Raw genomic sequence first — 57,671 nt, 5'->3', positions numbered from 1 at the left:
GGAAGGTGGCGGTGCCCGCGCCGGAGTGGACGGGGGTGTCGCCGAACCGCTTGGCACCGAGCAGCAGCAGCTCGTGGTTGCCCATGAGCGCCTTGCAGTAGCCGCCGGCCGCGGCCGCCTCGGCGGACAGCCGCATCACGAGGTCGATGACGCCGATGCCGTCCGGCCCGCGGTCGGTGAAGTCGCCGAGGAACCACAGCCGCGCGGTTCCGGCGCACCAGCGGCCCTCGGAGTCGACGAGCCCCTTCTCCCGCAGCGCGGCGAGGAGCTCGTCGAGATAGCCGTGCACGTCCCCGACGACGTACAGGGGGCCCTGACCGGTGGCGGACCCCGGGACCGGTGCGGCGGCCGGGTCGACGGCCACCTGAACCGTGTCACCCCGGTTGATGACGGGCAGGTCGCGCTGCGTGGGCGTGTACGCGTCCGGGTAGCCCTCCCGGGCCGGCGCGGCGGTGTCGGCGGGCTGCGCGCCGTGGGCGTACGGACCGGTCTCGGGCACGTACGCGGGTACCCGGAAGTCGCGCAGCGTCGCCGTCCGCTCCACCTCGGGTCCCTGACCGGCCCCCTGAGTCATCGACCCCTCCACCATCGCGCCGCAGCTGCACCGCTTCGGACTGCCTGGTCGCAGCGGCCCGCGGTGTCGTGGGCCCATCATAGGAATGCGGATCGCGCCATGTGATGACCCAGGGGTGGTGAATCGGAGCAGGACTCCCGTGCACCGCGGCTTTCGCCCGGATTGGGCGGTCTTCGGCGGTCCGGCGGGCGCTCGGCCCAGAGCCTTTCCGCCGGATCCGGCCGGCTCCGGGCGACGCTGCCTCCCGGGTGGGTGCCCGAGTGGGTGCAGACGCCCGTGCCGGGCCCCGCGACCCCGGCAGGATCCGTAGGAGTGGCCCTACCGTCCCTCTGGGCCTCGGGGCGGGCTGACGGTCGTACGGGGCGGGCGCCGCTGGGACGAGGTGCGCACGATCAGCTCGGTCGGTATGACCTGTTCCACCGGCTGGTCCGACTCGACTCCCTCGATCGCGTCGATGAGGAGCTGGACCACCGCGGTGCCGATGCGGCGGGGCTTGAGGGAGAGCGTGCTGATGGGCGGCTCGGTGTTGGCGTACACCGTGGACTCGCTGCAGCACACCAGCAGCAGATCCTCGGGGACGCGCAGGCCGTAGCGGCGGGCGGCGGCGAGCAGGTCGGTGCCGTTCGGGTCGAACAGGCCGTACACGGCGTCCGGGCGGTCGGGCCGGGCGAGCAGCCGGTCGGCGGCGACGGCGCCCGCGCACGGGTCGTGCGCCGGGTAGGCCTCGTACACCGGGTCCTGGCCGACCCGCTCGCACCAGCGCAGGTAGGCGGTGGTCGACAGGTGGGTGTACGTGTCGGTCGTGGTACCGGTGAGCAGGCCGATGCGCCGGGCGCCGGCCTCGGCGAGATGGTCGAGGATGCCGAGGACCGCGGCCTCGTGGTCGTTGTCGACCCAGGCGGTGACCGGCAGGGTGCCGGCCGGGCGGCCGTCGCTGACCACCGGTAAGCCCTGGCGGACCAGCTCGCTCACCACCGGGTCCTGGTCGGAGGGGTCGATGACGACCGTGCCGTCCAGGGCGACGTTCGACCACACGTCGTGGCGCGAGGTCGCGGGCAGGATGACCAGGGCGTAGCCGCGGGCGAGCGCGGCGGAGGTGGCGGCCCGGGCCATCTCGGCGAAGTACGCGAACTCGGTGAAGGTGAAAGGTTCATCCCCGTACGTCGTCACGGTCAGGCCGATGAGTCCCGACTTGCCGGTACGGAGGGTGCGGGCGGCGGCCGAAGGGCGGTACCCCAGCCGGTCGGCGACCTCGCGGACATGGCGCCGGGTGGCGTCCGGGAGCCTGCCCTTGCCGTTGAGGGCGTCGGAGACGGTCGTGATGGAGACCCCGGCGGCGGCGGCCACGTCTCTGATGCCCGCCCGTCCCGGTCGGCTGCCTCGACGTGAGGTTTCCGCGCGGCTCACCTGGTGCTTCCCTGCTGCTGTCATGGCGAGCCGATAGTAGGGCTCTTGCGGTGGGGTAGTGCGGACGCATATGCACGCGTTGACAGGCACGTTTCTGCATGGTCATCAACGGTCAACTCCCTTGGATACCATGCCAGTTAAACGATCCATCGCCAGTACGTGCCGTTGGGGCACGCATGGGCCTGGCGAGCCCACGATGTCTCGAAGAGGTCTCAACTCACCTGCACGGGTGATGCGCGCCACGGCGTGAGCCACCGGCGCGTAGATATATGTGCGACGCGCCCCCTCATTCGTACAACTTCGTACAACGTTGCCCCCGGATGCCGGTGCGACGGGCGGAGTCCGGCCTTCCCCGAACGAGTGATGGCTCCGACCCATACGCAGCCGCGCGGAATCCTCATAAGGTGAGCAGTATTGAAAGCCGGTGGTGGTCACGAGGAGGACTGCGGTGAGCGAGACGAGCCCGAAGCTGCGCGCCGAGCTGGAGGGTATCCCCACCTACAAGCCGGGCAAGCCCGCCGCGGCCGGGGGCCCGGTGGCGTACAAGCTGTCCTCCAACGAGAACCCCTATCCGCCGTTGCCGGGGGTGATGGAGACGGTCACGGCGGCCGCCTGCTCCTTCAACCGCTACCCCGACATGGCGTGCACGGTCCTGACGAACGAGCTGGCCGAGCGCTTCGGCGTGCCGGCCTCCCACGTGGCCACCGGGACCGGATCGGTGGGCGTCGCCCAGCAGCTGATCCAGGCGACCAGCGGACCGGGCGACGAGGTCGTCTACGCCTGGCGGTCCTTCGAGGCGTACCCGATCATCACCCGGATCAGCGGTGCCACCTCGGTGCAGGTGCCGCTCACGCCGGGCGACGTGCACGACCTGGACGCGATGGCGGACGCGATCACCGACCGCACCCGGCTGGTCTTCGTCTGCAACCCGAACAACCCGACCGGCACCGTGGTGCGGCGGGCCGAGCTGGAGCGCTTCCTCGGCCGGGTGCCGGGCGACGTGCTGGTGGTCCTGGACGAGGCCTACCGCGAGTTCATCCGCGACCCCGAGGTCCCCGACGGCGTGGCGCTGTACCGGGACCGGCCCAACGTCTGCGTCCTGCGGACGTTCTCCAAGGCGTACGGCCTGGCCGGTCTGCGGGTGGGCTTCGCGATCGCCCACGAGCCGGTGGCGGCGGCGCTGCGCAAGACGGCGGTGCCGTTCGGCGTGAGCCAGCTCGCGCAGGAGGCGGCGGTCGCCTCGCTGCGCGCCGAGGACGCACTGCTCGGCCGGGTCGGCTCGCTGGTGTGCGAGCGCAGGCGCGTGGTCGACGGCCTGCGTGCCCAGGGCTGGACGGTGCCCGAGACCCAGGCCAACTTCGTCTGGCTGCGGCTGGGGGAGCGCACGACGGCCTTCGCCGAGGCCTGCGAGCAGGCGGGTGTGGTGGTCCGGCCGTTCCCGAACGAGGGGGTGCGGGTGACGATCGGCGAGAGCGAGGCGAACGACATCTTCCTGAAGGTGACGGGGGCGTTCCGCAAGGAGGCCTGAGCCGCGGCGCCGGCGGCTGGTTCGCCTCCCTGGCTCGTTCCTGCCGTTGTCGTTCCTCTTTCGCCCCTCTGGCGTGCCGCCCCCGGACCCGGTCCGGGGGCGGTTCCGTGTTCCGGGCGCCGGAGGGGACCCCCACCCCTCGGACGCCGAACGGGTATGCGTCATAATTGCTTGTGAATGTGAACGCGTTCACAAGCGCGTCCCGATTGCTCCGTGCTGTGCGTTACATCCAGGGGCGCGGTCGCCGTGATCGCCGCGAGGTAAGGAGAGTGACGACGTGGACCTGGCTCTGGCGCCGGAGACACTGGCGCGCTGGCAGTTCGGCATCACCACCGTCTACCACTTCCTGTTCGTCCCCCTGACGATCTCGCTGGCCGCTCTGACGGCCGGGTTGCAGACGGCCTGGGTGCGCACGGAGAACGAGAAGTACCTCAGGGCCACCAAGTTCTGGGGCAAGCTCTTTCTGATCAACATCGCCATGGGTGTGGTCACCGGCATCGTGCAGGAGTTCCAGTTCGGCATGAACTGGTCGGACTACTCCCGCTTCGTCGGCGACATCTTCGGTGCCCCGCTGGCCTTCGAGGCCCTGATCGCGTTCTTCTTCGAGTCCACCTTCATCGGGCTGTGGATCTTCGGCTGGGACAGGCTGCCCAAGAAGATCCATCTGGCCTGCATCTGGATGGTGGCGATCGGCACGATCCTGTCGGCCTACTTCATCCTCGCGGCGAATTCCTGGATGCAGCACCCCGTCGGCTACCGCATCAACCAGGCCAAGGGGCGCGCCGAGCTCACCGACTTCTGGGCGGTGCTGACCCAGAACACCGCACTCAGCCAGGCCTTCCACACGCTCTCCGCGGCCTTCCTGACCGGCGGGGCGTTCATGGTCGGCATCGCCGCCTATCACCTCGCCCGCAAGAAGCACGTCCGCGAGATGAAGACCTCGCTGCGGCTCGGTCTGGTCACCGTCGTCATCGCCGGCCTGCTCACCGCGGTCAGCGGCGACGTCCTCGGCAAGGTCATGTTCAAGCAGCAGCCGATGAAGATGGCGGCGGCCGAGGCGCTGTGGGACGGTCAGGACTCCGCCCCGTTCTCGATCTTCGCCTACGGCGACGTGGAGAAGGGCCACAACAGCGTGGCCATCGAGATTCCGGGCGTGCTGTCCTTCCTGGCCAACGACGACTTCACCTCCTATGTGCCGGGCATCAACGACGTCAACAAGGCCGAGCAGCAGAAGTTCGGGCCCGGTGACTACCGGCCCAACATCCCGGTCACCTTCTGGGGCTTCCGCTGGATGATCGGCTTCGGCATGGCGTCCTTCGCCATCGGTCTGGCCGGTCTGTGGCTGACCCGCAAGAAGTTCATGCTGCCGCGGCACCTGCGGGTGGCCGAGGACGAGGTCCCGCACCTGGTGCTGTTCCGGAACAACGCACTCAGTCCGAAGCTCACCACCTGGTACTGGCGCATCGCGATCTGGACCCTTGGCTTCCCGCTGATCGCCAACTCCTGGGGCTGGATCTTCACCGAGATGGGCCGCCAGCCCTGGGTCGTCTACGGCGTCCTGCAGACCCGGCACGCGGTCTCCCCCGGTGTCTCCCAGGCCGAGGTCCTCACCTCGATGACCGTCTTCACGCTGCTCTACGCCGTCCTCGCCGTCATCGAGGTGAAGCTGCTCGTGAAGTACGTCAAGGCCGGCCCGCCCGAGCTGACCGAGGCCGATCTCCACCCGCCCACGAAGATCGGCGGCGACTCCCGTGACGCCGACAAGCCGATGGCCTTCTCCTACTAGGCCGAGGGAGCTGCACAGTCATGGAACTGCACGACGTCTGGTTCGTCCTCATCGCCGTCCTGTGGACCGGCTACTTCTTCCTGGAGGGCTTCGACTTCGGGGTCGGCATCCTCACCAGGCTGCTGGCCCGCGACCGGCCGGAGCGGCGGGTCCTGATCAACACCATCGGTCCCGTCTGGGACGGCAACGAGGTCTGGCTGCTCACCGCGGGTGGCGCCACCTTCGCGGCCTTCCCCGAGTGGTACGCCACGCTCTTCTCCGGCTTCTACCTGCCCTTGCTGGCCATTCTGGTCTCCCTGATCGTGCGGGGCGTCGCCTTCGAGTACCGGGCCAAGCGGTCCGAGGAGCAGTGGCAGCGCAACTGGGAGACCGCGATCTTCTGGAGCTCACTGATCCCCGCCTTCCTGTGGGGCGTGGCCTTCGGCAACATCGTGCGGGGCGTGAAGATCGACCGGAACCTGGAGTACGTCGGGAACGTCTGGGACCTGCTCAACCCGTACGCGCTGCTCGGCGGGCTGGTCACCCTGACCCTGTTCACCTTCCACGGCGCGGTGTTCACCGCGCTGAAGACCGTCGGCGACATCCGGGAGCGGGCGCGGAGGCTGGCACTGTGGGTGGGCCTGGTGACGGCGGTCGCGGCGTTGGCCTTCCTGCTGTGGACACAGGCCGACACGGGCAACGGCCGGAGCCTGGTGGCGCTGGTCGTGGCGGTGCTCGCCCTGGGGGCCGCGCTGGTGGCGAACCAGGCGGGACGCGAGGGATGGTCCTTCGCCCTGTCGGGCGTCACGATCGTGGCCGCGGTGGCGATGCTCTTCCTGTCCCTCTTCCCGGACGTCATGCCGTCCTCGCTGAACGAGCAGTGGAGCCTGACGGTCACCAACGCCTCGTCCAGCCCGTACACCCTGAAGATCATGACCTGGTGTGCGGGAATCGCGACCCCGATCGTCCTGCTCTATCAGGGGTGGACCTACTGGGTCTTCCGCAAGCGGATCGGCACGCAGCACATCGCCGAAGCCGCGCACTGAGTCCGAACGGGGTGTGTTTCACGTGAAACGCACCCCTCTGGGCCGAAGGGCTTGTCTCCCGTGAAACCGATCGATCCGCGCCTCCTCCGTCACGCCCGCGCCACCCGTTTCTTCCTCGTGGCGGTCATCGGCCTGGGTGCCGTCGGCGCGGGGCTGGTCATCGCGCAGGCGATGCTGCTCGCCGAGCTGGTGGTGGGCGCCTTCCAGCATCGGATGGCGGTCGCCGAACTCCGCACTCCCCTGCTGTTGTTGGTGGCCGTCGCCTGCGGCCGCGCGCTGGTCTCCTGGCTCACCGAGCTGGCCGCGCACCGGGCGAGCGCCGCGGTGAAGTCCGAGCTGCGCGGGCGGCTGCTGGAGCGGGCCGCGGCGCTCGGTCCCGTCCGGCCGGGCGGGCAGCGGACCGGCTCGCTGGTCGCCCTGGCCACCCGGGGCGTCGACGCCCTGGACGACTACTTCTCGCGTTATCTCCCCCAGTTGGGGCTCGCGGTGGTCGTCCCGGTGGCAGTGCTGGCGCGGATCGTCACCGAGGACTGGGTCTCGGCGGCCATCATCGTCTGCACCCTGCCCCTCATCCCCGTCTTCATGATGCTGATCGGCTGGGCGACGCAGTCGCGGATGGACCGGCAGTGGATGCTGCTGTCCCGGCTGTCCGGACACTTCCTCGACGTCGTCGCCGGGCTGCCGACCCTGAAGGTGTTCGGCCGGGCCAAGGCGCAGGCGGAGTCCATCCGGCGCATCACCGGCGAGTACCGGCGGGCCACGATGCGGACCCTGCGGATCGCCTTCCTCTCCTCGTTCGCGCTGGAGCTGCTCGCGACCCTGTCCGTGGCCCTGGTCGCCGTCACCATCGGTATGCGGCTGGTCGACGGCGATCTGGCCCTGTACGACGGCCTGGTCGTCCTCGTGCTGGCGCCCGAGGCGTACCTGCCGCTGCGTCAGGTCGGGACGCAGTACCACGCGGCGGCGGAGGGACTGGCGGCGGCCGAGGAGATCTTCGCCCTGCTCGAGACGCCGGTGCCGGAGTCCGGGCGGGGGGCCGTCCCGGTGGGGGCGGTGGTCTTCGAGGGCGTGAGCGTCCGCTATCCCGGCCGGTCCGCCGACGCCGTGAGCGATGTGTCCTTCACCGTGGAATCCGGAGAGACGGTGGCCCTGGTCGGGCCGAGCGGGGTGGGCAAGTCGACGCTGCTGAACGTCCTGCTGAGGTTCGTCCGGCCCACCGGGGGGCGGGTGCGGATCGGCGGAGCCGATCTGGCGGATCTCGATCCGGACCAGTGGCGGTCCCGTGTCGCCTGGGTGCCGCAGCGTCCGCACCTGTACGCCGGCACCATCGCCGAGAACGTGCGGCTCGCGCGGCCCGACGCGGACGACACGGCGGTACGGCGGGCGATGGCGGACGCCGGTGCGCTGGAGTTCGTCGACGCGCTGCCCGACGGAGCGGACACCGTGCTGGGCGAGGACGGGGCCGGGCTGTCCGCCGGGCAGCGGCAGCGGCTGGCGCTGGCCCGGGCCTTCCTTGCTGACCGGCCGGTCCTGCTGCTGGACGAGCCCACGGCCGCGCTGGACGGGGCGGCCGAGGCCGAAGTCGTCGACGCGGTACGGCGGCTGTCCGTCGGGCGGACGGTGCTGCTGGTGGTGCACCGACCGGCGCTGCTGGGGGTGGCGGACCGCGTGGTGCGGCTCCGGGAGGCCGAGAGCGCCGGGGCCCAGGGCGCAAGGGCCGAGGGTGCGGGAGCCGAGGGTGCCCGGCGGGCCGCGAACGCCTCCGGGGCCCGCATGGTCGCGGCAACAAATGCGGTGGAGACCGTGGCGGAGAGCGCAGGCGAGTCCGTCGCCCCCTCCGTGCCGGTCGAGCCGGAGAGCGGTGCCGTGGCGGTCTCCGGTGGCGTCCTCGCACGCGTCCGGGCCCTGTCCGGCCCCCGGCGCAGCCGGCTCGCTCTCGCCCTCCTGCTGGGCAGCCTCGCGCTCGCCAGTGCCGTCGGTCTCATGGCCACCTCGGGGTGGCTCATCTCGCGGGCCTCGCAGCAGCCCCCCGTGCTGTACCTGATGGTGGCGGTGACAGCGACCCGCGCCTTCGGCATCGGACGTGCGGTCTTCCGGTACGCGGAGCGCCTGGTGTCGCACGACGCGGTGCTGCGGATGCTGGCCGACACCCGGGTGGCGGTCTACCGGCGGCTGGAGCGGCTGGCGCCCGCCGGACTGCGCCGGACCCGCCGGGGCGATCTGCTGTCCCGGCTCGTCGCCGACGTGGACGCGCTCCAGGACTACTGGCTGCGCTGGCTGCTGCCGGCCGGCGCCGCCGTGCTGGTCTCGGCCGCCTCCGTGGCGTTCACGGCCTGGCTGCTGCCGGAGGCCGGGGCGGTGCTGGCGGCCGGGCTGCTGGCCGCCGGGGCCGGCGTCCCGCTGGTCACCGGTGCGGTGGCCCGGCGGGCCGAGCACCGGCTCGCCCCCGCCCGCGGGGTGCTCGCGACCCGGGTGACCGAGCTGCTCACCGGGACCGCCGAACTCACGGTCGCCGGTGCCCTGCCCGCCCGTACCGCCGAGGCGCGGCGGGCCGACACGGTGCTCACCCGGATCGCCTCGCGCGCCGCCACCGCCACCGCGCTGGGCGACGGCCTCACCGCGCTGATCTCGGGCCTGACGGTCGCGGCGGCGGGCCTCGCCGGCGCCCGCGGGGTCGCGGACGGGCGCCTGGCCGGGGTGGCCATGGCCGTCGTCGTGCTCACCCCGCAGGCCGCCTTCGAGGCCGTGCTCGGAATGCCGCTCGCCGCGCAGTACCGGCAGCGGGTGCGCCGCAGCGCGGAGCGGGTGTACGAGGTCCTGGACGCCCCCGAGCCCGTCCGTGAACCGGAACGGCCGGGGCGCGCGCCCGCCTCTCCCCTCCCGCTCGTCGTTACGGGCCTCACCGCCCGTCACGCGGGCCAGGAAAGGGACGCCCTGAGTGGCCTCGACCTGACGCTGGACCGGGGGCGCAGGATCGCGGTCGTCGGGCCGTCCGGGTCGGGCAAGACCACGCTGGCCCAGGTGCTGCTGCGGTTCCTGGACGCGCGGGCGGGTGCGTACACACTGGGCGGGATCGACGCGTACGCCCTGGACGGCGACGACGTACGGCGGTGCGTCGGGCTGTGCGCCCAGGACGCGCACCTCTTCGACAGCTCCGTACGGGAGAACCTGCTGCTGGCGAGGAAGGGCGCCACCGAGGCAGAGGTGCGGGACGCGCTCGCGCGGGCCCGGCTCCTCGACTGGGTGGACAGCCTGCCCGACGGCCTCGACACGCTCGTCGGCGAGCACGGCGCGCGGCTGTCCGGCGGGCAGCGGCAGCGGCTGGCGCTGGCCCGCGCACTGCTCGCCGACTTCCCGGTCCTCGTGCTCGACGAGCCCGCCGAACACCTGGACCTGCCGACGGCCGACGCCCTCACCGCCGATCTGCTGGCCGCCACCGAGGGCCGTACGACGCTGCTCATCACGCACCGGCTGGCCGGGCTGGAGAGCGTCGACGAGGTGATCGTCCTCGACGGGGGGCGTGTGGTGCAGCGGGGCCCCTACGCGGAGCTGGCCGCCCTGCCGGGGCCGCTGCGGCGGATGGTGGCGCGGGAGGCGGAGGCGGAGCTTCTGAGGGCGGCGCCCCAGGACGCGTCCAGGCCCGGCGGGGCGCCGCCCGTCACAGCCGTTCCGCGAGCAGCTGCTCGATGACGACCGCTACCCCGTCCTCGTTGTTGGCGACCGTCCGCCCGGAGGCCGCGGCGATCACGGCCGGGTGGGCGTTGCCCATGGCGTAGGAGCGGCCGGCCCAGGTCAGCATCTCCACGTCGTTGGGCATGTCGCCGAAGGCGACGACCTGCTCGTGCGAGATGCCGCGCTCGGCGCAGCACAGGGCGAGCGTGCTGGCCTTGGAGACGCCCGGGCCGCTGATCTCCAGCAGGGCGCTGGGGCTGGACCGGGTGATGGTGGCGCGCTCGCCGACGGCGAGGCGGGCGAGGGTGAGGAAGGCGTCGGGGTCCAGCTCGGGGTGGTAGGCGAGGACCTTCAGGATCGGCTGGTCGGTGCCGGCCCCGTCCACGGCCAGCAACTCCTCGGCCGGCGCGCGCGTGTCCGGCACCTCCATGTGCAGCTTCGGATAGGCCGGCTCCTGGTAGAAGCCGTAGGTCTGCTCGACCGCGTACACCGTGCCCGGCGCCGCGTCCCGCAGCAGTCCCACGGCGTCCAGCGCGTTCTCCCGGGCCAGGTCCCGCACCTTGACGAAGCGGTGGGCGCCGGGGCCGCCGTGCAGGTCGACCACGGCGGCGCCGTTGCCGCAGATGGCCAGGCCGTGGCCGTGCACATGGTCGCTGACGACGTCCATCCAGCGGGCCGGGCGGCCGGTGACGAAGAAGACCTCGACGCCCGCCTCCTCGGCGGCGGCGAGGGCGGCGACCGTGCGGGGGGAGACCGACTTGTCGTCGCGCAGCAGCGTCCCGTCGAGGTCGGTGGCGATCAGCCGCGGTGGGCCGGCGGGGGCACCGCCCCGCTCGCGCGAGGTCGAGAGCATGGGTGAGGCGGCCGGGACGGCGGGCTGTCGAGTCGCTGAGGTCACCCCGCCATTGTCCCGCACATGCCCGCCCCGTCGGGCGGGACCGCGCACATGTGATGAGGACCTCCGCACATCTGAGGAGCCGCCCCGCAGAGCCCGCCTCACGGAGTCCCCCGGGGTCCACCGCGTGGGACCCGCCCCCGGCGCCCCCTCCAGAGGAGTCACCCCCAGACGTCATCCGAGCTGGGCCGGTGCCTCCCGGGCGATCTGCTCGAAGACCTTCTCGTCGGCCGCGAAGTCCGAGTCGGGGATCGGCCAGTGGACCACGATCTCGGTGAACCCCAGTTCCTTGTGGCGTCCGGCGAAGTCCACGAACGCGTCGAGGGACTCCAGCGGACGGCTTCGGTCCGGGGTGAACCCGGTGAGCAGGATCCGGTCCAGCTCGGAGACGTCCCGCCCGATCGCGTCGCAGGCGGCGGTCAGCTTGTCGCTCTGGTCGCGCAGCGCCTGGAGCGACTGCTCCGGGGTGCCGTTCTCGTAGAGCCTCGGGTCGCCGGTGGTCACCCACGCCTGCCCGTGACGCGCGGCGAGCCGCAGCCCTCGCGGACCGGTGGCCGCCACCGCGAACGGCAGCCGGGGCCGCTGCACACAGCCGGGGATGTTGCGTGCCTCGTGCGCCGAGTAGAAATCGCCCTTGTACGACACGGCGTCCTCGGTCAGCAGCCGGTCGAGCAGCGGAACGAACTCGGCGAGCCGGTCGGCCCGCTCCCGCGGGGTCCAGGGCTCCTGGCCGAGCGCGGTGGCGTCGAAGCCGGTGCCGCCCGCACCGATACCGAGCGTGATGCGGCCGCCGGAGATGTCGTCGAGGGAGATGAGCTCCTTGGCGAGGGTGACCGGGTGCCGGAAGTTCGGCGAGGTCACCAGAGTGCCCAGGCGCAGTCGCTCGGTCGCGGCCGCCGCGGCGGTCAGCGTCGGCACGGCACCGAACCAGGGGCCGTCCCGGAAGCTGCGCCACGACAGGTGGTCGTAGGTGTAGGCGGTGTGGAAGCCCAGCTCCTCGGCGCGCGTCCATGCCGCGCGGCCTCCCTCGTGCCAGCGGCGGTACGGGAGGATCACGGTGCTCAGGCGCAGACTCATGGCCCCGAGCCTATGCGCCGCCGCGGTTTCACGTGAAACGGCGAGCGCCCGCGTCCGACCCGCCAGGACCTCTACCGGCTCCCTGGGAAGCGCAGGTACCGCGGAGGCACCGCCTGCGTCAGCCACACCCCGTTCGCGCTGACGTGGAAGACATGGCCGTCGCGGTGCATCGCGGCCGCGTCGACGGAGAGGACGACCGGGCGGCCCCGGCGGGCGCCCACGCGGGTCGCGGTCTCGCGGTCGGGTGAGAGGTGCACGTCGTGGCGGTTCATGGGGCGGAGCCCCTCGGTGCGGATCGCGTCCAGGTGGCGGGCCACGGTCCCGTGGAAGAGGAACGCAGGCGGGGTCGCGGGCGGCAGCCCGAGGGCGACCTCGATGCTGTGGCCCTGGCTGGCGCGGATCCGGGTGCCCTCGATCGCGAAGCGCCGCTTGTCGTTGACGGCGACCACGTGGTCCAGTTCCTCGCGCGTGAAGCGGAAACCGTGTGCGCCGGCCGCCGCGATCAGCACGTCGATCTCCACCCAGCCGGCCGCGTCCGGCACCAGCCCGATCCGCTCGGGCTGGTGGCGGAGGTGTTTCGACAGGTACTTCGACACCGTGACGGTGCGTCTTTCGTCCATCTCCCCAGCCTGCCGGGGGAGACGCGGATCACGCAGCCGAATTTTCCGGCGGAGGTTTGATCCACAAGCAGGCGGGGTTATCCACAGGCTGAGCCGCGATTCTGTGGACAACCGCCCACCCGCTCAGGGGTTTGGCAAGATCGACTGGTGCGACTCCCGCTCACAGCGGCGGCTCGGCCCGCGCGAGTCTGCGCAGCGCACCCGGTGTGAACCGGGACATCGCGCGCAGCACCCGCGCCTCCGGCGTCACCGGGACCACCGCCTCGTTGCGGGCGACCGCGCGCAGGATCGCGTCGGCGACCTTCTCCGGCGGGTAGTTCCGCAGACCGTACAGGCGGGCCGCGCGCTTCTGCCGGCGCCGCTCCTCCTCGGCGCCGACTCCCGCGAAGCGCGCCGTCGACGTGATGGCGGTGTTGACGAAGCCGGGACAGACCGCGGTGACGCCGATGTCCCGCCCGGCCAGCTCGGCGCGCAGGCACTCGCTGAGCATCAGCACCGCCGCCTTGGAGGTGCTGTAGGCGGGCAGCGCCCGGGAGGGCTGGTAGGCCGCCGCGGACGCGGTGTTGACGATGTGGCCGCCCTGCCCGCGCTCGGCCATCTGCCGCCCGAAGAGGCGGCAGCCGTGGATCACGCCCCACAGATTGACGTCGAGGACCTTCCGCCAGTCCTCCGGCGTGGTGTCGAGGAAGGAGCCGGCCAGTCCGATGCCGGCGTTGTTGACCAGCACGTCCACCACGCCGTACGCGTCGGTGACCTTCGCGGCGAGCTTCTCCATCGCCGGTTCGTCGGAGACGTCCACCGTCTCCGCCCAGGCGGCCGGCGCGCCGTGCAGCCGGGACAGCTCGGCGGTGCGGGCGGCGGCCTCCGCGTCCCGGTCGACGGCGACCACCCGGGCCCCGGCCTCGGCGAAGGCGAGCGCCGTGGCCCGCCCGATGCCGCTGCCCGCCCCGGTGACCAGCACGAGCTGTCCGCCGAATCGGTCGGCGTACTTCCTGGTCGCCGCCGGTAGGGGACGCCCGCCCTCGGTGGCCGTCACGAACTCCGAGATCCAGGCCGCCACCTGGTCCGGCCGGGTGCGGGGGATCCAGTGCCCGGCGGGCAGCGTCCGGCGCACCAGCTCCGGCGCCCACTCCAGCTCGTCGTACAGCCGCTCCGACAGGAACGCGTCCCCCTCGGGCGTGACGAGCTGCACGGGCACGTGGGCGTAGGCGTCCGGGCGCGGCCTGCGCAGCCGGGCCCGGACGTTGTCCCGGTACAGCCAGGCGCCGTGCGCCGCGTCCGACGGCAGCGATGCGGTCGGGTAGTCCCCGCCGGGCACCTTCTCCACGCGCCTGAGGATCCCCGGCCACCGCCTGCCGAGCGGGCCGCGCCAGGCCAGCTCCGGCAGCACCGGCGTGTGCAGCAGGTACACGTACCAGGACCGGGCGCCCTGGCCGAGGAGCTGTCCGACCCGGCGCGGGGTGGGCCGCTTGAGCCGCCGGTCGATCCAGAGGCCGAAGTGATCGAGCGAGGGCCCGGACATCGAGGTGAAGGAGGCGATCCGGCCCTTGGTGCGTCCGACGGTGACGAACTCCCAGGACTGCACCGAGCCCCAGTCGTGGCCCACCAGGTGCACCGGCCGGCCGGGGCTGACCGCGTCGATCACGGCCAGGAAGTCGTCGGTGAGCTTCTCCAGGGTGAAGCCGCCGCGCAGCGGCCTGGGCGCCGTGGAGCCACCGTGGCCCCGTACGTCGTACAGCACGACGTGGAAGCGGTCGGCGAGCCGCCCGGCCACCTCCGACCAGACCTCCTTGCTGTCCGGGTAGCCGTGCACCAGGACGACCGTCGGCCGCGCCGGGTCGCCCAGCTCGGCCACGCACAGCTCGACCCCGCCGGTCGGGACCCGGCGCTCCCGCGCCCCCCTGAGTGAGGGCACGCGCGCCCCGTTGCCCGGGGCACTGCCCCGCGCCCGCCTTCCACCGTCCACCGACCCACCCAGCCCTTCGGCCGCAGTATGTGTCCGTTACGTGATCTGGTGACTGTGGCAGTTGTTAGACCAATCGTCAATAGCGGGAAAGGGCAGGGGAAGACCGGGGGAAGACCCGGGGAAGGGGGTGGGAGGAACCAGGCAGAACGGCCGGCCCGGCTGAGACCTCAGGGGGACCCCCACGGCCCCGTACGACTGGAGGCTGACACCAAGACTGCTCTGCGGTCTGACGACGGCCCTGGCACGCGTCGCTACCGTCTACGACGTGACTGTGATCGCGACCGAAAGCCTGAGCAAGCGGTTCCCCCGGGTGACCGCGCTCGACCGGCTCTCCGTGGACGTCGGGCCCGGTGTGACCGGACTCGTCGGCGCCAACGGGGCCGGCAAGTCCACCCTGATCAAGATCCTGCTGGGTCTGTCCCCCGCCACCGAGGGCCGTGCCGAGGTGCTCGGCCTCGACGTCGCCACCCAGGGCGCCGCCATCCGCGAACGGGTCGGCTACATGCCGGAGCACGATTGCCTGCCGCCCGACGTCTCGGCCACCGAGTTCGTCGTCCACATGGCCCGCATGTCCGGCCTCCCGCCCACCGCCGCGCGCGAGCGCACCGCGGACACGCTGCGCCACGTCGGCCTCTACGAGGAGCGCTACCGCCCCATCGGCGGCTACTCCACCGGCATGAAGCAGCGCGTCAAGCTCGCCCAGGCCCTGGTGCACGACCCGCGGCTGGTCTTCCTCGACGAGCCCACCAACGGCCTCGACCCGGTCGGCCGCGACGAGATGCTCGGCCTGATCCGCCGCATCCACACCGACTTCGGCATCTCGGTCCTGGTCACCTCGCACCTGCTGGGCGAGCTGGAGCGCACCTGCGACCACGTCGTCGTCATCGACGGCGGCACCCTGCTCCGCTCCAGCTCCACCAACGACTTCACCCAGACCACGACCACCCTCGCCGTCGAGGTCACCGACACCGACGAGCACCCGGACGGCACCCGCGCGGTGCGCGACGCGCTCCACGCGCGCGGGGTGGCGACCCAGGACGGCACCGGCCTGCCGGGCGCCGGCCACGTCCTGCTGCTCACCGCCCAGGGCGAGGAGACCTACGACGTGGTGCGGGACGTCATCGCGGACCTCGGCCTCGGCCTGGTGCGCATGGAACAGCGCAGGCACCACATCTCCGAGGTCTTCCGGGACGACGACACACAGCACGGCGCAGAGCGGAAGGAGGCGGTCGGCCATGGCGGTTGAGCAGCCCACGCGGACACCCGTCCCGCCCTCGGGAGACCAGACCCGCATCCACGACATCGGCTACCGCGGCTACGACGGCCCCCGCCTCGGCCGCGCCTACGCCCGCCGCTCGCTGTACTCGCAGTCCCTGCGCGGCGCCTACGGCCTCGGCCGCTCGCTGAAGTCCAAGGTGCTGCCGATGCTGCTGTTCGTGGTGATGTGCGTGCCCGCGGCCATCATGGTCGCCGTCGCCGTCGCCACGAAGATGAAGGACCTGCCCGTCGACTACACGCGCTACGCCATCATCATGCAGGGCGTCATCAGCCTGTACGTCGCCTCGCAGGCACCCCAGTCGGTCTCCCGCGACCTGCGCTTCAAGACCGTGCCGCTGTACTTCTCGCGGCCCATCGAGACCGCCGACTACGTCCGCGCCAAGTACGCCGCCCTGGCCTCGGCGCTGTTCGTCCTGACCGCCGCGCCGCTGCTCGTGCTGTACGTGGGCGCGCTGCTGGCCAAGATGGACCTCGCCGACCAGACCAGGGGATTCGCCGAGGGACTCGTCTCCGTGACCCTGCTCTCCCTGCTCCTGGCCGGGATCGGCCTGGTCGTCGCCGCCGTCACCCCGCGCCGCGGCTTCGGCATCGCCGCCGTGATCGCCGTCCTGACCATCTCCTACGGCGCCGTCTCCACCCTGCAGGCCATCGCCGACGCCCAGGGCAGCACCGGGGCGATCGCCTGGATCGGCCTCTTCTCGCCGTTGACCCTCATCGACGGTGTGCAGACGGCCTTCCTGGGCGCGACCTCGTCCTTCCCCGGCGGGGCCGGCGCGGGCCCCTCCCACGCGGAGGGCGTCGTCTACGTCCTCGCCGTGCTGGGACTCATCGCCGCGTGCCACGGCCTCCTCGTGCGCCGCTACAAGAAGGTGGGACTGTGACGACCCTCAGCATCGACCATGTCTCCCGCTGGTTCGGCAACGTGGTCGCCGTCAACGACGTCACCATGACGATCGGCCCCGGCGTCACCGGCCTCCTCGGCCCCAACGGCGCCGGCAAGTCCACCCTGATCAACATGATGGGCGGCTTCCTCGCCCCCTCCACCGGCTCCGTCACCCTCGACGGGCAGCCGGTGTGGCGCAACGAGCGGATCTACCGGCACATCGGCGTCGTCCCCGAGCGTGAGGCGATGTACGACTTCCTCACCGGCCGCGAGTTCGTCCTCGCCAACGCCGAACTGCACGGCCTCGGCGCGAAGGCCGCCCAGCGCGCCCTCGCCACGGTCGAGATGGAGTACGCGCAGGACCGGAAGATCTCCACGTACTCCAAGGGCATGCGGCAGCGCGTGAAGATGGCCTCCGCACTGGTTCACGATCCCTCGCTTCTGCTGCTCGACGAGCCGTTCAACGGCATGGACCCGCGCCAGCGGATGCAGCTGATGGACCTGCTGCGGCGCATGGGCGACGAGGGCCGCACGGTGCTGTTCTCCTCGCACATCCTGGAGGAGGTCGAACAGCTCGCCCGGCACATCGAGGTCGTCGTCGCCGGACGCCACGCGGCCAGCGGCGACTTCCGCCGCATCCGCCGCCTGATGACCGACCGGCCGCACCGCTACCTGGTCCGCTCCAGCGACGACCGCGCCCTGGCCGCCGCGCTGATCGCCGACCCTTCCACGTCCGGCATCGAGGTCGACCTCGCCGAGGGCGCCCTGCGGATCCAGGCCGTCGACTTCGGCCGGTTCACGGCCCTGCTGCCGAGGGTGGCCAGGGACCACGGCATCCGCCTGCTCACGGTCTCGCCGTCCGACGAGTCCCTCGAGTCCGTCTTCTCGTATCTGGTCGCGGCGTAGGAGGCCGAAGATGTACGACCCCACAGTCGCCCGGCTCACCTACCGCGGCCTGCTCGGCCGGCGCCGCGCCCTCGTCCTCGGCGCGCTGCCGCTGCTGCTGATCGTGATCGCCGTCGCGGTCCGCGCCCTCGCCGGCGCCGACGACCAGACCGCGGTCAACGTCCTCGGCGGGTTCGCCCTCGCCACCATGGTGCCGCTCATCGGCGTCATCGCCGGCACCGGCGCCATCGGCCCGGAGATCGACGACGGCTCGGTGGTGTACCTGCTGTCCAAGCCGCTGAAGCGGCCGACGATCATCTTCACCAAGTTGATCGTGGCGATCGCGGTGACGATGGTGTTCTCCGCCGTGCCGACGCTGATCGCCGGTCTGATCCTCAACGGCAACGGCCAGCAGATCGCGGTGGCCTACACGGTGGCCGCGCTGGTCGCCTCGATCGCCTACGCGGCCCTCTTCCTGCTGCTCGGCACGGTGTCCCGGCACGCGGTGGTCTTCGGCCTCGTCTACGCGCTGGTCTGGGAGGCGCTGTTCGGCTCCCTGGTGCCCGGGGCGCGCACGCTGAGCGTCCAGCAGTGGTCGCTGGCGGTGGCGCACAAGGTGGCCGGCGGAGACCTCGTGACCTCCGAGGTCGGACTGACGACGGCGACGGTGCTGCTGGTCGCGGTGACCGTGCTGGCCACTTGGTTCGCCGGGCAGAAGCTGCGCTCGCTGACCCTGGCCGGCGAGGAGTGACCCTCCGGTCCCGCCGTCCGCGGCGGGGCCGGCGACCCGCCCATATTCGATGGCGTACGCGGCGGCGCCCGGGCACAGTGGTGGTGCGGACGGCGCCGGGACGCGACCGGCGCACCGCCCGGGGCGGCCGCTTCGAGCACGCGACGCGCCGTCGCGTGGGCCGCCCTCGGGCGTGCTGCCCGACGCGGGCGCTACCCGAGCAGCCGCTCCAGCACCACCGCGATGCCGTCCTCCTCGTTGGAGGCCGTCACCTCGTCGGCCACCGCCTTCAGCTCCTCGTGCGCGTTGGCCATGGCCACGCCCCGGGACGCCCAGGCGAACATGGGGATGTCGTTGGGCATGTCGCCGAAGGCCAGGGTGTCGGCGGCCTTCGCGCCCAGCCGGCGGGCCGCCAGCGACAGGCCGGTGGCCTTCGACAGGCCGAGCGGAAGGAGTTCGACGATGCCCTCCCCGGCCATGGTGACCGAGACGAAGCCGCCCGCGGTCTGCCGGGCCACCTCGGCGAGCTCGTCGTCCGACAGCGTCGGGTGCTGGACGTAGATCTTGTTCAGCGGCGCCGACCACAGATCGGAGACGTCCGTGAACGGCGTCGCCGGGAGCGCGCCGGTGACCGCGTACCCGGGCCCCACCAGCACCTCGCCGTCCAGGCCGTCACGACTCGCCGCCAGGTACAGCGCGCCGACCTCGGCCTCGATCTTGGCCACCGCCACAGCCGCCAGCTGGCGGTCCAGCGTCACCGACGTCAGCAGACGGTGCTCCCCGGCGTGGTAGACCTGCGCGCCCTGGCCGCAGACCGCGAGGCCCCGGTACCCGAGGTCGTCGAGTATGTGCCGGGTCCAGGGGACCGCCCGCCCGGTCACCACGATGTGCGCGGCGCCCACCGCGGTGACCGCGGCGAGCGCCTCACGCGTGCGTGACGAGACCGACTCGTCGGTGCGCAGCAGCGTCCCGTCGAGGTCGGTCGCGATCAGCTTGTACGGGAACGCCTCGGCGGCGGCGCTCACCTGGTCACCGGTTCCAGGACCTCACGGCCGCCGAGGTAGGGGCGCAGCACCGGCGGCACCCACACGGAGCCGTCGGCCTGCTGGTGGTTCTCCAGGAGCGCGACGATCGTCCGCGGGACGGCGCACAGCGTGCCGTTGAGCGTGGCCAGCGGGCGGACGGTCTTGCCGTCGCGGACGCGGATCTGCAGGCGGCGGGACTGGAACTCGGTGCAGTCGGAGGTGGAGGTCAGCTCGCGGTACTTGCCCTGGGTCGGGATCCAGGCCTCGCAGTCGAACTTGCGCGCGGCCGAGGCGCCGAGGTCACCGGAGGCGACGTCGATGACCCGGAACGGCAGCTCCAGCGACGACAGCCACTGCTTCTCCCACTCCAGCAGGCGCCGGTGCTCCTCCTGCGACTCCTCCGGGTCGACGTAGGTGAACATCTCGACCTTGTCGAACTGGTGCACGCGGAAGATGCCCCGAGTGTCCTTGCCGTGCGAGCCGGCCTCGCGGCGGAAGCAGGGCGAGAAGCCCGCGTAGCGCAGCGGCAGGCGGTCCGCGTCGATGATCTCGTCCATGTGGTACGCGGCGAGCGGCACCTCGGAGGTGCCGACCAGGTAGAGGTCGTCCTTCTCGAGGTGGTAGACGTCCTGGGCGGCCTGACCGAGGAAGCCGGTGCCGGCCATCGACTGGGGGCGGACCAGCGCCGGGGGCAGCATCGGCGTGAAGCCGGCCGCCGTGGCCTGTGCGATCGCCGCGTTCACCAGGGCGAGCTCCAGCAGGGCGCCGACGCCGGTGAGGAAGTAGAAGCGCGAGCCGGACACCTTGGCGGCGCGCTCGACGTCGATCGCGCCGAGGAGCTGACCGAGCTCCAGGTGGTCCTTGGGCTCGAAGCCCTCGGCGGCGAAGTCGCGGATCGTGCCGTGCGTCTCCAGCGTGACGAAGTCCTCCTCGCCGCCGACCGGTACGTCGGGGTGCACGAGGTTGCTCAGCTTCTGGAGGAGTTCCTGGGTCTCGTGGGCGGCCGCGTCGCGCTCGGCGTCGGCCGCCTTGACGTCGGCGGCGAGCTGGCCGGCCTTCTTCAGCAGCTCGGCCTTCTCGTCCCCGGCGGCCTTGGGGATGAGTTTGCCGAGCGCCTTCTGCTCGGCGCGCAGTTCGTCGAAGCGGACGCCGGACGACCTGCGCCGCTCGTCGGCAGACAGGAGAGCGTCGACGAGCGCGACATCCTCTCCACGGGCGCGCTGCGACGCGCGCACACGGTCGGGGTCCTCACGGAGCAGGCGAAGGTCAATCACGCGGCCAAGGCTACCGGTGCCGCGTTCCGGCTCACGACCCTGTATTCCGAACCGCGGCTTACCCACCGTTATGGAGGAATTGCCCCCAGTGTCAATAACGCGTGTCTCACTCCCTGGGACGGAGCAGTCGGCGGGCGTGGTGTTGACTGGATTTCCTTGCGGGAACGGGGATTTGACTGCCCCCTTGTCCACAGGAATCCCCCGCCCGGGAAAGTTATCCACAGGCTGTGCGAAAGATCTGTGGACTTCGGAATTGATCACTCCGGAAGGCTGGGCCGGAGTGAAGAATTCCCGGCGCAAACCCCCTCAACACCCACGTTCGGGTGGAAAAGGGTCGCCCCAAAAGATGAACCAAAGGAAACGCGTGGACGAAGGGTGATGCGTGGGGTGGTGGCTGCACTGAGGGCCCGTAGGGCGATTTGTCGACCGAGTGGCGCTTCGGTGTCGACTTGTCCCCAGGTCGAGAACGAAGCCTGTGGATAACTTCTGTGGATAACGCCGCCGGGCGGTCCCGACCGGCGGGGACGTGTCCTAGAACCGGCCGTCCTGGCAGCGCGCCACCCACTCCGCCGCGGCCACGAACTCTTCGTCCGAGGTCCCGCGCGACGTCGGCCGTACGTCGGCCGCGCCGATGTCCGCACGCGGGTACGAGCCCAGGAAGCGCACCTGGAGGCAGATCCGGCGCAGCCCCATCAGCGCCTCGGCCATGCGCCGGTCGTTGATGTGGCCCTCGGCGTCGACGCAGAAGCAGTAGTTGCCGATGCCGGCCCCCGTCGGGCGGGACTGGAGCAGCATCAGGTTGATGCCCCGGGTGGCGAACTCGCCGAGCAGGTCACGCAGCCCGCCCGGGTGGTCGTCGCGCTGCCACAGCACCACGGAGGTCTTGTCCGCGCCGGTCGGGGCGGCGGGCCGGGCGGGACGGCCGACCAGGACGAACCGCGTCTGCGCGTTCTCCGCGTCGTGGATCTCCGTCTCCAGGGCCTCCAGGCCATACCGCGCGGCCGCGAACTCCCCGGCGAACGCGGCGTCGTAGCGGCCCTCCTGCACCAGGCGGGCGCCGTCCGCGTTGGAGGCGGCCGACTCCCACAGGGCGTCCGGGAGATTGGCCTTCAGCCAGTTGCGCACCTGCGGCTGGGCGGCCGGGTGGGCCGTGACCGTCTTGATGTCCGACAGCTTGGTGCCGGGCCGCACCAGCAGCGCGAAGGTGATCGACAGCAGCACCTCGCGGTAGATCATCAGCGGCTCGCCCGCGACCAGCTCGTCGAGGGTGGTGGTGATGCCGCCCTCGACCGAGTTCTCGATCGGCACGAACGCGGCCTCGGCCTCCCCGGCGCGGACCGCGTCCAGGGCCGACTGCACGGACACGTAGGGGATCAGCTCCCGGGTGGCCGTCTCGGGGAGCGTGCGCAGGGCGACTTCGGTGAAGGTGCCTTCGGGACCGAGATACGCGTAACTCGCTGGCATGACCTCACCCTAATGGCCTTCAGGAGCCTCGGCCCATGTGTCTCACGGGCGCCCCTCCCGCGGGTGAATCGGGGTGACTCCCAGGACCTCTCTTTCGGATCTCGCCGGGGTCGCGGGGTCCGGCACGCCGGAAAGGCCCTAGCTAGCCCTCCAGCAACCGCTGCCCCACGTACTCCCCCGCGGCCGCCCCGCCCGGCACCGCGAACAGGCCGCTCGCCTCGTGCCGGACGAACCGCGACAGCGCGTCCCCGCGGTCGAGCTTGCGCTGCACCGGGACGAAGCCGCGCAGCGGGTCGGACTGCCAGCAGATGAAGAGCAGCCCGGCGTCGGGGACGCCGTCCGCGTCGAAGCCGTCGTGGTAGGAGAAGGGGCGGCGGAGCATCGCCGCGCCCCCGTTCTGGTCGGGGCGGGTGATCCGGGCGTGCGCGTCGACGGGCACGACCAGGTCGCCCTTCGCGTCCGTCTTCTCCAGGTCCATCGGGGTCGTCTCGGAGCCCCCGCTCAGCGGTGCCCCGTCGGACTTCCGGCGCCCGATGACGTGCTCCTGCGCGGTGCGGGAGAGCTTCTCCCAGTCGTCGAGGAGCATCCGGATACGGCGGAAGACGACGTAGGAGCCGCCCGCCATCCAGTCCGGCTCGCCGCCCTCGGGGACGAAGACGCGCCGGTCGAAGTCGGTGTCGGCCGGCCTGGGGTTGCGGGTGCCGTCGACCTGGCCCATCAGGTTGCGGGCCGTCATCGGGTGCGCGGTGGCGCCCGGGGAGCGGTTGAAGCCGTTCATCTGCCAGCGGAGACGAGCGGCGCCGCCCGCGTCCTTCTGGATCGCGCGCAGGGCGTGGAAGGCGACCAGGGCGTCGTCGGCGCCGATCTGCACCCACAGGTCGCCGTCACTGCGGGCCTTGTCGAGCCGGTCGGCGGAGAAGTCGGGCAGCGGGTCCAGGGCGGCCGGCCGCCGCTTCCGCAGACCCGTCCGGTCGAAGAAGCCGTGGCCGAAGCCGAACGTGATCGTCAGCGACGAGGGGCCCGCGTCCCGGGCGACGTCGGTGTCGTCGGACGCCGCCGCCTCGCCGGCCATGAGCCGTTCGGCCGTCGCCGACCAGCGGCGCAGCAGGGCGGCCGCCTCCTTGCGGCCCGCCCCCGCCGCCAGGTCGAAGGCGGCGAGCTGCCCGCGGGCCTGGAGGGCGTCGGTGATGCCGGGCTGATGTTTCCCGTGAAACATCGCCCGGCCGGAGCCGAGCGAGGTGAGCGGAACGGCACCGGACGGCGCGGCCGCGTACCCCACGGCCCCGCCCGCGACCCCGAGCACCAGCCCCGTGGCCCCGGCGGTGCCGAGCAGCCGACGGCGCGAGAGGCCCGCTCCCGCAGGGACGTGCCCACGCGTGCCGGCCGCGGTCGAGGCGTCCCGGGAGGGGGCGGCGGGGGAGTCCTGGGAGGTGGCCTCGGGGGTGGACTGGTCAGCCATGGTGGGATTCAGCCGATCTGCGCGTTCTTGGTGACGGTCGCCTGGTCGATGTCGGAGGTCCGCACGGTCACGGCGATCTTCCAGTCGCCGGCCATGGGGATCTGCACACCGCTCGCCGCCCAGTGTCCGGTGGTGATGTGGTCGGGGGCCACGGGGAGCGGGCCGAGCTTCTTCGCGGTCAGGGTGAGGGCGACCTTCACCTCGGGGACGTCGAACGCCCGGCCGTTCGGGCGCTGCACGTAGACGTGCATCTCGTTGCCGCCCACGCGCGCGGGGTCGAGGTCGAGCCGTACGACACCCTTGCCGTCCCGGCCGCCGGTGTCGAACGGCATGTCCAGGGTCACGGCTCCCGCGGAGGACGACGCCGAGGAGGAGCCCGAGGACGAGGCCGCGGCCGCGGCCGCCTCCTCGGTGCGGCCCGGCTCGGTCTGGGTGAGCACGGTGGTCACGGCGAGCAGGACGACGGCCACCGCCGCCTCCGCGAGCACCGAGCGGCGCAGTCCGAACCGGTTCGGGTCGGCGTCCCGCAGCCTCTTGCGCGTCGCGGTGTCCACGGCGGCCCGCTGACGCGCGAGCTGCGCGGCCCGCCTGGGGTCGCCGTCGGCGCGCACCTCCCCGCCGGCCCGCGCATCGGCCTGCGGGGAGTGGCCGTCCGCCGCAGCCCCCGCGTCCCCCTTCGTCACCGCCGCCTGCCGGGCTCCCGCGGGCTCCTTCTCCTGCTCCTCCCCCTCCTCCTGCTCGACCTCCTCCACGCGAGGCGTCGCCGCCGCGGAGGCGGTCACCTTCCCCGCCAGGCGAGCCGTCCACCGCCGTGAGGTCCACGCGATGCCGACCAGCAGCACCACGAGGCAGATCTTGGCGATCAGCAGCTGTCCGTAGCGGGTGCCGGTGAGGGCCGGCCAGGAGCCGACCTGGCGCCAGGACTGGTAGGTCCCGGTCGCGATCAGCGCGAGCACCGAGGCGAAGGCGACCCGGGAGAAGCGGCGTACCGCCGAGGCGGGGAGCGGGGTGTCCGTGGGCGCCCGGTACAGGGCGACGAGGAGCGCGACGAGTCCGCCGAGCCAGGCGGCGACGGCCAGCAGGTGGACGACGTCGACGGGCATGGCGAGTCCCGGCTGGAGTCCGGTCGAGGCGTGCTCGGCCATCGCCCAGCTCGCCGCGAGCCCGGCCGCGACGACACCGCCGCCGATGGCGAGCCCGAAGGTCAGGTCGCGCTTCTCGTCGTCCTCCCGCTTGTCGTACGCCCCGAACAGCACCGCGATGAACAGCGCGGCGGCGGCGAGCAGCAGCAGCCGGGAGACGAGGGCCGCGCCCGTCTTGGTCTGGAGCACCTGCCCGAGGAGGTCCAGGTCCAGGACGTCCCCGGCCTTCCCGGTGGTGGTGTAGGCGCCGCGCAGGAGCAGCAGCGCCAGGGTGGCCGCGGTGAGCGCGACCCAGCCGGAGACCACGAGCCGCTGCACCGCGCGCACCCCGGACCCGCGCTGCCAGCAGGCCTGCACGAAGGCGGCGCCGCCCACCAGGACGACGAAGCCGGCGTACGACACGTACCGCCCGATCCCGTAGAGCACGCCGACCGGGCCGCCGCCCACGTTCTGGCCGTCGACGGCCACGGACGTGCTGGAGGGGGCGCCGACGGAGAAGGTGTACGCCCCGCCGACGGGGTGGCTGTCGTCCGACACCACCTGGTAGGCGACGGTGTAGGTGCCGTCGGACAGCCCGCCGCGCAGGCGCACGGCGTACGTCGTCCCGCTCACCTCGATCGGGCTGCCGGTGTCGACGCGCTCGCCGCGGGGGTCGAGCACGCGCAGCGAGCCGTCGTTCAGGGCGACCTTCTCGGAGAAGGTCAGCGACACCTGGGTGGGCGCCTTGCCGACCACCACCCCCTGCTGGGGGTCGCTGCCGGTCAGCGCGGCGTGCGCCGAGGCCGGCGCGGCGCCCGCGAGCAGCGCGCCGGCGACGGCCAGGAGCAGCAGCACCACGGCCCGGAAGCGGGGGGCGATGGTCGGCGTCACGGTGGTCCCTTCCTCAGTGTCCGGTCGTGGGGGTGTACGTGGCGGGCTTCACCGGTATCTCAACCGTGACGGTGCCGGACTCGGCGAAGTGCAGCCGCACGGGGACCTTCTGGCCCTGCCGCGGCCGGCGCTTCAGGTCCTCGAACATCAGATGGTTGCCGCCGCTTCGGAACACGAGCCTGCCGTGGGCGGGGACGGCGAGGTGGCCGACCTCCTCCATCGTCCCTCCGGCGGTGCGGTGCACGGTGACGCTGCCCGCGATGTCACTGGTGACGGAGGTGAGTTCGTCCCGTGCGCCGCCCTTGTTGACGACCGTGAGGAAACCGGCCGCCATGGTGTCCGAGACCGGCTGGGGCATGTAGGCGGCGGCGACGGAGAGTTCGGCCTTCCCGCCGCCGGAGTCCGGGCCGCCGCAGCCCGCCAGGACGGCCCAGCCCGCGGTCACGGCCATGGCCAGGGAGACGGCTCGGGCCGCCGGTCCGGTCGCCGGGTGCGGAGGCCTCACGGGTTCTCCCCCTTGACGATCTTGGGGAGGTCCTTGGTGTAGTCGTCGACGGTGGCGTCCTCGCCGTAGAGGAGGTACCCGCCGTCGGTCTTCGGGGAGAAGGCGACGACCTGGGTGCCGTGCACGGAGGCGAGCTTGCCGTTCTTGTCCTTGTGGGTCGGTTCGATGGAGATGCCGAGGGTGCGGGCGCCGGCCTGGATGGTGGCGAAGTCGCCGGTCAGGCCGAGGAACTGGGGGTCTGTGTTCTTGAGCCACTTGCCGAGTTCGGCGGGGGTGTCGCGCGCCGGGTCGGTGGTGACGAACACCACGCGCAGCTTGTCCTGTTCGGCCTTGGGCAGAGACTTCTTGGCGACCGCGATGTTGTTCATGGTCAGCGGGCAGACGTCGGGGCAGTGGGTGTAGCCGAAGTAGATCAGCGTCGGCCGGCCCGCGGTCTCCTTGCGGAGGTCGTACTTCCTGCCGTGGGTGTCGGTGAGCACCAGGTCCGGCTTCTCGAACGGCTTGTCGAGGACGGTCGCGGCCTTCTGCGAGGTGTCCTCGGAGACGACCGAGACGGGGCTCTGGCCGGTGTCGCCGCTGCCGCAGGCGGAGAGGGTCATCGTGGCGGCGGCGAGCAGCGCGGCCGCGGCGAACGTCTTCTTGCGCATAGAAAAATGTCCCAGATGTGAGAACTCCGGCGCGCACCGGGGTCGTGAGCGAAGGTCGTACGACCCCGGCGCGCGTCGCGGACGAGCGGATCAGGCGGTGGTGCGCCTGCGGCCGGCGAGCACGCCGTAGGCGACTCCGGCCGCGCCGACGACGATCCCGGCGATGCCGAGGACACGGGCCGTGGTGTCGCTGCCGTCCTTCGGGGCGGAGGTGGCCGCGGCGGCGTTCTCGACGGTCGCCTTGGCGTCGTCGGACGCGCCCTCGGCGGCCGTGCCGTGGTGGTCGCCGCTCGCGGCGGCGAGCTCCAGCACCGGCGCCGGGTTGTCCGGCTCGGCCTGGCCCTCCTGGGGTACCTCGATCCAGCGCACGACCTCCTTGTCGGAGTACGTCTGGAGCGCCTTGAAGACGAGCCGGTCGGTGTCCTCGGGCAGGGCGCCGAGGGAGACCGGGAACTTCTGGAAGTAGCCCGGCTCGATGCCCTTGCCGTCGGCGGTCCAGGTGACCTTGGTGACGGCTTCGGAGATCTTCTCGCCGTGCAGGTTCAGCGGCTTGGCGAGCTTGGACTTGGTGACCTTGACGGTCCAGCCGTCCATCGGCTGCGGCATCACCGAGGCCAGCGGGTGGTCGGCCGGGAAGTTGACCTCGAGCCGGGTGGTGGAGGCGTCGTCGCGCTCGTTGGGGACCTTGAAGTCGACGACGGTGTAACCGCCCTTGGCGGGCGTGGTCTCCGGCTGCACGCCGACGTGCGCGAACGCGGGCGTGGCCAGGGCGGTCAGGGCGAGCACGGCCGCCCCTGCGACGGCGGCGGCAGTGGTGGGACGAGAGGCCTTCATGGCAGGAAGCACTCCACTTCGAGTGAGTTCGTCGGGTTCCGTTGGTCAGGAGGAACGCGCGTGCGCAGGGGCGGCCGGCGGTGCGGCTCCCGGGAAGCGGGCACGCGTGCGTGCCGCACGACGGCGGCCGCTGTCTCCGGCGGAACTCCGCTCGGTGGAGGCTGGTCGCGTCGCGTCAGGCGGCGAGGGTGAGGAAGGGGGCGGCGGGCGGGCCGCGCCGGACCACCGAGTGCCGGAGTGCGGTGGTAGTGGGGGCCGGGGGCACCGGGTGGGTGGTGCGGCAGCAGTGCGGGCCCGCCTCGGGCGTGGTGGGCAGCCCGGCGTGCAGGGCCCGCGCCAGGGCGAGCGCCGCGCGCAGGGACCGTACCGACGCCGTGTCGGCGACCTCGTGCGCCGACAGCCGGATGAGCCGCAGCAGGGCCAGGTCGCCGCGGCGCAGCAGCCAGCCCGCGGCGAGCGCGGCGAGGACGTGGCCCAGCAGCATGGGCAGCGACGGCAGCAGCGAGAGCGCCGGGTCGGCGGTGGGCGCGGTGGGCAGGGCCTGCGCCGGGTGGTGCATGACCGCCGGGGCCGGGCCGGTGTAGACCCGCGCGTCGACGAGGATCCGGTAGGCCTGGGTAGGGCTGATCGCGGCTGCGGTGGTCCCGCAGACGAGCCGGGCGGCCCGCTCCACGAGCGTGGCGTCGGACATCGCGGGCATGGAGCCCATCGATGCCATGGACGTCATCGGGCCCATGGATCCCGGCATCGCACCGCCGGACGCCGTTGCCCCCGTGCCGTGCTGGGCCAGCCCGAACAGGGTGTGCAGCACGGTCTGGCAGACCGCGAGCGTCGCCGCGATCCCCGGCAGCGAGCGCGCACGTCCGGCGAGCGGCGCCACGACGACGAGCGCCCCCAGGAACCCGGCGCCCAGGGTCCACAGCGGGACCGTGGCGCACGAGGCCAGCGTGTGACCGCCCGCGGCCAGCACGACGCAGACCGCGGCGAACATCGCGGCCCGCAGGATCCGGAGGTCGCCTCCGGCGTGCGCCGTGCGCGGGTGGGGGGCAGTCATGGCGGCCCCATCATCCCATCGGGCCTCCGCGTTCCGTACGGCAGGTCCGCAAGATGACGTACGACCGGAAGGTCATGGTCTGCCACCACGGGCCCGCACATACACCGATTCCTTTCCGGCCGCATCCGCCGATCGGGCGGCGATACGCCGGAAACGTGCTTACGGCGGTCAACCCGGGGCAATACGTAACGGTATGTCGAGCCGCAGCCGGGAGGCTGGAGCATGAGCATCTGGTGGTCCATCCATCTGCGTCGCGATGCTGCGAGCGTTCCGCTCGCCCGGCGGCTTCTGCTCGGCACGATGGAGACCGCGGGCGTCGACCCCGACATCTCCTACGACCTGTCAGTCGCCCTGAGCGAGGCCTGCGCGAACGCCGTAGAGCACGGCGGCGACAGCGACTGCTCGGAGGCCTACCGCGTCACCGCCTACCTCGACGGCGAGAAGTGCCGTATCGAGGTGGCCGACTCGGGTCCCGGCTTCCGGCCGCCCAGCCGTCCCCTCCCGGCTCGTGTCGCCTCCGTCGAGGACGAGCACGGACGGGGCCTGTGCCTCATCCAGGCGCTCGCCGACCACGTCCACATCGGGGGCAAGCCCGGGCTCGGCGGGACGGTGGTGTCCTTCGACAAGCTCCTCAAGTGGCGCGAGGACGCGCCGCTCATCGCGGTCTGACGCACTTTCTTCCCCTGGCCGTCCGACGCCCCCGTCGCTCCCGGCCGTCCGACGCACGACCGGCCGGGGGCCGTACGACGGTCACCCCCGATCAGCCGAGGACCCGCACCGGTTCGCCCGCGAGGTAGGCCACGACGTCCTCCACCGCCTGCCCGTAGTAGCGGGCGTAGTTGGCGCGGGAGACGTAGCCCAGGTGCGGGGTGGCCAGCAGGCGCGGGGCGGTGCGCATCGGATGACCCGCGGGCAGCGGCTCGGTGTCGAAGACGTCGACGCCGGCGCCCGCGACAAGGCCCTCGCGCAGAGCGGCGAGCAGGGCGTCCTGGTCGACGATCGCGGCCCGCGAGGTGTTGATCAGGTAGGCGGTCGGCTTGAGCAGGGCGAGTTCGGCGGCGCCCAGCAGACCGCGGGTCCGCTCGCTCAGCGCGAGGTGGACGGAGACGAAGTCGCTCCCGGCGAGCAACTCCTCCATGGAGGAGGCCCGCCGTACGCCGACCTCGGCCGCGCGCTCCGCGGTCAGGTTCCGGCTCCAGGCGCTGACCTCCATGCCGAAGGCGAGACCGACCCTCGCCACCCGGCCGCCGATCCTGCCCAGCCCGAGCAGGCCGAGCCGCCGGCCCTCCAGGTCGGCGCCGACAGTGGACTGCCAGGGGCCGCCCGCGCGCAGGGAGTTGCCCTCCTCGACTATGCCCCGGGCGAGGGCGAGCAGCAGGGCCCAGGTGAGTTCGGCCGGCGGGGCCGAGGAGCTCTCGGTGCCGCACACCGTCACCCCGGCCGCCCGGGCGGCGGCGAGGTCGATCACCGAGTTGCGCATTCCGGAGGCGACCAGCAGCCTCAGCCGGGGCAGCCGGACCAGCAGGGAGGCGGGGAAGGGCACCCGCTCGCGCAGGGTCACCACGATGTCGAAGTCCGCCAGGGCCGCGGCGAGTTCGTCCTCGGATCCGAAGTGGCGGGGGAAGGGGACGACCTCCACCCGGCCGTCGAGCGGCGACCAGTCGGCGACGGTGGTCGCCACGTTCTGGTAGTCGTCGAGTACGGCACACCGCAGTCGCATGTCAGTTCCCCTCCAGGACCTTCGCCAGGACCTCCAGCGCCTCCGGATACACCCTCTCGCGGGGCGTCCCGTAGCCGACGACCAGTCCCTGCGGCCGGTCCCCGCCCGGGGTGTGCCAGTGGTCGCCGAGGCGGCCGAGCGCGAGGCCCTCCGCGTCCGCCCGGGCCAGTACCCCGGCCTCGTCGGCGACGTCCACCAGGGCGTGCAGGCCGGCTGCGATCCCGCGCACCCGCCGGCGGCCGCCCAGCCGGGCCACGAGCTGGTCCCGGCGCCGCCGGTAGCGCAGCCTGCACGCGCGCACGTGCCGGTCGTAGGCGTGGCTGTCGATGAGCTCGGCGAGCGCCAACTGGCCGATGGTCTCGGTGTGGTGGTCGCTGTGCAGCTTGGCGTCGGCCACCACGTTGACCAGGTGCGGCGGCAGCACCATCCAGCCCAGCCGCAGGGCGGGACCGAGGGTCTTGGAGGCGGTGCCCAGGTAGGCGACCAGGCCCGGCGCCATGCCCTGGAGCGCGCCGACGGGCTGACGGTCGTAGCGGAACTCCCCGTCGTAGTCGTCCTCGACGATCAGCCCGCCCCGCGCGCGTGCCCAGTCGGTGAGCGCCCGGCGCCGCTCGGGGTGCAGGGTCACGCCCGTCGGGTACTGGTGGGCGGGCGTGACGACCACCGCGTCCTCCTCGCCCAGCTCCTGCGCGCGGGTCCCCCGTTCGTCGACGCGCACCGGCACCACACCGCCGCCGTTGCGGCGCACCACCTCCCGGTGGAAGGGCAGCCCGGGGTCCTCCATGGCGACCTCGCCGCCCTCCAGCACGCGCGTCAGCAGCGCCAGACCCTGCACATATCCGGAGGTGATCACGATGCGCTCCGGCGGCGCGATCACCCCGCGCGCCCGTCCCAGGTAGCCCGACAGCGCCGTGCGCAGCTCGATCCGGCCGCGCGGGTCGCCGTAGTCGTACGCCAGTGAGGGCGCCGTCGCGATGGCGCGGCGCAGCGACCGCAGCCAGGCCGCCGCGGGGAACGCCCCGACGTCCGGCCTGCCCGGCCGCAGGTCCAGCCGGGGCGCACGCGCGCGGGCCGCCGCGCCCGGCTCCTCCGCGCCGACGCTCGGCAGCGCGGCGACCCGGGTGCCCGAGCCCTGCCGCGCCGTCAGATAGCCCTCGGCGACGAGTTGGTCGTACGCGGCCTTCGCGGTGCCGCGCGAGACCCCGAGCTCGGTCGCGAGCCGCCGGGTGGCGGGCAGCCGCGTCCCGGGCGTCAGCCGCCCGTCCCGTACGGCGTCCCGCAGCGCCCGCTCCAGTCCCGCCCGCCGGCCCGCCGCCGCGTCCGGCTCCAGATGCAGGTCCACCCCGACACCGGACCAGAAGTCGTCCACGATCCCCCCCACGTGAAGAACGCGCCCCGGAAGGAGCGCGGAAAGGTGCGTATGCGGCCCGGGCCGCGCGCACGCGGACGGCCGTCCGGCCGCCCGCAGACGAGTGGCCGGGCACCTCCCCGGTGCCCGGCCACCGCCGTGACATCAGCCCTTCAGCGAAGCCATCCAGGCCTCGACCTCGTCCGACCGGCGAGGCAGCCCGGCGGACAGGTTCCGGTTGCCGTCCTCCGTGACGAGGATGTCGTCCTCGATGCGGACGCCGATGCCGCGGTACTCCTCCGGCACGGTCAGGTCGTCCGCCTGGAAGTACAGGCCCGGCTCGACGGTGAGGACCATGCCCGGCTCCAGCGTGCCGTCCACGTACGTCTCGGTCCGCGCGGCGGCGCAGTCGTGGACGTCCATGCCGAGCATGTGGCCGGTGCCGTGCAGCGTCCAGCGGCGCTGCAGGCCGAGCTCCAGGACCCGCTCGACCGGGCCCTCGACCAGGCCCCACTCGACGAGCCGCTCGGCGAGCACGTGCTGCGCGGCGTCGTGGAAGTCGCGGTACTTGGCACCCGGCCGGACGGCCTCGATCCCGGCCTCCTGGGCCTCGTACACGGCGTCGTAGATCTTCTTCTGGATCTCGCTGTAGGTGCCGTTGACCGGCAGCGTGCGCGTGACGTCGGCGGTGTAGAGCGAGTGGGTCTCCACGCCCGCGTCCAGCAGGAGCAGGTCGCCGGAGCGGACCGGGCCGTCGTTGCGCACCCAGTGCAGGGTGCAGGCGTGCGGGCCGGCGGCGGCGATGGTGCCGTAGCCGACGTCGTTGCCCTCCACGCGCGCGCGGAGGAAGAAGGTGCCCTCGACGTAGCGCTCGGAGGTGGCCTCGGCCTTGTCGAGGACCTTCACCACGTCCTCGAAGCCGCGCACGGTGGAGTCGACGGCCTTCTGCAGCTCGCCGACCTCGAAGTCGTCCTTGACCAGCCGCATCTCGGAGAGGAAGACGCGCAGCTCCTCGTCGCGCTCGGCGGTGACCTTGTCGGTCAGCGCCTCCTCGACGCCGGCGTCGTGACCGCGCACCACACGGACCGGGCCGGTGGCCTCGCGCAGGCTGTCCGCCAGCTCGCGCACGTCGGCGGCGGGGATGCCGTAGAGCCGCTCGGCCTCGGTCAGCGAGTGGCGGCGGCCGACCCACAGCTCGCCCTGGCCGGAGAGCCAGAACTCGCCGTTCTCACGGTCGGAGCGCGGCAGCAGGTAGATCGTCGCGCGGTGGCCGGTCGCGGTCGGCTCCAGCACGAGGACGCCGTCCTCGGTCTGGTTGCCGGTGAGGTACGTGTACTCGACGGACGACCGGAAGGGGTACTCGGTGTCGTTCGACCGGGTCCTGAGGTTGCCCGCGGGGACCACCAGGCGCTCGCCGGGGAAGCGCGCGGAGAGCGCGGCGCGGCGGCGGGCGGTGTGCCCGGCCTGCTCCACGGGCTCCAGGCCGCGCAGCTCGGTGTCGGCCCAGCCGCTCCTCATGTTGTCGGCGAGCTCGTCGGACACGCCCGGGTACAGGCCGTTCTTACGCTGCTTGATCGGCTCTTCCGACTCTGTCTCCGGGGTCTCCGCAGTGAGCTCGTCGGCCACGGTCTTCCTCCTCGATACGGCACTGGACCACCCCCCATCGTACGGTCGGACCGCGGGAGTCCCGGGCCGGGAAGGACCGGTCACGGAGCGCGGCGGGGCGCACACGCCCGGGCGGCGTCCGCCCCGGCGCCGGCACCGTCACTCGAAGCGCGCCGCCAGCAGGGCCACGTCCTCCGCGCCGTTCGTGACGTCCAGGCCCTCCGGCAGGACCGTCCGCAGGACGTGGTCGGCGACGGCCGCCGGGTCGTCGCGCAGCGTCCGCGGAACGCTCGCGGCGGCCGTGTGCAGCCGGGCGAAGGCGCGGTCCACCGGCTCGCCCGTGCGGTGCAGCAGCCCGTCGGTGTAGAGCAGCACCGTTTCGCCCGCCTCCACCTCGAACTCCAGGCTCGGCGCCTCCCAGCAGGCGAGCATCCCGAGCGGCGCGGACACTGTCGTCTCCACGAACTCGGTGCGCCGCTCGCCGACCAGCAGCGGCGGGCTGTGCCCGGCCCCGGCCAGGGTGACCTTGCCCAGGGATGGCTCGCAGTAGGCGAACAGGGCGGTGGCGGAGCGGGCGGGCTCGGTCAGCCGCAGCAGCAGTTCGAGGTCGGCCAGGACGGCGACGGGGTCCTCGCCCTCCATCACCGCGTACGCCCGCAGCGACGCCCGCAGCCGGCCCATCGCGGCGACCGCGCCGGGGCCGGCCCCGGTGACCGAGCCGACCGCGAGACCGAGCGCGCCCTCGGGCAGCGGCAGCGCGTCGTACCAGTCGCCGCCGCCGCGCGGGCCGGTGCGGTGCAGGGCCGCGAGCTGGACGCCGGGGACCCGGGGCAGCCGGGAGGGCAGCAGTTCCTCGGACATCGTCCGCAGGCACGCGCGGGCACGCTCCACCTCCAGCAGCCGGGCCAGGTGCTCGGCCGCGCAGCGCACGTACAGTCCGGTGAGATGGCGCCGGCGGTCGGACGGCTCGGCGGGTTCGTCGTAGAACCACACGGCCGCGCCGAGGCGGCCGGCGGCCTCGGCGGACAGGGACAGCGCGTAGCTGGCGGCGTAGCCGAGGCGGGTGGCCACCTCGCGGTGGCGGGGGTCGAGGCCCTCCTCGGCGAACAGGTCGGCGTGCACGATCTCGCCGGCGCCGCCCGGCGGGACGACCCCGGTGCCGAGGAGCGCCCCGTAGGGCAGCGCGCGGCGCGGCACGGTCTCGATGTGCCCGAGGTCCGCGCGGGCCAGGCCCAGGCCGACCGTGGTGCGGGGGCCGAGTCCGTCGCCCGGTTCGAGGACTACGAGGCCGCGCCGGGCCCCCACCAGCGCGGCACCGGCGCCCAGCATTTCCCCCAGGGCGGCGTCGAGCCCGTTCGTCCGGGCCAGCCGCTCGGTGAGTTCGTGCAGGGTCGTCAGATCGGAGACCCAGCCCGCGAGCCGGTCCTGGAGCAGGGCTCCCGGGGGGTACGGGGCGGGGACGGGGTCCGGGCTGTTGGGTGCGGCGGCCGCGGGAGTACCGGGAGCGGCGGACACGGAGGCGACAGTGTGTGAGGGGGTCGGAACCGCTGAATCGATTCCAGCCACTTTCGGAGGGTGAGGGGCGTTCATGGCGTCCGGCTTTCCGACCGGTGCGGATTGCTCAAAAGCATCGCAAAACCCCCATGTCATTCTGCGCCGCCAGCAGTGTCTCCACATGTACACGCACTCGTAAGGGGATGTCCAGCATTGTCCTGCCGGGATTCCTGGTGTCAGAGGGGCTCCAGGGGTTCTCGGACGGACCCCTTGCGAAATAGCGAAGTTGGCTTAAAACTGCCTCGGGTAACGGCCTATTGCGGTCGACTGGGTTTGCTCCACGGAGCGTCACAGCGGTCGTGATGGGTACGTACTCGGTGAAGGCCAGGGGTGGTTGGGAACCGCCCGGAACCTGGCGACGGACCCGGGCGTCTTAGCCACCGACGACCGTGCCCCATCCTCCGCGGTGGAGGCGGAGAGCAAAACGCGCAACGGCAAAACGCCACGCTCCGCCACCCCACGCCACGCCCATACTTTTGCCGGACGCAGGTAGACGCAGTATGGACGGGGCCGCCGCGGACGCAGCCCACGCTCGACCCACAGGGGTTCCCCGTGCCTGACGGCAGGGGTGTGATGCGCCACCAGGTACGCACAGTGAAGTGATCGACTCATGGCGTGATGTGACCCACGGTGTTGCCAGCGGTGCAACGGAAAGGACGAGCGCTCATGCGCGAGATCCCCGGAAGGCGACGCAGGCTTCTGTCCCGGCGCAGCGACGGGAGGCCTGAGCAGATCAGCGCGGCCCTGACCTACGCGACACGGTGGCGGTGGCCCGTACTCCCGGGCGTGGCACCGGATCCGCAGGGCCGCGGCCGCTGCGGCTGCCCGGACCCGGAGTGCACGGTGCCCGGCGCGCATCCCTTCGACCCGGGACTCCTGGCCGCCACCACCGACGCCCGCATGGTGCGCTGGTGGTGGGCCAACCGGCCCACCGCGCCGATCGTCCTGGCCACCGGCGGCACGGCCCCGTGCGCCGTCAGCCTGCCGGCCCTCCCGGCGGCCCGCGCCCTCGACGCACTCGACCGCGTCGGCATGCGCCTCGGCCCGGTCGTCGCCTCGCCCACCCGCTGGGCGCTGCTGGTGAAGCCGTACTCCATGGAGCAGTTGGGCGAACTGCTCTACGCCAAGGACTTCGTGCCCGGCTCCCTCCGGTTCCACGGGGAGGGCGGCTACCTCGCCCTGCCCCACTCCGAGACCGGCACCGGATCGATCCGGTGGGAGCGTGCCCCGCTGCCCGGTTCCGCCTCGCCCTGGGTGCCCGACGTGGAGGCCGTCGTGGACGCCGCGGTGGACGCCCTCACCCGTACGGGTGTGAGCGCCCCCGAGTTGTAGGGGCGCCGGGCGCGCCGGAGAGGCCGGCGGGTCGCGGTCGCTATCTTCCGTTCATGAACCTCCGTCTGCTCGCCCTTCTGGGCGTCGTGACGGGCGCCGTCGTGCTGCCGTTCGCCGTGGCGTCCGCGGGTCCCGTGGACAGCGACGGCCGCGCCGCCGCCCCGTCCGCCCCGCGCTCGCTGTCGCGCGGTGACGACAAGATGCCGCGGGGCGACCACCGCGTGCCCTCCGGCGACGAGGGGGTGCCCTCGAAGGCGCCCACCGCGTCCCCGCTGCTGCTCGGGCTCGGCCTGGCCACCGCCGCCCGCTGCGGCCCGGAGGTCACGTCTCCGAAGGGCGTCGAGGCGCAGACCTGTGTGCTGACCCAGGGCGAGGACACCTGGGCGCGCGCCTACTACCGCAACGCGACCGGCAGGGCCCTGGACGCGGCCGTGAGCCTGCTGGCGCCCGGCGACCGGACGGTGCAGACGCACTGCGCGCTGGACGGGAGCGACGAGCCGGGGACGTGCGAGACACCCCGGGACCACACCCGGGGGGCGCCGGCGGCGTACACGGCCGTCGCCGAGTTCGCGGCGCCCGGCGGACGCGGGCCGCTGCTGCTGCGTTCCGGAAGCAACTCGTCGGCGGACACGGGCGGTTGACGCGCCTGATGCGCATGGTGAGCACCGATGCGCATGGAAAGACCCGGTTGCTGGCGACGGGGGATGCACCAGCAACCGGGCTAGTGGAACGGTAACAAGAGATCCGCGGTTCGCAAATTCGATCTCGGCTTTCCAGTCATCGCGTGTGCCGCCATTCCGGACACCGACTCCCTTTTGCCGAGCGCGAGTTGTGACCGGTGTCACGTACCGCGGGCGGCTGATTCGGCTGACCGGTCGGTCAGCCGAATCAGCCGCTCAGGAGCCGGGGACCAGGGTCTGCGGTTCCTGAACCGGAGAGCGGCGTCCGTGAACCGGAAGCCGGCGGTCAGCTGAGCGTCACCTGACGGTTGGTCAGGCCGCCACGTGCCCGGCGCTCCTCCGCGGTCAGCGGCGCGTCGGTGGCCAGGGCGGCGGCCAGCCGCTCGGCGAACTCGGCGGCCGGCTTCTCCACGTCCTCCGCGCCGACCCCGCTCGGCAGGTCCCACACCGGCACCGTCAGACCGTGCGCGCGGAACGAGCCCACGAGGCGGGTGCCCTCGCCCAGGCTCGAACGGCCCGCCGCGTGCAGGCGCGCCAGGGCGTCCAGCAGCTGCTCCTCCGGGTGCGGCATGACCCAGCGCAGGTGGTTCTTCTCCGGCGTCTCGCACCAGTAGGCGGCGTCCACGCCCTGCAGGCGCACCGTCGGGATGGCCGCGGCGTTGGCCCGCTCCAGGGAGGCGGTGACCTCCGGCGTCGCGTGCTCCGCGTCCGGCACCCAGAACTCGAAGCCCTCGTGCACATCCGGCTCGAAGGCGGCCTTCGGGTCCAGCAGGTCCTGAAGCCGCGGCCCCTCGGCCGGGGCGCGGCGCCCCTGCACCGGCGTGCCCGGCTCGGCCTCCAGGGCGCGCTGGAGCGTGTCGGCGAGGTCGCGGCTGATGTCGCCGGACGCCGTGTCGTTCTGCAGGCCGAGCAGGACCGAGCCGTCGTCGCGGCGCAGGGCCGGCCAGGCCATCGGCAGGACCGTGGCCAGCGTGACGGACGGGACACCCTCGGGCAGGTCCTCCCGGAGCGTCAGCCGGACCGTGGCGGCGGGGACGAGCTCGCGCAGCGCCACCCAGTCGCACTCGCCGGGGAGACCCTCGAACGGCCGTCGCACCAGCTCGGTGGCCGCGTGCGCGGCGGCCCGGCCGTGGCAGGCCTTGTAGCGGCGCCCGCTGCCGCAGGGGCAGGGCTCGCGGGCGCCGACGACCGGGATCTCTCCGTCCGTGAGCTGCGGGCGCTTGGCCTTCGTCTGGGGTCGCTTCTTGGCCATCTGGGTGTCTCCCGGTTACGGCTCGTCTCGTACGGCGGGAGCCTAGCCGTTCAGGCCATCGGCGAAGGGATCCTGTGGACAACGCACCGACGGCGGACAACTCGTCCGGCGGTGGGTGCGGGGGCGCGGCGGTGACCAGGGGCGGCCGGCGGTGCCCGGCGCAGGATGCCGCCTCCGCCAGGACACCACCGCGCTTCCGGATGCCGCCTCGTCCCCGGGCGCCGCCTCGGCCACGAAGGCCGCCCCGGCCCCGGGGCGTCGCCTCAGTCCAGGTCGTCGAAGGCGTCCGCGAAGCTCAGCTCCGGTATCGCCGACACCGACGGGGCGGTGACGCGCGTAGCGAAGTCGTCGCGGCGGTGCCCGGCGTCGGGATCGTGCACGTCGTCATGGACGACGACCCACACCGTGACCTCGCCGCGGGCGTCGTCCCGCACCCCCCAGTCGTCGGCGAGGGCGGTGATGATGTTGAGTCCGCGGCCGCCGTGCGCGGTGACCGAGGGTGTGGCCGGGGCCGGGCGGGTCGGTCCGCCGCCGTCCGTCACCTCGACGACCAGCCGGCCGCCGGTGTCCACGCGCCACGCGGCCCGGATGGCGCCGTCGCCGGTCAGGGCACCGTCCAGGGGTCTGCCGTGCTTGCAGGCGTTGCTGAGAAGTTCGGAAAGGATCAGTACGGCATCGTCGATGACCGGTTCCGCCACGCCACCGCCGCGCAACTGCTCACGCATCCGGTGTCTTGCTTCCCCCACGCCCGCAGGGCCATGGGGTACGGCCATGCTCGACGACGCGGGCACCTCCTGTGCCACCACCAACGCCACCCCCGAGACCTCCTTCGCCCCACGCCACGGTGTGGATGCCCCATTGGCCTGTACCGGAAACCGGCCGATCCTCGTCCGGTGACGCACTGGCAACAGCCGGACACGCTCCGAACGCGCCGGAGCACTCCCTGTCATGGTGTGGCTGGATTGCTGTGGTGTGGCCGATTCCGGAGGATGGTGCAGTGTGGCCCCCGGGTCAAGGGGTGCGGCCGATCAGCGGCCGAGCCGATGCAGAACCGCGCGCGGGCGGTTGGTGATGATGGCGTCGATGCCCAGGTCGAGACAGAGGTCGACGTCCTCTGGGTCGTTCACGGTCCACACGTGCACCCGGTGCCCGGCCCGCTGCAGCCGCTCGATGTAGGCCGGATACTTGCGCACGATCCGGACGGAGGGCCCAGCGATCCGGACCCCCGCCGGAAGCCGCCCGTCGCGGAGCCGGGGCGAGACGAACTGCATCAGGTAGACCGTCGGCAGCGTCGGCGAGGCCGCCTGCACCCGGTGCAGCGAGCGCGCCGAGAAGCTCATGACGCGCACCTGGGACTCCTCGGCGGAGGCCGGGGCGTCCAGGCCGAACCGTTTCAGTAGCAGCAGCAGCCGCTCCTCGACCTGCCCCGCCCAGCGCGTGGGGTGCTTGGTCTCGATGGCCAGCTCCACCCGGCGCCCGGAGTCGGCGACGAGCTCGAGCAGCCGCTCCAGGGTGAGCACGGCGGTCTCCTGGGGGTCCTCGGGGCGGACCTCCCAGTCCGGTTCCTCGTCCCGGCCGCGCCGGGATGCACGCGCCGGCCAGGAGCCGAAGTCCAGCGCGGTCAGGTCGGCGAGCTCCAGGGCCGACACGGCTCCGCGGCCGTTGGACGTACGGTTGACCCGGCGGTCGTGGACACAGACCAGGTGGCCGTCCGCGGTGAGGCGTACGTCGCATTCAAGGGCGTCCGCGCCGTCCTCGATGGCCTTCTTGTAGGCGGCCAGCGTGTGCTCGGGGGCGTCCTCGGAGGCTCCGCGGTGGGCGACGACCTGAATGGGGTGCTGCTGCCGTGCGTGGGTCACGGCGTCATGGTGCCACCGCTCGGGGGTACGCGTGAGGGCGGGCGGGCGTCGACAATGTGTCTGTTTCGTGTGAGATGAACCATATAAAGGATGGCCCCGGACCCACAGTCACCGCTTATGGTGCTCTGACGGCCCGTGGGAAAAGCTGAGGACATACACAGGCACATGAGCATGCTGAGGCGCGCCGGGTCGTCGACAGGCGCGAACGAGTGTGACCGAGTGAGACCTGCACCAGCAGCCGTGGATCGAGGAGAAGAGCTGTGAGCACCGAGAACGAGGGCACCGCGGTACCCCCGGCCCCGTCCGCACCTCCCGTGCCGGTGGAATCTCCCGCTGCTTCCCCCGGGACGGCCGCCCCCCACAGCGGCCCGACACCCCCGCCGCCGAGCACGCCTCCGCACGTGCCGGGCGCCCCGCAGTCCGACGGGGTGCACGGCGGGCCGCCGCCCGCGCACGCGGCGGCGGGCGGGCCCGGCGTGCCCGGACCGCAGGGCCCCGGCGGGCCCGTCGACGGCTCCTGGCCGCCTCCGGCCCCGGCCGCGACCCCGTCCTACGCGGACGGCGGCGGTTCGGGCTCCGGCTGGGGGTCGACGTACCAGCAGCCCGCACCGAAGCCCGGCGGCCGGCGCGGCGGTCTGGTCGCCGCGGTCCTGGTGGCCGCGCTGGTCGCCGGCGGCCTCGGGGGCGGCCTCGGCTACACCCTGGCCAAGAACAACGACGACAGCGGCTCCACCACCGTCTCCGCCTCCGACACGGGTGCTTCGCAGATCAAGCGGGACCCGAACTCGATCGCGGGCGTGGCCGGCAAGGCGCTGCCGAGCACGGTCACCATCGAGGCCGAGGGCGCCGGCGGCCAGGGCGGCACCGGCACCGGCTTCGTCTTCGACACCCAGGGCCACATCGTCACCAACAACCACGTGGTGGCCGAGGCGGTCGACGGCGGCAAGCTGACCGCGACCTTCCCCAACGGCAAGAAGTACGACGCCGAGGTCGTCGGCCACGCGCAGGGCTACGACGTCGCCGTCGTCAAGCTCAAGAACGCGCCGGGCGATCTCAAGCCCCTCACCCTCGGCGACTCCGACAAGGTGGCCGTCGGCGACGAGACCATCGCCATCGGCGCCCCCTTCGGCCTGTCGAACACGGTGACGACGGGCATCATCAGCGCCAAGAACCGCCCCGTCGCCTCCAGCGACGGCAGCTCCGACAGCAAGGCGTCCTACATGAGCGCCCTGCAGACGGACGCCTCCATCAACCCGGGCAACTCCGGCGGACCGCTGCTGGACTCGCGCGGTGCGGTGATCGGCATCAACTCCGCGATCCAGTCCACGGGCAGCGGCGGCGGCCTGGGCGGCTCGGGCCAGTCCGGCTCGATCGGCCTCGGCTTCGCCATCCCGATCAACCAGGCGAAGTACGTCGCCCAGCAGCTGATCAAGACCGGCAAGCCGGTCTACGCGAAGATCGGGGCGTCCGTCTCCCTGGAGGACCGCACCAACGGCGCGAAGATCACCGACCAGGGCGTCAGCGGCTCCGCCCCGGTCGAGTCGGGCGGCCCCGCCGACCGGGCCGGCCTCAAGCCGGGCGACGTCATCACCAAGCTCGACGACCACGTGATCGACTCCGGCCCGACCCTGATCGGCGAGATCTGGACCCACAAGCCCGGCGACAAGGTGACCATCACCTACCTGCGCGACGGCAAGGAGCGCACCGCCGAGGTCACCCTGGGCTCCCGCGTCGGCGACAACGGCTGACCCCACACGCCCGCGCCCACCGGTTAGTCTTGTCCCCGCGCCGCCGATCACGGGCAGCGCGGGGAGGCGTGCCCGAGCGGCCGAAGGGAACGGTCTTGAAAACCGTCGTGGCAGCGATGTCACCGTGGGTTCAAATCCCACCGCCTCCGCGCGATGAGCAGTGAGAAAGGCCCTCGACCAGCATCTTCGGTCGGGGGCCGTTCTCATGTCCGGTTACCGTGACTGCCCGGTGCTCCCCGTGGCTTCCCGCTCGATCGGGCACGCGTGGGGCGCGGCCACCTTCTGATCCGTAGCCGCACGTGGATCGGTCGGCGAGGGGCGTACTGGTCGGGCTCCGGCTCTAGGAGGACTCATTTGTCGTCCGGGCCGGCTGGGCGAACGGCCATGACGACGGCTCGGCCGTCGCCGAGGATGTCGTAGATCAGTCCGCCGTAGCCGGGGGACACGGTGCCGACGATGTTGGACGGCGGGTAGAAGTCGGATGCGGCGAGCAGCTTCCCGGTGCGGGCGTCGCGCCACTGGATCTGGTCCATGTAGTTGGCGCCGAGGGGGCCGGGGTTGTACTTGGTGGGGTCGGTCCCCTCGGAGTGGGCGTTGGCGTTGACGAAGACTCGCTTGTCGGCCGGACCGATCAGCGTGATGTAGCTGTTGCTGCGCTGTGTGACCTTCCAGGCCAGTGACATGCGGCCGTCTCGGAAGTCGATGGCCGAGCCGGTGCCGAGGCCGAAGTCCATCACGCTGGGGTCCGTCCTGTTCCGGCAACTCATCCCAATTCAGCCTGACCGCCTTCTAGATCGCCCGTCTGCTGGTCCTGATGGACCGTCAGGCAGCGAGTGAGCGGCGGATCCGTCACGGTCTGCACTCGTCCTGACGGCGCCGCTTCCACCAAGCTGTTGCCCGCAGCGAGCACCGCGATCTACGACCTGAAGCCAGGTGAACAATTGTTCGTTTGATGTATAGTCCCAGCACTCGCCGGGCTGTCCGAGCGAGCACAGGGAGGAAGTCAAGTGCGTGGAAAAACTGCGGCCTTTGCCGTAGCTGCTTGCCTCGTCACCGGCGGTTCGCTCGCCACCGCGACCCCCGCATCAGCGACGGTGGATCCCGGCATCAACTGGGACCACACATGGCACACAACGGACGCCTCTCCTTACGGCGGCACGGTCTATGTCGAAGAGTACGGCGACGTCGTCTCGGTCTGCGACACGGCCGCGGACGGATACAACGCCAACGCATGGGTCTACCAGTCCACCGGTACGTATTACGTGATCACAACGTCCGGGGGCAATGGATCATGCGTCACCGCGCGGGCTTCGGACGGGGGTTACCACAACCTTCCGGAGAACGAGACATTCCATGTCAACGTCTATACATGCAACAACAATGATGCGCCCTGCGCGTACCAGTCCGACCACACTTTCCTCAACGACCACTGACCCGGATCTGCGGACAGTCCGGTGCCTTCACCGTGGGAATGACCGCCGACGGGGTTACCGTCTCCAGCCCAGTGGCGCCGCGGCCAACCTCTGGCCAACCGGAGCAGACGCCGCCCAGTGAGAGGGCGCTTCCGCAGGCCAAGCCGCATTGATCCGTCGACATCCTGCCGGTCTTGAAAACCGTCGTGGCAGCGATGTCACCGTGGGTTCAAATCCCACCGCCTCCGCGCGATGAGCAGTGAGAAGGACCCCCGACCTGGGTGTTTGGTCGGGGGTCCTTCTTGTGCCCGGCCGCCGTGACTGCCCGGTGATCCCCGTGGTTTCCCGCCCGTTCTGGCACGCGTATGGCACGGACCCCGTTCACCTGCGCTCATGGCCGGCCGGTCACCGGAGCGGCCACGGGCTTCGGTCCCGTGAACGGCCGTGAACGGCGCTGAATGAGATCCCGTTGAACGGCCAGGCCACCACGATGGGCACCGCGACCTGGAGGAACAGCGCGCCGCGGTCCCAGGCCGTCCTGCTGCACATCAGCGACCCCGCCGTCTGCTCCCGGATCTACGGCGGCAGCCGGACCAGCTGCTACGTCAAGCCTGCGAACAATCCGGCGCAACCGATCTGCGACCGGGGCGCTTCGAACATCGCGTACAACGCGATGCCGTACGGCGTCACCGACTGCTACCGGGCGTCGCTCGGCTTCGAGGCGAACGCCACCAACGAGTTCGGTGACGGTGTGGGTCTCGCGGGGACCGGACGCCACCTGAGCACGCTGCAGGTGAATGTTCGCCAGTTATGCCTGCGAGTCCCGCGGCGGGACGTCCTGCACGACGACTCCGGGGGCGACCTTCACCCACCCGATCACCGCGAACGTCCATGACATCGACAACCTCACCACGCCCATCGCGACGGTGACCCAGGCCAAGACGTTCCCTACCGGCCGTCCGCCGATCCGGTCCGCTGCCCGCCAAGTCCCACGCAGTGGTACGACCCCGCCCGTGGCGCCTGTTCGAGCTCGATCGGCACCGTCGTCACGTTCAACTTCTCCGGGGCAGACCCTTCCCGACCGTGTGGTGTGGACGGTCGCGTACGACACCGAGCACTTCGGGTACCACCCGATCGGCGTGCCCGGCCCGTACAACTCGCCGCTCGAAGGCCACGGCGGCGAGCACGCACGGCCGTGCTCGTCGCTGCGGCCTCTCGGTCGACTCGGGCGGCGAGACGTGCGTGCGCCCGCCGTGTCGGGCGGGCCCCCGGGTCCCCCTGGGGTGCCACGCCTTCCCCGCCCGGTGACGGTCGCGTCCCGGGTCTGTGACATCGGTCGTCGGGGTGCTGCGGCCGGCCGAGGCCGTTGCTACGGTCCCGGTCCGGGGTGGCCGGACGGGCCGCCGCACGAACGCTGTACGCACAGCCGTATGCACAACAGGGGGCGTCCCAGATGAAGGCCAGCCGTCTCAGACCCGCCGGTGTCGCGCTCGCGGCCGTCGCGTTGTCCGCCGTGCTCACCGGATGCGGGGGGAGCGCGGGCGCCGCCGGGGCCGCCGCGAAGCCGGGTGCCGGCGGCACGGCCACCGCCTCGCCCGACGCGGTGGCCACCGCCACCGCCACCACCCCGTCGTCCGGCGCCGCCGCGAAGAAGCCCGGTGCGGCTCCGGGCGCGGGGGCGACGACCGCAGCCACACCAGCCGACGCCGCGGGTGCCGCACCCGCCGGGAAGACCGGTGCCGGACCCGCCGGGAAGGCCGACCCCGGACCGGCCGCCGGCGGCGCGCCCGCCGCCGACTGTGCCGGGAAGGCTCCGGACCCGGACGACGTCGATCCCGACGAATTCGCCGTCTACCGCGTCGAGGAACTCGACGGCGCCACCGGCAAGGTGAACCTCGTGATCCAGCACGGGGCCTGGGGATGCCCCGGCAAGGACACGGACGGCGCGCCCTTCGTCGTCACCGGCGAGGAGAGCCGCTGGGCCCTCGACCAGGCCGCGTACGTCACCGCCACCAACCCCGTCACCGACAGCAGCGAGAACCGGCGGATCGGCGTGCAGGAGTTGATCGACTGGATCGAGGCGCACCCGGACTCCGGCCTGGTGTTCCGGTACGAGACCGGCGACGACGGCGCGATCCACCGGCTGGACGAGGTGTTCACGCCGTAGCCGGTACGGGCCGCTCTCACGGCCCGTGGGTCGTCATACGGGCCGCCGAGGCGACGGTCGCGCGGGCCTCATGCTCGGGCAGTCCGGCGCGTACGGCCGCGTCGACCAGGGGGTCGACGAGGGCCGGTCCGATGCCGTCCTCGTAGGCGCGGCAGGCCGCCCAGAACAGGCGGGTGTTGCGCTGGCCCTCGTGCGCCCCGAGGACGAACTGCACCAGGCCCTGGCCGTGCCGGCCCGCCGACGCGGGCGCCGGGTGGTGCGCCGTGCGGGGCGGTGGCAGCAGCAGTCGCAGGAGGGCCCGCGGGCAGGGCGCGGGCGCGAGGCCGGCGGTGCCGGGGGCCGTGCCGTACACACCGTGCTCCGTGCGGGAGCCGGGACCGACGAGATAGCCGCCCGCGCCGCGGATGTCGATGCCGGGGGCGAGCCGCCCCGCCGAGTTGGGGACGACGACGTCCGCGGGACCCCTCAGCCACAGGTGACGGCCGCCGCTGGGGGTCAGCACGACCACGGTCGGGGGGATCGTGAACAGGTGGCGCAGGGCGAGTTCGCGCAGGGCCGCGGAGGAGTCCGTGCCGGACTTGGTGTCCAGGTCGACGCCGATCAGGTGGTACGGCGGCAGTCCGCAGGCGATGCCGTAGCCGGTGGCCCAGGGGGCCGCGGCGAACAGTGCGCGGATGCGCGCGGGGTCGGTGGATGCGTCGTACACGCCGTGGCCGAAGCGGCCGCACTCGCCGTGGCAGGGGGCCGGGGCCGGGTCGTCGCGGTGCGGGGAGCGCAGGGCCGGCAGCTTCGTCCGGGACAGGGGGATGACGGCCAGTCCGCGTTCGGCGGCTGACAGGGCGTGCGCGAGGGCCAGCGTCGTGGTGTGCCGGTCGATGGTGGCCATACGCCCATGTTCGTACGTGCGTTCGAAAAAGGGAAGAGGGCGCCCGCCGGTCGTCTCGACACGCAGGGGATCGCCGATGTGGACGCACCGGCTGCCGGAACGCTTCAGCGCATGTCGTGTCCGGGGGATGGGGCGTCCATTGCGGTGCGGATCGCGGCCTTTGGGTCATGAAAGGTGGCGAAAGGGTTTATCGACTTGTCCTCACGCTTGCGTGCGAATCCGGGTGTCCGGGACGAATCATCCGGGATCCGGTGGGCAACCCTGATCGTGCGACGTCGTGGAGAAACGCCGGGGCCGGTCGGCCGACCGCCCCGGTGACAGCCGAAGTTCAGGTACCGCACGTGCCTCACGCCTCATGATTTCCGGCAGGGAAGCCGGTTCCCACCTCGTACTGGAGGAGCGCACATGGCAAGCATCCGTACGGCCATCCACTTCACCCGCCTCTGGTGAGCCGGGGTGGACCGGCGCATTTGGGGATCCGCCGGTCCTGAACGCCCCTGTGGGGCGTGCTTGTGGGGTTGCACAACGTCTGCGCGGCGGTGCCTCGGCACCGCCGCGCAGGCGCTTTCGCGCGACCGCGACGGCCCTGCCGGCCCCCGCCGTCTGACGTACCGTCAAGGCAGCCGCCAGGCCACGGGGGTGAACCCCCAGTACGTGCGGCCCGCTCGTCCACCTTCAGGAGGTGCGGCGGGCCCCACCCCTACAACCTGAGGGGGACCCCGCTTCGGGACCTGGGGCCGATCCGCGGGGGCGGGCGCGCTCCTAGCGTGGAGCCATGACCACACCCGTCTGCACCAGTGCGTCGAACGCCGCCGCCCCGATGACGCGGACCTCGGCGTATCCCTCGTTCACGTCGTACGTGAGGGCCCGCCGGCCGGTGCTGCTGCGTACCGCCCGGTCGCTGACCGCGAACGCGAGCGACGCGGAGGACCTGCTGCAGACCGCGCTGACGAAGACGTACGTGGCGTGGGAGCGGATCGAGGACCACCGGGCGCTCGACGGTTATGTGCGCCGGGCGCTGCTGAACACGCGCACCTCCCAGTGGCGCAAGCGCAGGGTCGACGAGTTCGCGTGCGAGGAGCTGCCCGAACCGGAACCCGTGCCCGGCGCGCCCGACCCGGCGGAGCAGCAGGCACTGCACGACGCCATGTGGCGGGCGATCGCGAAGCTGCCCGCCCGGCAGCGGGCCATGGTCGTCCTCAGGTACTACGAGGACCTCTCCGAGGCCCAGACGGCCGAGGTGCTCGGGGTGTCCGTGGGCACGGTGAAGTCGGCGGTCTCCCGCGCGCTGGGCAAACTGCGTGAGGATCCCGAGCTGGACCTCGTACGCTGATCGTCCGTTCCGCGCGTCGTCCCGCGTCCCTCCGCGGTGGCCCATGTGTGTTGCGGCACGGTCCGCCAGTGCGAAAGGTCACGTGATCGATGGCCCGCCCCTAGTGACATACCGCGTGGTATGTGCGCAGAATCAGCGCAACCCTTACCGCCGCGTAGGCAATGTCGCCCCCGGGAGGACGCCGTGCTGAGCACCATGCAGGACGTACCGCTGCTGATCTCGAGGATCCTGACCCACGGGTCGACGGTCCACGGGACCTCGCAGGTGACCACCTGGACCGGCGAGGGGGAACCGCACCGCCGTTCCTTCGCCGGGATCGGCGCCCGGGCGGCCCAGCTGGCGCACGCCCTGCGCGAGGACCTCGGGATCGTGGACGACGACCGCGTGGCGACCCTCATGTGGAACAACGCCGAGCACGTCGAGGCCTACTTCGCCATCCCCTCCATGGGGGCGGTCCTGCACACGCTCAACCTGCGTCTGCCCGCCGAGCAGCTGACCTGGATCGTCGACCACGCGGCCGACCGGGTCGTCATCGTCAACGGTTCGCTGCTGCCGCTGCTCGCGCCGCTGCTGCCGCACATGAAGACCGTCGAGCACGTCGTCGTCTCCGGCCCCGGCGACCGCGCGCTGCTCGCGGACGCCTCCGTCCAGGTCCACGAGTACGAGGACCTGATCGCCGGGAAGCCGACCGCGTACGACTGGCCCGAGCTGGACGAACGCCGGGCAGCCTCGATGTGCTACACCTCCGGCACCACCGGCGACCCCAAGGGCGTGGTCTACAGCCACCGTTCGGTGTACCTGCACTCCATGCAGGTCAACATGACCGAGTCCATGGGCCTCACCGACCAGGACACCTCGCTCGTGGTGGTCCCCCAGTTCCACGTCAACGCCTGGGGCCTGCCGCACGCCACCTTCATGACCGGCGTCAACCTGCTGATGCCGGACCGCTTCCTGCAGCCCGCCCCGCTCGCCGAGATGATCGAGGGCGAGAAGCCGACCCACGCGGCCGCCGTCCCCACCATCTGGCAGGGCCTGCTCGCCGAGCTGACCGCCCGCCCCCGGGACGTCTCCTCCCTCACCCAGGTCACGATCGGCGGCTCCGCGTGTCCGCCCTCCCTCATGGAGGACTTCGACCAGCTGGGCATGCGGGTCTGCCACGCCTGGGGCATGACGGAGACCTCCCCGCTCGGCACGGTCGCCCGTCCCCCGGCCCACGCCGTCGGCACGGACGAGGAATTCGCCTACCGGCTCACCCAGGGCCGCTTCGCGGCCGGTGTCGAGGCCCGGCTCACCGGCCCCGGCGGCGAGCGGCTGCCCTGGGACGGCGAGTCCGCGGGCGAGCTGGAGGTCCGCGGCCCCTGGATCGCCGGCGCCTACTACAACGGCCCCGACGCCGAACCGCTGCGCCCCGCCGACAAGTTCAGCGAGGACGGCTGGCTCAAGACCGGAGACGTCGGCACCATCAGCCCCACCGGCTTCCTCACCCTCACCGACCGGGCCAAGGACGTCATCAAGTCCGGCGGCGAGTGGATCTCGTCGGTCGAGCTGGAGAACGCCCTGATGTCCCACCCGGCCGTCGCCGAGGCCGCCGTCGTCGCCGTCCCCGACGACAGGTGGGGCGAGCGCCCGCTGGCCACCGTGGTCCTCAAGGAGGGCGCCGGCGCCGACTTCGAGACCCTGCGCACCTTCCTCCTGGAAGAGGGCAAGATCGCCAAGTGGCAGCTCCCGGAGCGCTGGACGGTGATCGAGGCGGTCCCGAAGACCAGCGTCGGCAAGTTCGACAAGAAGGTGCTGCGCCGCCGGTACGCCGCCGGGGACCTGGACGTCACCAACCTCTGACAGCCGCCCGGGTGGCACGCGGCCGGGACCCACGCGGTCCCGGCCGCGGTCAGTTGGTCCCGATCCGGGCCAGCAGGTCGACGATCCGGTCCTGCACCTCGGCGCTGGTGGACCGCTCCGCGAGGAACAGCACCGTCTCGCCGGAGGCCAGCCGCGGCAGGTCGGCCTGGTCGACCGCGGCGGTGTAGACGACCAGCGGGGTGCGGTTGAGCTGCCCGTTCGCGCGCAGCCAGTCGACGATCCCGGCCTGGCGCGGGTGCACCTGCATCAGGTCCATCACGACCAGGTTCGGCCGGAACTGCCCTGCGAGCGTCACCGCGTCGGTGTCGCTCGCGGCCCGCGCCACCTGCATCCCGCGCCGCTCCAGCGTCGAGGTCAGCGCCAGCGCGATCTCCGCGTGCTCCTCGATCAGCAGCACGCGCGGCGGGTGCTGCTCGCTGTCGCGCGGGGCGAGCGCCTTCAGCAGTACGGCGGGATCGGCGCCGTACGCGGCCTCGCGGGTGGCCTGTCCGAGTCCCGCGGTCACCAGCACGGGCACCTCGGCGGCGACCGCGGCCTGCCGCAGCGACTGCAGCGCTGTGCGGGTGATCGGCCCGGTCAGCGGGTCGACGAACAGCGCGGCCGGGAAGGCGGCGATCTGCGCGTCGACCTCCTCGCGGGAGTGCACGATGACCGGCCGGTAGCCGCGGTCGCTCAGCGCCTGCTGCGTGTTGACGTCCGGGGCCGGCCACACCAGCAGCCGGCGCGGGTTGTCCAGCGGCTCCGGCGGCAGCTCGTCGTCCATCGGCTGCGGCCGCGGGGTGTCCGCGATCTCCACGGCGCCGCCCGGACCGTCGAGCGGCTCGGGCCCCTCGGCCGCGTTCTCGTCCGGTGCTCCTATGGCGTACGACCGTCCGGCACCCTCGGTGGCGGGCGCGAGACGGGACTGCCCGGCCAGGGACGGCTGCGCGGGCAGGGCGGGCTGCCCGGCCGGGGAGGGCTGTCCGCCGAGGGACGGCTGTCCGCCCACGGAGGGCTGGGCGGGCGGCTGTTCGGGCTGCGGATGCGGCCGGGCGGTCTGCTCCGGCCGGACGTTCTGCACCTGGTGGGCCGTCTGCTCCGGGCGGGCGGCAGCCGGGTCGGGCGGGGTGCCCAGCTTGCGCCGGCGTCCGGAACCGGAACCGCCGGTCCCGTGCGGAGGAGTGGCCGCACCGGGCTGGGGGATCTGCACCTGCGCCGCCTGGCGGCTGAACGGGACGCCCTGACCGAGCGTCCGCACACTGAACGCCCGTCCCTGCGTCGAGTTGGGGTCGACCGGCGCGGCGGCCTCGGGGGGCAGCGGCTGCGACGCCCGCGCGGCGGCACCCCCGGCGACCGGCTGCCCGGCCGGCTGAGCGGTGGGCTGTCCGGGGGCCTGCTCGGGCGGGAGCGGGGTCGCCTGCGCGGGCGTACCGGCGGTCGGGGCGGGCGCGGCCGGCTGCGGAACGCCCTGAGCGGGCGGCGCGGGGGCAACGGGCGCGCTCTGCGGGGCGGGCGCGGGTGCGCCGGGCGCGTGGGGCGGTACGGGCACGGCGGCACCGTCCGGCGGTACGGGGGTGCCCGTGCCGGAGGTGTCGTCGGCGCCGGGCCACGGCTGCGGGGCCGGGACGCCCGGGGCCGGCGTCGGCTGTCCGGCGGGGACGCCCGGAGTCGGGGTGCCCGGAGCGGGCGCGTCCTGCGGCGCGGCGGGCTGCGCCGCGGGAACGCCCTGTGCCGGGACGCCCGGGGCGGGCACCGGCTGCGGTGGGACCGCCTGGCCGGGGACCGCCTCCGGGGGAAGGCCGCCGCCGGGGACCGCCTGGGCCGGGGCGGGAACGGCAGCGGCACCCTGCTGGGGGAGCGGCTGGGCGGCACCGCCCTGGGCGGGCGGCGCGACCGGCCCGGCCGCGTTCTGCGCGGGGGGCTGCTGCACCGGCACGGGCTGCTGCTGCGCCGGTGCCTGCGGGACGACACCCGGCGGGACGACACCGGGCGGGACGACACCCGGCTGGGCGACGACCGGCCGGCCAGGGGCGGCCTGGGCCAGGACCGGCTGTCCGGGAATCACCGGTGCCACGATCGGCTGCCCGGGCGCGATCGGTGGGACGGCCGGAAGGGCGGCTTGCTGAACCCCCTGCGGGGTGCCTTGCGGGACGGCCTGCGCGGCCGGGGCCACCTGGCCCGGGGCGCCCTGTGCCGGCACACCCGGCTGCACGGGCTGACCCGGCACCTCCGGCCGGCCGGGCAGAGCCTGCGGCACCTGCGGCACCTGCTGTCCCGGTGCCACGAGGCCGCCGTGCGGCGGAACCAGCCCGCCCTGCCCCGGCACCGCGGCACCCTGGGCCTGAGGCTGGGCCGCGGCGGCGGCCGGTGCCTGCGGCGGGACGCCCTGCACGGCCGCCGTCTGGACGGGCGCGGGCTGCACGGCGGCTGCGCCCTGCGCGGGGAGCCCCTGGGCGGACGTCGTGCCCTGAGCCGTGGAGTCGGCGGGCTGGGGCATCGCCCGTCGACGGCGTCCCGTCGGCGCGCTCGTGGGATGCGGCTGCGGCGGGGTGTGGTCGTCGGCCTGGTCGTGGGGCACGGCGTCGTGCCGGCCGCCGTCGGTACCGGCGGTCGGCGCGATGCCCTGCGGCGGCACCTGGACCGGGGCCTGTCCCTGTCCCTGCGGGGCGCCGGACGGCCGGTCCGCCTCGGCGGGCGGCAGGGCGAAGACCGCACGGGGAGCCGCCTCCTGCGCGGCGGCACGCTCGGTCGCCGCGGCGAGGGCACGCCGACGGCGCCCGGTCGGCTGCGGTGCCTGCGCCCCGTCCGTCCGCTGCTCCGCCACCGCGGGCAGCGCGGGCGGCAGCGCCTGCGGTTCACCGGCGTCGCGCCGGGCCCGCCGCCCGCCGGGCGCGGGCACGCCCTGCGGCGGCACCGTGCCGCCCAGTCCGTTGCCGGACGCCGCCGTCCCGGCGGCGTGTTCGGCCGCCGTGACGACAGCGCCCTCGCTCACGTCGTCCGTCCCGCCCTCGGCACCCCCGGCGCCCTCGGCGGGCCGTCCGCGGCGCCGTCCGGTACCGCCGGAGACGTCACCCTGGTCGGCCGCCTGCGCGGACTGCTCCGCGGCACGCCTGCGGCGCCGTCCGGTCGGGGCGGCCGGGGCGGTCGGGGCGTCGGATGCCTCGCCGGCGGCCTCGTGCTCGCTCTCGAGGAACGCGTCCGTGGAGGACCGCCGGGCCCGCCGCCGCCCACCGCTCGGGGCGGGCTCGGGCAGGGCGACCTCCGCCGAGACACCCGCTCCACCCTCAGCCGCGCCCGGAACCATGTCCGCCTGCGTGTCCGCGAAGGGAACGGGGGCACCGGCCGTGACGGCCCCCGCGCCCGCGCCGAGCGGCACCTCGAGGACGTAGGCGTTGCCGCTCATCCCCGGCACCTCGTGCGTCTGCAGCACACCGCCGTGTGCCCGGACGATCCCGCGGACGATCGGCTCGTGCACCGGGTCTCCCCCGGCGTACGGGCCGCGCACCTCGATCCGTACGACCTCGCCGCGCTGCGCCGCCGCCACCACGACGGTGTTGTCCATGTAACCGCCCGCCGACACGGGGGCGTTGCCCGTCGCGTCGACGCCCGCCACGTCGGCGACGAGGTGGGCGAGCGCGGTCGCGAGCCGCTGCGGGTCGACCTCGGCCTCGATGGGCGGCGCGTGCACGGCGAACTGCACCCGGCCCGGGCCCACCAGCTCGACGGCCCCGTCGACGCCGGCGGCGACGACCGCGTCGAGCATCACCTTCGTACGGGTGATCTCCTCGCTGCCGGCGTCGATGCGCTGGTAGCCGAGGACGTTGTCGATGAGAGTGGTGATGCGCGAGTAGCCGGCCGAGAGGTGGTGCAGTACCTGGTTGGCCTCGGGCCACAGCTGCCCGGCGTCGTCGGCGGCGAGCGCGGCCAGTTCGCGGCGCAGTTCGTCGAGGGGGCCGCGCAGGGAACGGCCCAGCAGGGTGAGCAGCTGCTCGTGCCGGGCGGCCAGCGCCTCGAAGCGGTCCTTCTCCCGCTCGCCGAGGGCGGCGTACCGCTCCTCGTTCGCGGCGAGTTCCTCCGCGTGGCCTTCGGTGAGCTCCTCGACCTCGGCGACGTGCCGCTGGCGCAGGGCGGTCAGCTCCGAGGCGTGCTCCTCGGCGAGACGCTCCAGCTCCTCCTCGTGCCGCTTGTCGGCGGCGGCCTTCTCCTCGGTGAGCGTGTCCAGCGGACGCCGGTCGGCGAAGGTCATGACGGCGCCGACGAGCTGGTCGCCGTCGCGGACGGGGGCGGTCGTCAGGTCGACCGGCACCTTGTCGCCGCTCTTGGACCACAGCACCTGGCCGCGCACCCGGTGCTTGCGCCCGGAGCGCAGGGTGTCGGCGAGCGGGGACTCCTCGTACGGGAAGGGCGAGCCGTCGGGGCGCGAGTGGAGGACGAGATCGTGCAGCTCGCGGCCGCCGAGTTCACCGGCCCGGTAGCCCAGGATCTGGGCGGCGGCCGGGTTGACCAGGACGATCCGCCCGTCGGTGTCGGTGCCGACGACGCCCTCGGACGCGGCCCGCAGGATCATCTCGGTCTGCCGCTGCGAACGCGCCAGCTCGGCCTCGGTATCGACGGTGCCGGACAGGTCGCGCACGACCAGCATCAGCAGTTCGTCGCCGCTGTAGCCGTGCCCGTCGTAGGCCTGCTGTCCGTTCTCCAGATTCGCGCTCGTGACCTCGACCGGGAAGTCGGTCCCGTCGGTGCGTCGGGCGACCATCCGGGTCGGCTTGGTGCGCCCGCGCGGGTCGATGTGGTCGGGGCGCCGCATGGAGCCGGGGATCAGCTTGGAGTCGAACTCCGGCAGCAGGTCGAGCAGGCCCCGCCCGACGAGCGCGGTACCCGGGGTCTCGAAGGCCTCCAGGGCGATGGTGTTGGCGTTGACGACCGTCCCGTTGGCGTTGACCAGCAGCAACGCGTCGGGCAGCGCGTCGAGTATGGCTGCGAGGCGAGCAGCGCCTCGGGATGGCCTGCTGCTCACGAGACGCTTCCTCCCTGTTACCGCACCTAGCCGACCGCGGGGGCCATCTTGCCAACCGGCCCGCGACGTGTCACGCGAGGGAGTCTATGCGCTGAGGTTGCGCCCGCGACGCCGGATGAGAGGGAGGTCGCACGACAAAGTGAGGCCGAACCGGTGACCCTGCGCTTCCACTTCGCACGACCTTCGCCGGACCTTTACGGACGCCCTCGCGCGCCCGCTGTCCGGTCGGTGTCACCGCCGCGCGGGCCCCGTGCCGTGCCCGGCGGGTGGCGTGCCGTGCCCGGCGGGTGGCGTGCCGGTGAGTCGGGAACCGGCGCGGGGCAGCAGCGGCACGAGCCGGTCCCAGCGGTCGATCCGACAGCCGTCGCCGCGGTCGAACGACGCGTCGACGGGGCGCCCGGCCCAGGTCCCGGTGACATGGGCGGTGGCCGGCCCGCCGTACCGCAGGGTGCAGACGGCGTCGTCGGGAACGGGGGCGAAGACGTCACGCCCCCAGCGCGTGCCCCGGTCGAGCGCCCCGCACGCGCCCCGCGCATCGAAATGGCTGCCGCCGAAGGGATGGCAGTACAGCTCGTACGTCCCGTCCCAGCCGGCGCCCGCGTGCCGCACGGTCACCGTGAGGTGGTCGCCGGCCCGGTCCTCGTCGCGGACGGGCGGGGGCGCGGCGGCCGACGCGAGGGCGGTCGGCCCGGCGGCGGTGAGCGACGTGAGCGCGACGAGGGAGGCGGAGGCCCCGAGGAGCAGCCGCCGCAGGGGCCGAGGGGCGCCGGGGCCGTCGGCGCGCCGGAGGAGCCGGGACCGCCGGGGGCGTCGAGGTCGTCGGGAAGGGTGATCGGGGGAGCTGACCTGCACCATGCCCGGACTAACGCGCCACCCCCCGGTACGTTGCGCCGCGCCCGACGCTCCGGGAAGGGCTTTGCCCTGCGACCCGCCTGCCTAGTACCGTGGGGGGCGATTGGTGACACCGCGCTCGGCTGTGTCATCATCTGCAGGCACCACTCGCGCGCTCGCGGGAGCGGTTGTGCTGGAGGCGTCGCCTAGTCCGGTCTATGGCGCCGCACTGCTAATGCGGTTTGGGCCTTAAAGCCCATCGAGGGTTCAAATCCCTCCGCCTCCGCGCTTGATCACCGAAGCCCCGGTCCGCCCGACCGGGGCTTCGCTGCTGTCCGCCCACGCCCCGCCTCCCAACCTTCGGCGAGAACCCCTCCGAACCACGTTTTCGCAGGTCACAAGCGGTGCGGGGAACGGATTTCACATGACGGCGGCAGTCATGTAATGTTCTTCCTGTCGCCGCGAGCGGGTCGAAAGGGTCGGCAGCGAAGACAACAACAGAACAAGCACTCGTAGCTTAACGGATAGAGCATCTGACTACGGATCAGAAGGTTGCAGGTTCGAATCCTGCCGAGTGCACAGAGATCAGAGGCCCCGGAGAGATCCGGGGCCTCTGGCGTTTCAGGGGCGTGCAGCAGCGAAGTACAGCAGCGGGAGGCCCGGCGGCGCTCCTGTCTCGGCCCCGCTCCAGCCCGGCCGGCGCCCGTGCCGCGCGCACAGCAATCAGCCGCCCGGCCTCAGAGAAGGGGCACGTCGTGGCTGGGCGGGTCGGCCCGATGGCGGCGGTGACCACTGCGGTCACGCGTGATGCACTGACGTGTTCAAGGCTGGGCCTGACACGCCATGTCCGGATCAGAGGAAAATAGGGTGTTTTGCGCGATTATGCGATGACCGTTTTCCGGCCGAATGCCAGCCCGTGAGAGAAGAGAATGAGCAGACGCCACCTCAGAGCCCTGTCCCTCGCCGTGCCGGTCCTCATCCTGTCCGGTCTCACCGCAACAGCCTCCGCGCAACCCGGGGTCTACGTCCCCTGCAATGACGTCGCCGCGCTCGATGCGGCGATCATCGCCGCAAACAACAACACCGGGCCGAACACCATCCGGCTCGCGCCCAGATGTGTGTACACCATCAGCACCCCTGCCTCGACCGGGGGCCTCGGCCCGAATGCCCTGCCGCAGATCACCGGAACGGTGACACTGCTGGGACGCGACACGACCATCCGAAGGGACCCGGACGCCTCCACAGCCTTCCGCATCGCAGAAATCGACGGGTCCGGCGGGCATCTCACGTTGGAGGGCATCACCGCCACCAACGGGGGGTACCTCGATTACGCCGGGGCGTTCATGCCCTTGTCAGGTGCAACGCTGACCCTGCGGCACAGCGCCGTGACGAACAACATCGCCAACCAGGGCGGCGCCATCTTCGTCAACCAGAGCAGCCACCTCGAAATCTTCGACAGCGTCCTGAGCGACAACTCCTCGCAACAAGGCGGTGCCATCTACAACGGACCCGGCAGCACGACACGGCTCTCCGGGGTACGGCTGGAAGAGAACCACGCGGCAGCATTCGGGGGTGCTCTCTTCGACGCCGGAAACACCCTGACCGTCGACAACTCGACGATCTCCCGCAACAGCGCTTTCTATAGCGGCGGGGGGATCTACAACGACCGCCATCCGATGCAGGTGACGTCGACACGTATCGAGTCCAACCACGCCGGGCTGATTGGCGGAGGCATCTACAACGCCGGCACGAGCACGCTGACGGATTCAGTGGTGCAGGGCAACAGCGCGAACACCGGTGGCGGCATCTACCAAGACACGCTCGGCATCATGACCCTCGTCCGAAGCAGAGTCGTCCACAACACACCCAACAACTGCCGGCCGATCGGCACGGTTCCCCACTGCCCCGACGATGCCGCTCCGGCGTCACCGGGCGACGACGGCCACTCCCACGAACCTTCCGGAGCGGAAAGGGAATCCTGAAGGAAACATCTGACGGCCATGCCGGAACCGTGCCAGATCTTGCGGTGAACCACAGGGAGGCTACCCAAGCTGACGGTCTTGGGTACCGTTGTCACGGGCTGGCCGTCACGGCTTGCGCTGGTCGACGACACCGATGGCGTGGCTGGGACCGGTGGCGAAACAGCGAGACACACGCGCGCCTGATCGGTCGGCGAACCCGCCGTCGTGGCTGACTGTCGTCGGCTGAGGTTCAGGCGGGCCATATATGGCGACGGCCGCAATCGTCGGGCCGCGTATGCACCCCTACAGGTGAGCAGCCGTGGTGCTGTACAGCAACGGAGTACAGCAACCCCAGCGACCGACCATGACCGACAGCCACCCCGAGGGACCGAACGGCGACCTCTATGACCCTCGCTGACCGACCCCTCTAGATGTATTGCCCTGTGAGGTTGGGGACGCGGCTGGCGGGTGGTTGGCCCTTGAGCGCGGTGTGTCCGCGGTGGTGATTGTAGGTGTGCAGCCAGCCG

At 72.6% G+C, this 57,671-nt stretch carries 44 protein-coding genes and 3 tRNA genes (1 of these 47 running past the window's edge); 21 read left to right on the top strand and 26 right to left on the bottom strand.

The genetic code is table 11. The features are described from left to right. Positions 1 to 589, bottom strand: partial view of a metallophosphoesterase gene (locus ACF1A5_RS29505; protein WP_392195930.1) — the 5' portion only. The gene continues 503 nt to the left of window position 1, outside the view; 589 of the gene's 1,092 nt are visible here — the first part of the coding sequence; it begins with the start codon at positions 587 to 589; its stop codon lies off the left edge, out of view. Positions 590 to 892: 303 nt separating this feature from the next. After that, positions 893 to 2,005: a LacI family DNA-binding transcriptional regulator gene (locus tag ACF1A5_RS29500; RefSeq protein ID WP_392195929.1), complete on the bottom strand. Its 1,113-nt coding sequence runs from the start codon at positions 2,003 to 2,005 to the stop codon at positions 893 to 895. A 424-nt stretch (positions 2,006 to 2,429) separates the two neighbouring features. Between ACF1A5_RS29500 and hisC the strand changes: the two genes are divergently transcribed. The 4 genes from hisC (at position 2,430) to cydD (ending at position 10,010) form a co-directional block, all read left to right on the top strand. After that, entirely contained in the window at positions 2,430 to 3,509 is a 1,080-nt protein-coding gene (gene hisC, locus ACF1A5_RS29495) for a histidinol-phosphate transaminase (protein ID WP_392195928.1), read from the top strand. Between the two features lie 277 nt (positions 3,510 to 3,786). Next, positions 3,787 to 5,295 carry a cytochrome ubiquinol oxidase subunit I gene (locus ACF1A5_RS29490; RefSeq protein WP_392195927.1) on the top strand — a complete coding sequence of 503 codons (1,509 nt, stop codon included), beginning with the start codon at positions 3,787 to 3,789 and terminating at the stop codon, positions 5,293 to 5,295. A gap of 20 nt (positions 5,296 to 5,315) precedes the next feature. Continuing rightward, positions 5,316 to 6,320 carry a cytochrome d ubiquinol oxidase subunit II gene (gene cydB, locus ACF1A5_RS29485; RefSeq protein ID WP_392195926.1) on the top strand — a complete coding sequence of 335 codons (1,005 nt, stop codon included), beginning with the start codon at positions 5,316 to 5,318 and terminating at the stop codon, positions 6,318 to 6,320. Between the two features lie 60 nt (positions 6,321 to 6,380). Next, positions 6,381 to 10,010 carry a thiol reductant ABC exporter subunit CydD gene (gene cydD / locus ACF1A5_RS29480; protein WP_392195925.1) on the top strand — a complete coding sequence of 1,210 codons (3,630 nt, stop codon included), beginning with the start codon at positions 6,381 to 6,383 and terminating at the stop codon, positions 10,008 to 10,010. Here cydD and ACF1A5_RS29475 read toward each other — a convergent pair. The 4 genes from ACF1A5_RS29475 to ACF1A5_RS29460 all read right to left on the bottom strand — a co-directional run bounded on the left by ACF1A5_RS29475 (position 9,979) and on the right by ACF1A5_RS29460 (position 14,499). Beyond that, the gene (locus ACF1A5_RS29475) at positions 9,979 to 10,908 is read right to left on the bottom strand and encodes a Cof-type HAD-IIB family hydrolase (RefSeq protein ID WP_392195924.1); all 930 of its coding nucleotides are present in this window, start codon (positions 10,906 to 10,908) and stop codon (positions 9,979 to 9,981) included. The two genes, cydD and ACF1A5_RS29475, sit on opposite strands and share 32 nt — an antisense overlap. Before the next feature lie 153 nt (positions 10,909 to 11,061). After that, positions 11,062 to 11,964, bottom strand: coding sequence for an LLM class flavin-dependent oxidoreductase (locus ACF1A5_RS29470; RefSeq protein ID WP_392195923.1), 903 nt, complete (start codon positions 11,962 to 11,964; stop codon positions 11,062 to 11,064). A 71-nt stretch (positions 11,965 to 12,035) separates the two neighbouring features. Continuing rightward, a complete protein-coding gene (locus tag ACF1A5_RS29465; RefSeq protein ID WP_392195922.1) occupies positions 12,036 to 12,584 on the bottom strand; it encodes an RNA 2'-phosphotransferase in 549 nt (182 codons plus the stop codon). 160 nt (positions 12,585 to 12,744) lie between these two features. Continuing rightward, entirely contained in the window at positions 12,745 to 14,499 is a 1,755-nt protein-coding gene (locus tag ACF1A5_RS29460) for an SDR family oxidoreductase (protein ID WP_392195921.1), read from the bottom strand. A 277-nt stretch (positions 14,500 to 14,776) separates the two neighbouring features. Between ACF1A5_RS29460 and ACF1A5_RS29455 the strand changes: the two genes are divergently transcribed. The 4 genes from ACF1A5_RS29455 to ACF1A5_RS29440 are packed head-to-tail and all read left to right on the top strand — an operon-like array spanning position 14,777 to position 18,347. Next, entirely contained in the window at positions 14,777 to 15,796 is a 1,020-nt protein-coding gene (locus tag ACF1A5_RS29455) for an ABC transporter ATP-binding protein (RefSeq protein ID WP_392195969.1), read from the top strand. Next, positions 15,786 to 16,709, top strand: coding sequence for an ABC transporter permease (locus ACF1A5_RS29450; RefSeq protein WP_392195920.1), 924 nt, complete (start codon positions 15,786 to 15,788; stop codon positions 16,707 to 16,709). The genes ACF1A5_RS29455 and ACF1A5_RS29450 overlap by 11 nt, the downstream gene beginning before the upstream one ends. Then, on the top strand, positions 16,706 to 17,617 hold the full coding sequence (locus ACF1A5_RS29445; RefSeq protein WP_356181255.1) for an ABC transporter ATP-binding protein: 912 nt from the start codon (positions 16,706 to 16,708) through the stop codon (positions 17,615 to 17,617). Before ACF1A5_RS29450 ends, ACF1A5_RS29445 begins: the two co-directional genes overlap by 4 nt. A gap of 10 nt (positions 17,618 to 17,627) precedes the next feature. After that, entirely contained in the window at positions 17,628 to 18,347 is a 720-nt protein-coding gene (locus tag ACF1A5_RS29440; RefSeq protein ID WP_356181252.1) for an ABC transporter permease, read from the top strand. Between the two features lie 191 nt (positions 18,348 to 18,538). Here the strand turns inward: ACF1A5_RS29440 and ACF1A5_RS29435 are convergent, their stop codons facing one another. The 9 genes from ACF1A5_RS29435 to ACF1A5_RS29395 form a co-directional block, all read right to left on the bottom strand. Continuing rightward, positions 18,539 to 19,351 (bottom strand): HAD family hydrolase, encoded by an 813-nt coding sequence (locus ACF1A5_RS29435; RefSeq protein WP_392195919.1) that lies wholly within the window; start codon positions 19,349 to 19,351, stop codon positions 18,539 to 18,541. Further along, positions 19,348 to 20,625 carry a serine--tRNA ligase gene (gene serS / locus ACF1A5_RS29430; protein ID WP_392195918.1) on the bottom strand — a complete coding sequence of 426 codons (1,278 nt, stop codon included), beginning with the start codon at positions 20,623 to 20,625 and terminating at the stop codon, positions 19,348 to 19,350. Before serS ends, ACF1A5_RS29435 begins: the two co-directional genes overlap by 4 nt. Positions 20,626 to 21,156: 531 nt before the next feature. Beyond that, positions 21,157 to 22,089 (bottom strand): prephenate dehydratase, encoded by a 933-nt coding sequence (gene pheA / locus ACF1A5_RS29425; RefSeq protein ID WP_392195917.1) that lies wholly within the window; start codon positions 22,087 to 22,089, stop codon positions 21,157 to 21,159. A 142-nt stretch (positions 22,090 to 22,231) separates the two neighbouring features. Continuing rightward, entirely contained in the window at positions 22,232 to 23,548 is a 1,317-nt protein-coding gene (gene efeB / locus ACF1A5_RS29420; protein ID WP_392195916.1) for an iron uptake transporter deferrochelatase/peroxidase subunit, read from the bottom strand. 8 nt (positions 23,549 to 23,556) lie between these two features. Further along, positions 23,557 to 25,560 carry a copper resistance CopC/CopD family protein gene (locus ACF1A5_RS29415; RefSeq protein WP_392195915.1) on the bottom strand — a complete coding sequence of 668 codons (2,004 nt, stop codon included), beginning with the start codon at positions 25,558 to 25,560 and terminating at the stop codon, positions 23,557 to 23,559. Positions 25,561 to 25,573: 13 nt separating this feature from the next. After that, positions 25,574 to 26,011: a copper chaperone PCu(A)C gene (locus ACF1A5_RS29410; RefSeq protein ID WP_392195968.1), complete on the bottom strand. Its 438-nt coding sequence runs from the start codon at positions 26,009 to 26,011 to the stop codon at positions 25,574 to 25,576. Between the two features lie 50 nt (positions 26,012 to 26,061). Then, on the bottom strand, positions 26,062 to 26,712 hold the full coding sequence (locus ACF1A5_RS29405) for an SCO family protein (RefSeq protein ID WP_392195914.1): 651 nt from the start codon (positions 26,710 to 26,712) through the stop codon (positions 26,062 to 26,064). 90 nt (positions 26,713 to 26,802) lie between these two features. Beyond that, positions 26,803 to 27,546 carry a YcnI family protein gene (locus tag ACF1A5_RS29400; protein WP_392195913.1) on the bottom strand — a complete coding sequence of 248 codons (744 nt, stop codon included), beginning with the start codon at positions 27,544 to 27,546 and terminating at the stop codon, positions 26,803 to 26,805. Positions 27,547 to 27,721: 175 nt separating this feature from the next. After that, positions 27,722 to 28,600, bottom strand: a complete 879-nt coding sequence (locus tag ACF1A5_RS29395; RefSeq protein ID WP_392195912.1) for a hypothetical protein — start codon at positions 28,598 to 28,600, stop codon at positions 27,722 to 27,724. Positions 28,601 to 28,822: 222 nt separating this feature from the next. Here ACF1A5_RS29395 and ACF1A5_RS29390 point away from each other — a divergent pair, with 222 nt between their 5' ends. Next, positions 28,823 to 29,269, top strand: coding sequence for an ATP-binding protein (locus tag ACF1A5_RS29390; protein WP_392195911.1), 447 nt, complete (start codon positions 28,823 to 28,825; stop codon positions 29,267 to 29,269). Positions 29,270 to 29,360: 91 nt separating this feature from the next. Here ACF1A5_RS29390 and ACF1A5_RS29385 read toward each other — a convergent pair whose 3' ends face one another. From ACF1A5_RS29385 to ACF1A5_RS29370, 4 genes are all read right to left on the bottom strand, one after another. Then, positions 29,361 to 30,320 carry a D-2-hydroxyacid dehydrogenase family protein gene (locus ACF1A5_RS29385; RefSeq protein WP_392195910.1) on the bottom strand — a complete coding sequence of 320 codons (960 nt, stop codon included), beginning with the start codon at positions 30,318 to 30,320 and terminating at the stop codon, positions 29,361 to 29,363. Between the two features lies 1 nt (position 30,321). Continuing rightward, a complete protein-coding gene (locus ACF1A5_RS29380; protein ID WP_392195909.1) occupies positions 30,322 to 31,689 on the bottom strand; it encodes a PLP-dependent aminotransferase family protein in 1,368 nt (455 codons plus the stop codon). Positions 31,690 to 31,833: 144 nt separating this feature from the next. Next, a complete protein-coding gene (locus tag ACF1A5_RS29375; protein ID WP_392195908.1) occupies positions 31,834 to 33,294 on the bottom strand; it encodes an aminopeptidase P family protein in 1,461 nt (486 codons plus the stop codon). Positions 33,295 to 33,432: 138 nt separating this feature from the next. After that, complete coding sequence (locus tag ACF1A5_RS29370) at positions 33,433 to 34,863, bottom strand: PP2C family protein-serine/threonine phosphatase (protein ID WP_392195907.1); 1,431 nt, start codon at positions 34,861 to 34,863, stop codon at positions 33,433 to 33,435. A gap of 630 nt (positions 34,864 to 35,493) precedes the next feature. On the opposite strand from ACF1A5_RS29370, the gene ACF1A5_RS29365 reads away from it, so the two are divergent. Beyond that, positions 35,494 to 36,159: a bifunctional DNA primase/polymerase gene (locus tag ACF1A5_RS29365; protein WP_392195906.1), complete on the top strand. Its 666-nt coding sequence runs from the start codon at positions 35,494 to 35,496 to the stop codon at positions 36,157 to 36,159. Positions 36,160 to 36,212: 53 nt separating this feature from the next. After that, positions 36,213 to 36,800 carry a hypothetical protein gene (locus tag ACF1A5_RS29360; protein WP_392195905.1) on the top strand — a complete coding sequence of 196 codons (588 nt, stop codon included), beginning with the start codon at positions 36,213 to 36,215 and terminating at the stop codon, positions 36,798 to 36,800. Between the two features lie 325 nt (positions 36,801 to 37,125). Here the strand turns inward: ACF1A5_RS29360 and ACF1A5_RS29355 are convergent, their stop codons facing one another. The 3 genes from ACF1A5_RS29355 to ACF1A5_RS29345 form a co-directional block, all read right to left on the bottom strand. Then, on the bottom strand, positions 37,126 to 38,091 hold the full coding sequence (locus ACF1A5_RS29355) for a DUF5926 family protein (RefSeq protein WP_392195904.1): 966 nt from the start codon (positions 38,089 to 38,091) through the stop codon (positions 37,126 to 37,128). A 263-nt stretch (positions 38,092 to 38,354) separates the two neighbouring features. Beyond that, a complete protein-coding gene (locus ACF1A5_RS29350) occupies positions 38,355 to 38,993 on the bottom strand; it encodes an ATP-binding protein (protein ID WP_392195903.1) in 639 nt (212 codons plus the stop codon). 126 nt (positions 38,994 to 39,119) lie between these two features. After that, a complete protein-coding gene (locus ACF1A5_RS29345) occupies positions 39,120 to 39,950 on the bottom strand; it encodes a glycerophosphodiester phosphodiesterase (RefSeq protein ID WP_392195902.1) in 831 nt (276 codons plus the stop codon). Positions 39,951 to 40,210: 260 nt separating this feature from the next. Between ACF1A5_RS29345 and ACF1A5_RS29340 the strand changes: the two genes are divergently transcribed. Together ACF1A5_RS29340 and ACF1A5_RS29335 are read left to right on the top strand one after the other, a co-directional pair. Beyond that, positions 40,211 to 41,698, top strand: a complete 1,488-nt coding sequence (locus ACF1A5_RS29340) for a S1C family serine protease (RefSeq protein WP_392195901.1) — start codon at positions 40,211 to 40,213, stop codon at positions 41,696 to 41,698. A gap of 62 nt (positions 41,699 to 41,760) precedes the next feature. After that, a tRNA-Ser gene (locus ACF1A5_RS29335) sits at positions 41,761 to 41,847 on the top strand. Positions 41,848 to 42,048: 201 nt separating this feature from the next. On the opposite strand, the gene ACF1A5_RS29330 is transcribed toward ACF1A5_RS29335, so the two are convergent. Further along, positions 42,049 to 42,435 (bottom strand): hypothetical protein, encoded by a 387-nt coding sequence (locus ACF1A5_RS29330; RefSeq protein ID WP_392195900.1) that lies wholly within the window; start codon positions 42,433 to 42,435, stop codon positions 42,049 to 42,051. Between the two features lie 270 nt (positions 42,436 to 42,705). Here ACF1A5_RS29330 and ACF1A5_RS29325 point away from each other — a divergent pair, with 270 nt between their 5' ends. The 3 genes from ACF1A5_RS29325 to ACF1A5_RS29315 all read left to right on the top strand — a co-directional run bounded on the left by ACF1A5_RS29325 (position 42,706) and on the right by ACF1A5_RS29315 (position 45,277). Then, entirely contained in the window at positions 42,706 to 43,131 is a 426-nt protein-coding gene (locus ACF1A5_RS29325; RefSeq protein WP_392195899.1) for a hypothetical protein, read from the top strand. 448 nt (positions 43,132 to 43,579) lie between these two features. Then, positions 43,580 to 44,005: a hypothetical protein gene (locus ACF1A5_RS29320; RefSeq protein WP_392195898.1), complete on the top strand. Its 426-nt coding sequence runs from the start codon at positions 43,580 to 43,582 to the stop codon at positions 44,003 to 44,005. A 558-nt stretch (positions 44,006 to 44,563) separates the two neighbouring features. Continuing rightward, positions 44,564 to 45,277 (top strand): hypothetical protein, encoded by a 714-nt coding sequence (locus ACF1A5_RS29315; protein WP_392195897.1) that lies wholly within the window; start codon positions 44,564 to 44,566, stop codon positions 45,275 to 45,277. 16 nt (positions 45,278 to 45,293) lie between these two features. Here the strand turns inward: ACF1A5_RS29315 and ACF1A5_RS29310 are convergent, their stop codons facing one another. Next, positions 45,294 to 46,163, bottom strand: a complete 870-nt coding sequence (locus ACF1A5_RS29310; RefSeq protein WP_392195896.1) for a bifunctional DNA primase/polymerase — start codon at positions 46,161 to 46,163, stop codon at positions 45,294 to 45,296. 775 nt (positions 46,164 to 46,938) lie between these two features. Here ACF1A5_RS29310 and ACF1A5_RS29305 point away from each other — a divergent pair. Both ACF1A5_RS29305 and ACF1A5_RS29300 read left to right on the top strand, forming a co-directional pair. After that, positions 46,939 to 47,496 (top strand): SigE family RNA polymerase sigma factor, encoded by a 558-nt coding sequence (locus tag ACF1A5_RS29305; RefSeq protein WP_392195895.1) that lies wholly within the window; start codon positions 46,939 to 46,941, stop codon positions 47,494 to 47,496. Between the two features lie 195 nt (positions 47,497 to 47,691). Next, the gene (locus ACF1A5_RS29300) at positions 47,692 to 49,335 is read left to right on the top strand and encodes a long-chain fatty acid--CoA ligase (RefSeq protein WP_392195967.1); all 1,644 of its coding nucleotides are present in this window, start codon (positions 47,692 to 47,694) and stop codon (positions 49,333 to 49,335) included. A gap of 49 nt (positions 49,336 to 49,384) precedes the next feature. Here the strand turns inward: ACF1A5_RS29300 and ACF1A5_RS29295 are convergent, their stop codons facing one another. Both ACF1A5_RS29295 and ACF1A5_RS29290 read right to left on the bottom strand, forming a co-directional pair. Next, positions 49,385 to 54,352 (bottom strand): PAS domain-containing protein, encoded by a 4,968-nt coding sequence (locus ACF1A5_RS29295; RefSeq protein ID WP_392195894.1) that lies wholly within the window; start codon positions 54,350 to 54,352, stop codon positions 49,385 to 49,387. 231 nt (positions 54,353 to 54,583) lie between these two features. Further along, a complete protein-coding gene (locus tag ACF1A5_RS29290; protein WP_392195893.1) occupies positions 54,584 to 55,207 on the bottom strand; it encodes an SSI family serine proteinase inhibitor in 624 nt (207 codons plus the stop codon). A 171-nt stretch (positions 55,208 to 55,378) separates the two neighbouring features. Between ACF1A5_RS29290 and ACF1A5_RS29285 the strand changes: the two genes are divergently transcribed. From ACF1A5_RS29285 to ACF1A5_RS29275, 3 genes are all read left to right on the top strand, one after another. After that, positions 55,379 to 55,469: transfer RNA gene (locus ACF1A5_RS29285), tRNA-Ser, on the top strand. A gap of 220 nt (positions 55,470 to 55,689) precedes the next feature. Next, positions 55,690 to 55,762: transfer RNA gene (locus ACF1A5_RS29280), tRNA-Arg, on the top strand. Between the two features lie 350 nt (positions 55,763 to 56,112). Continuing rightward, positions 56,113 to 57,165 carry a hypothetical protein gene (locus tag ACF1A5_RS29275; protein WP_392195892.1) on the top strand — a complete coding sequence of 351 codons (1,053 nt, stop codon included), beginning with the start codon at positions 56,113 to 56,115 and terminating at the stop codon, positions 57,163 to 57,165. Positions 57,166 to 57,671 lie beyond the last annotated feature (506 nt).

The organism is Streptomyces sp. NPDC014864 (assembly GCF_043081525.1).
Classification (GTDB): Bacteria; Actinomycetota; Actinomycetes; order Streptomycetales; family Streptomycetaceae; genus Streptomyces.
Note: the sequence above shows the minus strand (reverse complement) of the source record. Positions and strands in the feature narration are given on the sequence as shown.

Bases quoted from the DNA above. Each gene is read 5' to 3' on its own strand.
- ACF1A5_RS29370 (WP_392195907.1), bottom strand. From the start codon at position 34,863: ATGAACGCCCCTCACCCTCCGAAAGTGGCTGGAATCGATTCAGCGGTT.
- ACF1A5_RS29440 (WP_356181252.1), top strand. From the start codon at position 17,628: ATGTACGACCCCACAGTCGCCCGGCTCACCTACCGCGGCCTGCTCGGC.
- ACF1A5_RS29360 (WP_392195905.1), top strand. From the start codon at position 36,213: ATGAACCTCCGTCTGCTCGCCCTTCTGGGCGTCGTGACGGGCGCCGTC.
- ACF1A5_RS29395 (WP_392195912.1), bottom strand. From the start codon at position 28,600: ATGACTGCCCCCCACCCGCGCACGGCGCACGCCGGAGGCGACCTCCGG.
- ACF1A5_RS29500 (WP_392195929.1), bottom strand. From the start codon at position 2,005: ATGACAGCAGCAGGGAAGCACCAGGTGAGCCGCGCGGAAACCTCACGT.
- ACF1A5_RS29470 (WP_392195923.1), bottom strand. From the start codon at position 11,964: ATGAGTCTGCGCCTGAGCACCGTGATCCTCCCGTACCGCCGCTGGCAC.
- ACF1A5_RS29465 (WP_392195922.1), bottom strand. From the start codon at position 12,584: ATGGACGAAAGACGCACCGTCACGGTGTCGAAGTACCTGTCGAAACAC.
- ACF1A5_RS29450 (WP_392195920.1), top strand. From the start codon at position 15,786: ATGGCGGTTGAGCAGCCCACGCGGACACCCGTCCCGCCCTCGGGAGAC.
- ACF1A5_RS29365 (WP_392195906.1), top strand. From the start codon at position 35,494: ATGCGCGAGATCCCCGGAAGGCGACGCAGGCTTCTGTCCCGGCGCAGC.
- ACF1A5_RS29355 (WP_392195904.1), bottom strand. From the start codon at position 38,091: ATGGCCAAGAAGCGACCCCAGACGAAGGCCAAGCGCCCGCAGCTCACG.
- ACF1A5_RS29390 (WP_392195911.1), top strand. From the start codon at position 28,823: ATGAGCATCTGGTGGTCCATCCATCTGCGTCGCGATGCTGCGAGCGTT.
- cydB (WP_392195926.1), top strand. From the start codon at position 5,316: ATGGAACTGCACGACGTCTGGTTCGTCCTCATCGCCGTCCTGTGGACC.
- pheA (WP_392195917.1), bottom strand. From the start codon at position 22,089: ATGCCAGCGAGTTACGCGTATCTCGGTCCCGAAGGCACCTTCACCGAA.
- efeB (WP_392195916.1), bottom strand. From the start codon at position 23,548: ATGGCTGACCAGTCCACCCCCGAGGCCACCTCCCAGGACTCCCCCGCC.
- ACF1A5_RS29385 (WP_392195910.1), bottom strand. From the start codon at position 30,320: ATGCGACTGCGGTGTGCCGTACTCGACGACTACCAGAACGTGGCGACC.
- ACF1A5_RS29410 (WP_392195968.1), bottom strand. From the start codon at position 26,011: ATGGCCGTGACCGCGGGCTGGGCCGTCCTGGCGGGCTGCGGCGGCCCG.
- ACF1A5_RS29275 (WP_392195892.1), top strand. From the start codon at position 56,113: ATGAGCAGACGCCACCTCAGAGCCCTGTCCCTCGCCGTGCCGGTCCTC.
- ACF1A5_RS29300 (WP_392195967.1), top strand. From the start codon at position 47,692: ATGCAGGACGTACCGCTGCTGATCTCGAGGATCCTGACCCACGGGTCG.
- ACF1A5_RS29310 (WP_392195896.1), bottom strand. From the start codon at position 46,163: ATGGCCACCATCGACCGGCACACCACGACGCTGGCCCTCGCGCACGCC.
- ACF1A5_RS29400 (WP_392195913.1), bottom strand. From the start codon at position 27,546: ATGAAGGCCTCTCGTCCCACCACTGCCGCCGCCGTCGCAGGGGCGGCC.
- ACF1A5_RS29290 (WP_392195893.1), bottom strand. From the start codon at position 55,207: ATGGTGCAGGTCAGCTCCCCCGATCACCCTTCCCGACGACCTCGACGC.
- ACF1A5_RS29405 (WP_392195914.1), bottom strand. From the start codon at position 26,712: ATGCGCAAGAAGACGTTCGCCGCGGCCGCGCTGCTCGCCGCCGCCACG.
- ACF1A5_RS29315 (WP_392195897.1), top strand. From the start codon at position 44,564: ATGAAGGCCAGCCGTCTCAGACCCGCCGGTGTCGCGCTCGCGGCCGTC.
- ACF1A5_RS29305 (WP_392195895.1), top strand. From the start codon at position 46,939: ATGACCACACCCGTCTGCACCAGTGCGTCGAACGCCGCCGCCCCGATG.